Here is a 54,251-nt window from a genome sequence, read left to right as displayed (position 1 = left end):
GATTCTGCGCGAACGCCGCAACCCGCGGGGCAGCGTCCATCGAGCCGTCTCCATCGTGGTGATCGGTGCGGTCGCGATCGGTCTTGCGGTGTGGGCTATGGCATCTGGCCTGGCGGGGCAGCAGGTCCAAGCGCGCACGCTCGACCAGCTCGAGAAGTCGAACCCCCTGTTCGGCGTTCGCGCAGAGTGGGCAGCCACCACCGCGCTGGCCGAGAACCACCCGTTCGGATTTGGTGTTGGCGTAGCCCCGTCAAACTCGGCGATCGGTGAAGGCATCCTCGCGGTGCGCGCGGCGGGCGGCGACTGGACATCGCACTACTTCAGCAACGTCGTCTTCGGTGAGCGCGTCGACCTGCACTCGACCCTCGCAAACCTCTGGTTCCACTTCGGCATCGGCGGTATCGCCGTCGCCGTCGTCATTGGGGTCATTCTGTTCCGTGGCGTGCGTGACGCCGCCGACAGCGCACGGGTCTTCGGCATGGGAGGCATCTTCCTGATGCTTATGGGCATCTGGGATCTGCTCTTCTCGCCCATGGCCGACGTGGGACGCATCATCGCGGCCCTTGCCGTGGCGATCGCGGTCGCGGACCTTCGCCGGAAGGCGCGGCTGGCGGCTCAGCTAGGCAGCGAAGAGAAGAAGAGCAGTCCGAGGGTCACGACGCCCAAGAGCGAGACGGCCACGGCCGCAAATCGCGTGGTGGGTCGGGTCGCTTTCCACTCGCGACCGATGTGACGCGCTTCGGATCGCGCGAGTAGGAACGGTCGGGCTGCGGCGCGAGGCGGGTTGGCCGCATAGCGATGTGCGCGTACCTTCCCGGACGTGCGGCCCAAGCGCTCGGAGCGCGCCCCCGCGAGAGCGAACAGGAGAGCAACCGCGCCGATGGCTGCCATGAGAAGAACTGTCATGGCGATCTGCTCGAAGCTGTAGTTGTACCCCACGGCCGAATCGTACCTGGTCAGTCGAGAAGACCGGTGACGCGATCTCGGGCATCATTAGCGCCGTCCGCAAGGAAGACGCCCGGGATGGTGCCGAGGTAGTCCCGGTAGATTGCCGAGACCTTCCCGTTTGCGTTGTCCATTGCGACTACCGGGTGCCCCATCAGCATGCCGAGCACGGTCGCGTGCAGGCGGTCGGTCAGGAGGATGCGGCCCTGCCCGATGATCTTCTGCGCGGACCGCACATTGAGCTCGGCCATCGGCATATAGAGCTTGTGCTGCAGCGGATAGAGGGGACGGCGCAGCAAGGGAACTCGACGCATGACTGCGCCGGGCAGGTGGTACGCCCACCACTTCAGCTTGTCTAGCGCAGCGAGGCCCCAGTCAGATGCGATGTGCGTGACGTTGCCGGGGAGGGCGACCCCGCGCCCGGTTGACTCCGAATCTCCGCGTCGCAGGTACATGACCTCGACGGAGGGGTCGTCGTACTTGCTGGGGTACAGGAGGCCGACCCCCAGCGCGCAGTCGGGGCAGAAACGAACCGAGGCGGTCGGGAACTGCTGCCGAGTCAGTTCGACGCCGACATGGTCACGCACAAGGATCGTCATATCCGGGTGAGCCGCGACCACGTCCTGCGCCTGTGCAAGGCCATTCGCAGTGCCAAACTCCACCGTCTGCGGAAGCTGGATGATTCGCCGGTCATGGTTCTCGGCAATCACCCGTTCGCGGAACGCCTCGATCTCGGTCCAGCGGTCGCCGAAGTTCCCTCCACCCTGGATAAGGATCGGGCCCTCCGGGACGAAATGATCGAGGTCGCTTTTGTCGTAGCGGGTGATGTCTCCGAAGTAGTCCACCGTCACTCCGAGCTCGCGCAGGTACTTCATCTGCCCGAGCAGGATGAGATGATCGCCAGCGTTCTCGTGGTTGGGATAGTCGACCAAAGCAACGCGAGTACCCGGCTCGAGCAGTTCCGCGAGGACGCTCAAAGTCTGTGCCTGGATCGCGGCGAGGGCAGTGTGCTTGGCAAGGTCTGCGGCCATGTCGCTGAGCCTAGGGCACTCGTGTGTCGAACTCGGACCGGCATCTTTCGGGCGCAGATTGCGCCTATGCAAAAGTCCCGCCCCCTGCCAGGGTCGGGACATGGCGAGAGCGATCATCCGGGCCTCCATCAATGGCCCCACCCCGAATCGGAAACAGCAGGATCTACGCAAAGTCCTAGTGGCTGCAGGCTTCCGAAAAATCGGTACGGCAGCGTACGAAGGAACCTTCCCCACCCCCGCGGATGCTTTCGCCGCGGTGGAGGATGGGATGGCCTTCCTCGGCGCGCTTCCACCCGGTTACGAGATAGACCACCTGTGGGTATACCTCGATCGCACGTGAGACAGACGACGCCCCCGGTGTCCCTCTTCGGAGGTGACACCGGGGGCGTTTCGTCGTTATGGGGTGGTCGTGGCGGCCAGGTCAGATGTGCGGGTGGGAGTACTTGAGGATTGGGACGACGAAAGCGCCGCCCTCGGCGCGCCACCGTCCCATAGCGGGGGTGTATCCCTCAGCCCGGAGGATGATCTCGATTCTCATCGCGTCGTCGCCGTCAGCGAGTGATCCCGAGAAGCCGGGAAGGTCGAGCGACCCTCCTTCTGGACGCTCGGGGGTGGCGGGGAGTCGTAGGCGCCAGATGTGTGCGTCCTGGCTGTGGTGGATGTGGGCGATGAGAACGTCGTCGGTCATGGCCGAAGCCTAGACGTGGCGGACGTGCAGCAGGATCCACCCGTCGGGCACCTGCGCCCGCAACCCGGCCATGTCGGCCGCTTCGATGTCCCGGGCGCCGTCCCGTCGTGAGTACGTCCCGGACGCGGTGAGCGTGTCCGTGCCCTTACCCATCCGCACGGGCGCGTCGGTGAGGGCGAACCCGGCCGGCGCTTGCTGCTCAAGCATGGCGTGCGCTTCTCCAAGGGAGCGCGCTTCCACCTCGGCGGTCGTGGTTTCGCGGGGGCGGATGGTTCCGATCAGCACGTCAGCCATCGTACGAGTCCGGAGATGCCTTTCGCCGCGCCGTCTCGCTACGGTGGCCTGGTGAAGCCCATCGACTTCGACGCCCTGGAAGACATCGCCGCCGAGCTCCGTGATGCGTCCGCGAGCCTGGAAGCCGTCTTCGCGGCTCGAGGTGTGCCGGCGGGCGCGATGATTGCCAGCGACGATGAGGAAGCGATGGCAGCCGTCGACCGGATGCGCCGCGCCCTCGCCCGCCAGGCTGCCTGGCTCGACGCGACTATCTGACCGGCCCGAATCCGGTCGTCCCGTGCGCGGGCGCTGAACGCCGCTCCCTGCCCACAGGCGCCCACTCGGCAGCCCCGGGGATCTCCGCCACGATCGCGGCGACCAGCGCGGCGGTGTGCTCGTCGTCGTAGTACCCCGCCCACTTCCCAGCCTCCATCGCCAGGACATCGCCCCGGTCGCCGGCCGCCTCGAGCAGCTCCGCAATCACCGGGGCCGTGTCGATCTCGTACCGGTTACGGGAGCAGATCGTCGACAGGCGGATGCCGAGGAGCGTGTCGGGGTGCAGGGGGCGGGACATGCCGGTGACGCTACGCCCGACCACCGACACCCCGGTCAGGTGGACAGGATGAGGACGAACACGATCATCGCGACCAGGGCGACGGCACCGAGCGCAGCGCCGACCGCAGGCGCAATCCACTGACCACCCGTGCGGCGCGCGTTCATCGCCGCCAGGACGCCGACGATCACCGCGGCCACCCCGACCAGCGAGAAGATGATCTTCAGCCCGGGGAACAGGATCAGCACCCCGAGCAGGCTGACCGCGCCGAGGGCGATCGCGGTGATGCCGATGCCGCTGACAGGTGCGGGGCGAGGGGTGCTCATCCGCCCAGGGTAGCGATGTCGGAACCCCCGAGCATCATGGGGACCATGACGAGCACCGACATCACCGTGCTGCTCGACTTCGAAGAGCAGTGGCCGAGATGGTCCGGACGGAAGGACGAGGCGATCCGCGCCCGCTTCGGCATCACGCCGGCTCGGTACTTCCAGATCGTCCTCCGCGCCATCGACACGGCCGAGGCGCTGCAGGCGAGGCCCATGCTGGTGCGTCGCCTCCGCCGCCGGCGGGATGCCGGGGCCGCGGTGCAGCGGCGTCGACGCGCGGTCTGACAGACACGATCCAGACACGATGTCGGAGTACGTCGGCGTCCGCCGGTGTCGTCCAATGTCGCCCTGGCTTGCTGGTTTACCCCAGGTCAAGCCGGGGAAGTGTGCGTTTATGTGCGCGAGTGTCGTTCGGTGTCGAAGACGGTGAGGTCGTCAAGGGGTCGCAGGTTCAAATCCTGTCATCCCGACGGAATGGGTCGGAACTCGGAAGAGTTTCCGGCCCTTCGTCGTTTCTCGGGGTGTCCGAGAAGTCGTCACTATGTCGCCCATAGGGTGAGCCCCATGTTCGATTTCGACGAATTCATGATCGCCCTCCCGTCCACCGTGATCATCGGGGGGATCTCGGCCCTGGTGTCGTGGCTCGTCATTCGCGGAGCGGTTCTCTCCGCGCTGCGCAAGTACCGCCGGGAACAGATCGAGGGGCACTCGGACCAGCTTTAAGGCGCGGCTGGTCTGGCCGCCCCGCCCGCCCGGTCATGAGAAGTCGAACGTCAACACCGCCGTGCGCGTCTCGGGTTCGAAGAACAGCAGGATCGCGTCGGCGCCGTGCCACCGCCAGGGGTACCCCGACGTCGCCGCGATGAAGTGGAACGGGCGGCCGTCGAACAGGCGCAGGACGGGTACGTCGGCGTCGCTCTCGTCGAGCTCGATACCCGCCGGGAGTGTGCCCACCACCCAGTTGCCGTCGGGGGGAGTCCCGCCGAACTGGTCGATCAGCGGGCTGGATGCGGCTCCGGCGCGAGGCCGCATCGGGTCGTCAGGATCCCCCCACGAGAGAATCCCGTACTGCTGCCAGCGCCCTCGGCACGCGGCGAAGTCCGCGTTCACTTCCGCGATACGTGCCACCGCCTCGTCATCGCCGCGCGCCGCGTCGGCGGCCACCGCGAGGACGCGTACGTCACCGACGAAACGCCAGCGCCCGTCCTCCTGCATGCGAAACGTCAGCCAGGCGCCGTTGCTTTCGGCGCCGGCATAGGCGCCCGACTCTTCTTCCACGGCGCCGTACTCGGGGTCAACGGGACTGATGAGGTGAACGTGCCCCGTCCAGGTCGGATCCACCGCTGCGAGGTCTATCGAGACGAGGGGGTGAAACAGCCGGGCGAGGTCCTGCTGGTCGGCGACGAACACCGCGGCGGGGTCCGGGAACACCACGAACCGGCCGTCGACCTCGGTGATCGAGATGCCGCCGTACTCGTCTGCTTCTTCACCCATGGCTCGCAGTTTAGGGACCCCTGTCCCTCAGGCCCTCCGCTTCATCCCCCATGTTGTCCCGCCCCACCTGCTCGCCGAGGGCACGGCAGCCGTGAAACCGGCCCGAGACTGGCAATCGCCTGGGCAACGCGTTCGCGACGCTTGCCACACCTGCGTGATTCCGGGGATCTCGGCGACTACGTATACGCCTTCGCGCATACGGCCCCCGTAGCGTGGCCACCAAGCCATCGGCACCTGCCCCCGGCTTCGAGACTTCGGTCACCCCCCCACCGAGGAGCACGCATTGGCTGCACCCGTCGTCGAGTCCCGGATGGGACCGATCCGTCAGACCTACAAGGGGACGACGGAGTTCCCGCCCATGGCCAAGGCCTACACAGAGTTGTCGCAGGTCGTCCGTGAAACGGGCCTGCTCGTTCGCGCCCGCCGGTTCTACGCGATGGTCGGTGTCGTCCTCGCGCTCGGTTTCGCCGGCGCGATCACCGGGTTCGTCCTGCTCGGCGACAGCTGGTTCCAGTTGCTGATCGCCGCAGCCCTCGGCATCCTGTTCACCCAGGTGGCGTTCCTCGCCCACGAGGCCGCGCACAAGCAGATCTTCGCCTCGGGCAAGGCCAACGATCGCCTCGCCCTGTGGCTCGCGGCCGGCGTGGTCGGTATGAGCCTGTCGTGGTGGACCTCCAAGCACACGCGCCACCACGCCAACCCGAACCGCGTCGGCAAGGACCCCGACATCGAGATCGACACGATCTCGTTCCTCGACGTCGATGCGGCCAAGGCTCGCGGCATCCAGCGCTGGATCACCCAGCGCCAGGGTTGGGCGTTCTTCCCCCTGCTGACCCTCGAGGGTGCGAACCTGCACGTCATCGGTCTGCGCCACCTGCTCTCGCGGGAGCCCGTCAAGGGCCGCTGGACGGAACTCGGCATCATCGCCCTGCGCTTCGCGGTCTTCGTCGCTCCGGTGTTCGTCTTCCTGCCGCTCGGCATGGCCTTCGCCTTCCTCGGCGTGCAGCTCGCCGTGTTCGGTGTCTACATGGGCGCCTCGTTCGCCCCGAACCACAAGGGCATGGCCGTCATCGCCCCCGACGCGAAGCTCGACTTCTTCAGCAAGCAGGTGCGCACCTCGCGCAACATCACGGGTGGCTGGTGGGCCACCTGGCTCATGGGCGGCCTGAACTACCAGATCGAGCACCACCTCTTCCCGAACATGCCGCGCCCGCACCTCAGCAAGGCCCGCGCGATCGTCAAAGAGCGCAGCCAGACGCTCAACGTCCCCTACGTCGAGACCACGTTGTTCGAGTCGTACGGAATCGTGATCCGCTACCTGAACCGGGTGGGGCTCGCCGCCCGCGACCCGTTCGAGTGCCCGATGACCTCGGCGGCCGCGCGGGCCTGACACCCGCACGACCACCCACCCCAGAGGGCTCCGCATCGCGCGGGGCCCTCTGTCGTGGTTTCGGTGACACATGTCACCGCGAGCGATGACGCCCGCCCTCACACCGCCCGCGCCAGCGCCCTCCCCACCGTCCGCCCGGTGAACAGGCACCCGCCGAGGAAGGTTCCCTCGAGGGCGTTGTACCCGTGGGCCCCGCCGCCGCCGAAGCCCGCGGCCTCGCCCGCCGCGTAGAGGCCGGGGATCGGCATCCCGGATTCATCCAGGGCGCGACCGTCGAGGTCGGTCTGGATTCCGCCGAGGGTTTTCCGCGTGACGATCCAGAGCCGGACGGCGATGAGCGGTCCGTGGCGGGGATCGAGGATCGCGTGGGCGGGAACCGTGCGGAACAGGCGGTCTCCGCGGAAGCGACGGCTGTTCTGGATGCCGATGGTCTGCGCGTCTTTCGAGTACGGGTTCACGACCTCGCGGTCACGGGCCTCGAGCTGCCGACGGATCGCGTCCTCGTCGAGCAGGTCGTCTTCGGTGAGGGCGTTCATCCCGCGGACGAGCTCGGTGAGGGTGTCGGCCACGACGAAGTCGGCTCCCTCGCGTTTGAAGTCCTCGACCGGGCCGGGAGCGGCGCGTCCGAGTCGCGTGCGCAGCAGGAGGGCCAGGTCGCGGTTGGTGATGTCGGGGTTCTGCTCCGAGCCCGAGAGCGCGAACTCCTTCTTGATGATCGTCTGGTCGAGCACGAACCACGAGTAGTCGTGATCGACGAGATCGGGGGTCGTGCGCAGCAGCTTCAGGGTGCCGAGGGTGTCGTATCCGGGCAGCCCGGGCGCGGGCAATCGACGGCCGCGGGCATCGAGCCACATCGAGGAAGGACCGGGGAGGATCCGGATGCCGTGACCCGGCCACACGGGGTTCCAGTTCTGCAGCCCCTCGGTGTAGTGCCACATGCGATCGCGGTTCACCAGGCGCACGCCCTGATCCGCGGCGATGTCGAGCATGCGTCCGTCGACGTGGGCGGGAACGCCGGTCACCATGGTGCGCGGGGGAGTGCCGAGCCGCTCGGGCCACCACCGGCGCACGCGCTCGTGGTCGCCGCCGATCCCGCCCGAGGCGATGACGACGGCCTGCGCCGACAGTTCGAACTCCCCGACCACCTCGCGTGACGACGACACCCCGCGGGGGGCGTCGTCGGGGGCGAGGATCGCGCCGCGCACCCCGGTGACGGCGCCGTCGCTGACGAGCAGTCCGTCGACGCGATGGCGGAAGCGGAGGTCCACGGCATCCGCTGCTCTCGCCCTGTCGGCGAACGGCTCCGAGATACCCGTGCCCGTTCCCCACGGCACGTGGAAGCGGGGGACGGAGTTGCCGTGGCCGCCGGCGGTGAGCGACCCGCGCTCCGCCCACCCGACCACGGGGGTGAATTTCACGCCCTGCTGCTGCAGCCACGAGCGCTTTTCGCCGGCGGCGAACTCGACGTACGCGCGGCCCCACTTCTGCGCCCACTCGTCCTCGGGGTGCGGGCCGTCGAGACGGTCCCACCCGGCGGAGCCCTGCCAGTCCTGCCAGGCGAGGTCGAGGGAGTCCTTCACCCCGAGGCGCCGCTGCATGGGGGAGTCGACGAGGAAGATCCCCCCGAACGACCAGAACGCCTGCCCACCGAGGTTGGCGGCGTTCTCCTGCTCGACGATGATCACGCTCTTGCCCGCGCGGGCGAGTTCGGCGCTCGCGACGAGACCCGCGAGTCCCGCTCCGATGATGATGACGTCGGCGTCCATGTTCTCCCTCGGCGTCGAGTGGCGGAACCCACGCTACGCCGGTCGACGCGTCGAAGGCCGATGCACCGGGGTGTCCCCGCGCACCGGCCCTCGTCTCACTCGTACCGCAGCGACTCGACCGGATCGGCGCGGGCGGCGCGGGCCGCCGGCAGGGTTCCGGCGAGGAACGCGATGCCCATCACCGCGAGCGTCGTCACGACGATCGACACCGGATCGAAGGCGATGAGCTGCAGCCCCGGCAGCTCGCTGAACAGGCTCTTCGCGAGTTGGGCGCTGACCGCCGTCCCCACCCCGATCGCCACGACCGCGCCGAGCGCGCTGCCCAGCAGGCCGATGAAGATCGCCTCGAGGCTGAACAGCGAGAACACGCGCCCGCTCCCCATGCCCATCGCCTTCATCAGGCCGATCTCGCGCGTGCGTTCCTGCACCGACATCAGCAGGGTGTTGACGATGCCGAAGCTCGCCGCCAGCAGGGCGATGATCGCGAAGGCGTTCAAGACCAGCACGATCCCGTTGATCACCGCTTCGAACGTGCCCAGCTGATCGGCGACCGTCGTCCCCGTGTAGCCGGCGTCGGTGAGCGCGGCCTTCACATCGGTCACGTTCGCGCCCGCTGCCATCGTCGCGCTCGCCGAGGCGTACCGGTCGAGTTGGTCGGCGGGGACGCCGGTGTTCTGCGCGGCCGACAGGGCGTCCTCAAGGGCTGCGTTCGTCGTCAGCGTCGTGGTGCTGCCGAAGGCCTCCTCGGTCACCCCGGTCACGGTCGCTTCGACCGTGTGCTGTGTGCGGACCGGATCGGTGACCGCGATGGTCACGGTGGCGCCCACGGCGGCGTCGGCGTCGGCGAAGCCCATCGGCTCGACCAGCGCGTCGGGGAGGGCGACCTGCAGCGCCGGCGAACCGTCGTCGGGGGCCACCCCCGCGCCCATCTGGGGTGTCTGCCCCGCCACGAGACTGCCGGCCCGGGCGACGTACGGGTCGCCGCCCGGCGCCTGCACGTAGTCGATCGTCACGGACTTCACCGGCACGACCTTCGCGATGCCCGGCACCGCCGCGAGCGCGGTGATGTCCGGGTCGGTCAGCGCGGTCACCTCGCTCGTCGTTCCAGGAGGGCCCGCCTGACGCCCCGACGAGATGGCATCCGGATCGTATTTCTGAGGAGCGGTGGATGCCGTGGCATCGGTGCTCGTCTTGGTCACGGTCAGCGCGTCCGAGGCGCCCATTGCGCTGACGGTGCTGTCGATGAACGCGTTGATGCCGGTGCCGAGCCCGTTGGTGATGGTCAGGGTGAAGGCGCCGACGAAGATCGCCAGCACCGTGAGGATCGTGCGCGTCTTCGAGCGGAACGTGTTGGCGACGGCGGTACTCACCAGATCGAGGGTCTTCATGCCGCGCTCCGTTCCTCGGCGACGATGAGTCCGTCGCGGATCTGCACGCGCCGGTCGCACCGGGCCGCGAGGTCTTCGTCGTGCGTGACGATGATGAGGGTGATGCCGTGCTCGCGGTTGAGGCGGAAGAGGATGTCCTCGACCACCGCCCCGGTCGCCGAATCCAGGTTCCCGGTCGGCTCGTCGGCGAAGATCACCTGCGGGTCGTTCACGAGGGCGCGGGCGATGACGGCGCGCTGCTTCTGCCCGCCCGAGAGGGCCGTGGCCTTGTTGCGGGCCTTGTCGCCCATGTCGAGCTCGGCCAGGGCCGCGAGTCCCCGGCGCTTGCGCTCGCCGCGCCCCACGCCCGCGATCTTCAGCGGCAGCACGACGTTGTCGAACACCGACGCGGTCGGCGTCAGGAAGAACTGCTGGAACACGAAGCCGAACGTCTTGTTGCGCGTGCGGTTGAGCCGGCGTCCGCGCCGGGTCGTGGCATCCACTCCGTCGAGGAGCACGGCGCCGCGCGTGGGCGCGTCCATCAGAGCCAGCAGGTGCATGAGCGTCGACTTGCCCGAGCCGCTCTTGCCGAGGATGGCGATGCTCTCGCCGCGGTGGATGTCGAGGGTCACCCCGCGCAAGGCGTCGAAGCGGGCGGAGCCGCGACCATACGACTTGTGCAGGTCGGTGACCGAGAGGAGTGGGGGAGCGGGATCGGATGCCATGACCCCACCCTCGCGCTCGGACCCCGGATGCCGCGTCCCACCGCCGGGGAGGACGACTCCCCCCACGGGGGTATTCGCGAATGACCCGCCGGGGCGATCGCCCGGGCCCGCGCGAGACGACAGACTGGACCGGTGAGCGCTCCCGAGACTCCGACGTCCGCGCCGCGGTCGTTCTGGGCCGCGCGCCCGTGGCTGACCGACCTCGGCCTGGCCGTCCTCGTGGTCGGCCCCGCTTTCGCCCCTCTCCCGCTCGCGGAGCTGCGCCCTTCTCAGCCGTTCGCCCTCGTGCTGGTTCTGCTGCCGGCCCTCGTCCTGCCGATGCGTCGCGCGAGACCGCGGCTCGCGCTCGCCGCGTGCGTCGCGCTGTACCTGGGGGCGCTGGTGCTGGGTACGCAGTCGCCGGGAGCGACCCTCGCGATGATCGTCGCGGCGTACACCGTCGCGCAGCGCACCGCACGCCGACGGTCGGTGCCCGCGATCCTCGCGGCGGTCGTCGCCACGACGGGAGGGAGCATCGTCGTCTCGCTCGTCAGCGGCGTCGACACGCGCTTTCTGCAGGTCGGGCTGGCCCTGGCCCTCGCCGGGGCGATCGGTGACGCCGCCCGATCGCGGCGCGCCTACGTCGAGGCGGTGGAGGAGCGCGCGCGACGAGCCGAAGAGACCCGCGAGGCCGAGGCCCGGCGGCGCGTCACCGAGGAGCGCCTGCGCATCGCGCGCGATCTGCACGACGCGGTCGCCCACCGGATCTCGGTGATCAGCCTGAACGCGGGGGTGGCGTCCTCGGCACTCGAGACGCGGCCCGAGAAAGCACGGGATGCGCTCGCCACCATCCGCACCACCTCGCGCGACGTGCTGGGCGAGATCGGGGCGATGCTCAGCGTGCTCCGCGCTCCCGACGAGGCCGCGGCGCGCGAGCAGCCCGGGCTGGCACGTGTTCCCGAGGTGGTCGAGTCGGTGCGGGTGGCGGGATGGGACGTCGTGGTGCGCGACGAGATCGGGACGGATGCCGAGGGCAGCGGCATCCCGATCGGAATCGGCATCGTGGCCTACCGCGTTGTGCAGGAGGGACTCACGAACGCGGTGAAGCACGGCACCACCCGCCGCGCGCACGTGCTGATGCGTCGCGATGGAGACGTGCTCGAAGTCGTGGTGACGAACCCCCTGGATCGCGTGCCCGAGCCCGCCGAGGCGCCGCCGACGTCGGGATTCGGGCTCATCGGCCTGCGCGAGCGGGTCGACGCCGTGCGCGGCGAGCTCGACGCCGGCCTCGCCCCCGGCGGCTTCCGGTTGGCGGCGCGTCTTCCCCTCCCCGCCCCCGTTCGATCGGAGACAGCCCCGTGACCACCGTGATCGTCGTCGACGACCAGTCGCTCATCCGCTCCGCCGTCCGCGACCTGCTGGACGCGGCCGAGGGGACCACGGTCGTGGGCGAGGCCGCCGACGGCGAGGCCGCGGTCGAGCTCGCCCGGCGCCTCCGCCCCGATGTGGTGGTGTGCGACATCCGGATGCCGCGGATGGACGGCATCGACGCCACCGCGGTGATCTGCGCCGACCCCGCCCTCGCCGATACCAGAGTGCTCATTCTGAAGACCTTCGAGGAGGACGAGTACGTCGTCTCGGCGCTGCGCGCCGGAGCCAGCGGGTTCATCGGCAAGGGCGCCGAGCCCGACGACATCGTCCGCGCCGTGCGCGCGGTCCACGAGGGTGGGGCGCTTCTGTCACCGGCGGCGACGCGCGCGTTGATCGAGACCTGGGTGCGCGCGGCGCCGGCGCAGGGGAGCGCGCCCCCGTCGCTCGAGGCGTTGACCGATCGCGAGCGCGAGGTGCTGCTGCTCGTCGCCCGCGGACGCTCGAACGACGAGATCGCCGGCGGGCTGTTCATCTCACCGCACACGGCGAAATCGCACGTCAAGAACACGATGGTGAAGCTCGGCGCGCACGACCGTGCGCAACTCGTGATCGCCGCGTACGAGAGCGGTCTGCTCCGCCCCGGCCGCTGACGACCCTCAGCGCGGGCGGACCGGAGCCTCCGCCCGCCGCGGCGGGTAGTCGCGCAGTGAGATCTCGCGGCTGTCGAAGAGCCCTCGGCGCGCGCGAACCATGGTGACGCCGGAGCGGCGCAGGTTCTCGGCGACTTCCGCCGTCAGGGGTCCGTGGTGCGCCTTCTGCCAGCCGCCCGCCAGCGTGTAGGTGTGGGTCACCGTGCGGGGTCGAGTCATGGGTACCTCCTGAGGGAACCGTAGCGGCCGCACAGCGCACGCATCCCAAATGTTTCGCACCCGTCATCTACCGGTTTTCCGGCGTAACCCGATCGGCCACGGTGGCGGCCGCTCGCTCTCCGCGGTCGATAATGGCGGAATGACCACCGCGCGCATCGTGATCCTGTTCGCCGTGGCCGCGATCGCCGAGATCGGCGGGGCGTGGCTCGTGTGGCAGGCCGTCCGCGAGAACCGCGGATGGTGGCTCGCGTTGCTCGGCATCCTGGCCCTCGGTGCCTACGGGTTCGTCGCGGCGCTGCAGCCCGAGGCGAACTTCGGGCGCGTGCTCGCGGCCTACGGCGGAGTCTTCATCGCGGGTTCGTTGGCGTGGGGGATCGTCGTCGACGGTTTCCGGCCGACCGCGTGGGACTACGTCGGCTCCGCGGTGGCGCTCGTGGGCGCCGCGATCATCATGCTCGCACCGGTGCTGGCCGGGACGGATCAGGCGCCGAGCGCCTGAGCGCGCCTACGCTGGCGTCATGACGAATGCCGCCGATGGCTCGAACCCGCTGCGCACCGTGCTCGCGAAGATCGACGCGGACGTACCCCTCAACACCCCGTTGCACTACAACCAGGGCCACACCAGCCCGCGGCTCGACCGTCTCGAGGCGAAGCTCGCATACATGGCCGACTACATCGCCTTCCTCGAACAGCGCATCCAGTCTCTAGAGGGAAGAGTAGTTAGCTAGGCGAGATATTAGGCGGTTGTCAACCACCCTCCGCGACGACGGCCGCTCGCGGACACTTGGTTCATGCAGAACGAGAACACGCCTCACGAGGGCCTTGCCGACGACTTCGCCGATCTCGACACCGCGCGCCCCTTCGGGTCGTACCTGTCGGTGATCAACGGCGGCAACTAGTCGTCCGGAACCTCCGAGCGAGGTTCGCACGAGAGGGCCGGATGCCGACAGGCGTCCGGCCCTTCGTCGTTCACTTCCACCACCCAGAAGAACGGATGCCATGACCCCGCGCACCATCGAGATCGACGGGACGGCGATACATGGCATCCCGTCGCTCTACGCCGAACTGAACCGCGTGTTCATGCCCGACGAGGAGTGGACGCTGGGCGAGAGCCTCGACGCCCTCGACGACCTGCTGTACGGCGGGTTCGGGGTGCTCGACGGGGCGGAGCCGGTGCGAGTGGTGTGCAAACGGGCTGACATCGCGCGGGAAGCGCTGGGGATCGACGCGACGCGCGAGTACTACCGCGCGAAGCTCGCCCGGCCCGAGGTGTTCTCCGCGGCCACCGCCCAGCGCGCTCTGGACGCGCTCGAGTCGGGCGTGGGGGTGACGTACTTCGAGCTGGTGGTGAAGGTGTTCCGGGATCACCGGAACATCGAGCTGGTGCTCGACTGACGGGGGAGGGGTGATCCGGCTCCTGTTACCGCCCCGTCGTCCGGGTGACGACGGATCGGACCCACGGCGCCGCGGCCACGGGGTAGAGGGGCGCGGACTCTTTCCCAGCGTCGAGCGGTCGCCAGACGACGGGTACGACGGAACCGTCGGACTCGGTGAGGGTGCCGCCGTGCTCTGGGGGCAGGGGGTCGAGTCCGCCGGAGTAGAGCGCGATGATCTCATGACCCGCCTCGCCGTTGTAGCGGAAGAGGCTCTCGATCGTGTCGAGGTAGGTGAGGTCAGTGATGCGCGCGCCGAGTTCTTCCTCCACCTCACGGACGATCGCTTCGCGATGCGTTTCGCCGAACTCGACACTGCCGCCGATCAGGCGGTGAAAGCCCCGCGGGTTCTCATGCGTCGGTCCGTGGGCGCTCACGAGGTGAGCCGGTGAATCGGGGTGAGGGACGAGGAGCATGGCTTTCACGCGGATGAGTGACGCGTCCAGGGGCATGTCGTCATCCTCTCGCGCGCACCTGATCAGGCAGTCTTCGTGGCGGGTTCAGCCCGTGAAGGGGATCGGGCCGGCGAGCTGAGTCGTGAGCGCGATGTGCTCAAAGATCCGCGAGCGAGTGAGGAACTCGACGCTTTCGGAGCCGCCCGCGGGAAGGGGAAGAGTGCTCGCGTAGATGTCATCGAAGTCTGCGGGCGCCGTCAGCGGTCCGTACGCCGCAGCCGCCTCGTCGTAAGGAGCGGAGTCGTAGATCTTTTCGCGCCACTCGGCACTGGTGATCTTGAGTCCGAGATGACGGATGCTCGAGCTCATTCCCGAGATGCGGGAGTACCGGTACTGCAGCACCCGGTAACCGCCTCCCGAGGCGACCACGATGTCCCCGAGACCGGTTGCGAAGAGGGGAACCATATCCCGGTGAGGCAGATACTCTCCGATCATCTCCCCGTAGTAGTCGGGGTCGATGACCTTCAGGAATCCGTTGGCCGCTAATCCGAATCCGTGGATCTGCCACATTTCGAGCACGGCTTCTTCGAGGATTCCCGAGTATTTCTGCATCGTAGCGGCCGAGGTCGGGGCGATCGGTGTGAAATCTTCGAATGGCCGGAATGCCATGGTCATCCATCCCTGTGACTGTCTAGAAGGTCTCCGCGCACCGTTTCGGCGTCGGTGCCCGCCCCGGAAAGCTATCCCGCGAACGGAATCGGGCCGGCAAGGTGTGCGGTGAGCGCGATGTGCTCGAAGATGCGAACACGTGCCAGGTGCTCGACCCCCTCGGGGCCTCCCGCCGGGAGGGGCAGCGGTGGGGCGTAGATCTCGTCGAAATCGGCGGGGGAGTTCAGGGCGCCGTACCTCTCAACGGCTTCGGCGTAGGGGGCGTAGCCCATAAATCTGTTGAGCCAGCTTTCCTGAGCCGCGAACAGTCCGATCATGTCCAGGCTCGATCCGACGCCACCGGTCGCGCGGGCGTATCTGAACTGCAGCACGCGGTACCTGTCGTCGAAGAAGACGACGACGTCGCCTAGCGCCGTCGCGAGGACAGGGACCATGTCCGGGCGGGGGAGGAACTCGCCGATCAGAGAGGAGTATCGCTCGGGGTCTATCGCCCGCAGGAAGCCGTTGGCCGCGAGTCCGAATCCGTGAGCCTCCCAGAGCTCGACGAGCGCAGGCTCAACCAGGTTGCGGTATCGAGCGACGGTGGCGGATGGAACGGCGGCGACGCGGACGAAATCGCGGAAGAGCTCGACGGGCACGTCAGATGTCGTCCTCGGCTCGTTCGTGCGCGCGCATGATGCTCTCGCTCTCAGCCGAGGTCGGACGCAGATACTTCGCGTCCCGTCTCGTTGTCGAAGAAGCGGATCGCCCCTTGGTCTCGGGTAATGGCCAGGTCTGTGCCCACCGGCATGTTGAGCAGTGGGATCACGGCCGGCTCGATAGCCGCGATCGTGTTGAAGGACGCCACCTCGAGGTTCGACGGGTCATCGAGATATGACTCGTCGTCCATCTCGGAGAAGAACCGCCACCCGTTGTCGGACGGGTTCGACGGAGCCTCGCGAACGGCCCACTTGAGGGGCGCGCTGCCGTCGAGGACGCGCCGGGACGCTATGGATGCTCCAGAGTCGCGGACGAACTCAGTAACGTTCGCTGACATATTTCTCCATTCGTGGGACAACGGCACCGCGGAAAGAATTGTCTCGGTAAGGCGGTGGGGACACTTGGTGTGTCATGTTGAGAACTCGCAATAGGCGGCGCTAGCTTCCGTCAGCCTGCAAAAGGAATCGGGCCCGACAGCTGAACTGTCAGTGCGATGTGTTCGAAGATTCGAGAGCGAGTGAGGTTCTCGACGCCCTCCGGTCCGCCGGCGGGGAGGGGGAGTTCGTACCCAAAGATGTAGTCGATGTCATCGGGGGAGTCGAGCGGGCCGTAAGTGTTCATCGCTTCGAAGTAGGGCTTCGCGTCGAGGAACTCTTCGAGGTATTCGCGATCCGCTGCTCGACGTCCGATACGAGCGAGACTCGATCCGACTCCGCCGGTTGCTCTGGCGTACCGAAATTCAAGGACGCGGTATTTTCCTGAGTAGGCGACGACTATGTCCCCCATCCCCGTTGCGAGAACAGGGATCATGTCGGGCCGCGGGAGGTATTCTCCGATCATGGTCAGGTAATAGGCGGGGTCGATCAATTTCAGGAAGCCATCGGCCGTGCAGCCGATGCCGTGCGCATGCCACAGTTCTACGACCGCGGGCTCGACGAGCGGTGAGAACTTCTCCAGAGAACTAGCGGGCATTGCGGAGAAATGCTTGAATCCTTCAAATGGGGATACAGTCATATCTTTTTATCCTCTGATTCTCACGTTGAGTAGCGTGTTGCGCAGTTGTTCGGGGGACATCCCGTTCGCCAGTTCACGGATCTCCGATTCTAGGACGGGCACACGCGTTCGCCACTGCGACCCCACGGAGGAGTTGACTGCGGCGTCCCCCACCCCGTCGAAATCGAGGGGGTCCCCTCCGGCGACCGAGTCGAGGCGGTGGATTGCGTGCTGCGTTTCCAGCCATTCGGCCGCTTCTTGCCTCGCCTGAGCGGCTGTTCGACCTTGGTCCTGAAGCTCGTCGATTTTGTCGATCAGCGCGGCTTGTCGAACCGCGGCCTGTTCGGCCTTCACCGCGCTCGAACGATCCCCCGTGAACTCATCCCTGCGCTGCAGCCACGTCTCGAACGTCGTGTTGTCCAAGACGTCCTGCGCGTTGGTGATCTGCCGATCCCATTCCGGGCGACTGTGCTTCGGGTTGTACGTGAAGTCGACGCCCAACTGAGTCGGATGGCGCACCAGGCTCTCGGCTGCGGTCTCCGTAGCATGCACAGCGCTGGAGCCTTTGCCGCCCCCGACCCACTTCGTCAACAACTGCAGCGCCTTGCCCGCCATGCTGCTGAGCTCTTCGACGAGTCCGCGCAGCTTGGTGAAGGCGTTCACGACGGTGGTGATGGTCTTGCTGATGCGCGGCACGAGCGCAGAGACCCGCGAACCGACCTGCGCGGCGATGACCGGCGTCGCGAGGCCGACCGTCGCGACCGCGGTGATAGCGGCTGAGATCGCCATGCCGACGATCTGACTGATCGCGTCTCGGACCAGGTCGTGGGTCATCTGCACGAGCGACGACGCCATCGACAACCCCGTCGAGATCGCCCCCGCCCACTGGCCCGACGTCGTCAGGTGTTGCGACAGCCCCTGCACGTGCGCGGTGTACGCGGTGATGGTCTCTCCCGACAGTCCGTCGAGGTCGGCGAGGCGGTTCTGGGCGGTGACGCCCAGTTCGTTCATGCGTGCGCCGACGTTGTTCCACGTGGCGGCGAAGGCCTGCACTTCAGCCGCGTTGCCGGTGAGGTCGTTCAGCCAGCCCTTGAGCGGTTCGATGTGGTCGAGCAGCCAGCCGAGACCGTTGGCGATCAGCGTGCCGATGGGGTCCATCACGGCGGCGACGGTGTCCATCGCGGCCGAGAAACCGGCGATCCCGCCTTCGACCCAGTTTCCGCTCCGGATGGCGTCTGCCAGGGCCTGTCCATCGGTGACGATGAAGGCGCCCGAGAACGCCGAGGTCGTGTCGACGGGCGCCGCGACGAGAGAGGTGCTCATCCGAGACCTCCCTCGAGACTCTTCGTCGCCTGGACCACGGCCTCTTCGTAGGCGTCGAAGTCGGCGACGACGCCCCGCAACTCCTGCCCGGTGCGCTCGAGGACGCCCTCGGCGCCGTTGATGTGTTGCGAGACCGCGCTCGAGACGAGACCGACGGGTGGGACGATCCAGGCGCACATCACACCGAACGCCCCGCCGCCCAGATTCACGCTCTTCAGGGCGGCTGCCGCTTCGGCGGCGTCCGAAGCGAGCTGCTGCACGCGCGACGCGTGCTGCAGCATGACGTCGGCATCCATCCGGATCTGCGGGGTCATCGCAGGCCTCCTCGGCGCGTCACTCCGTCGTCTTCCTGTTCGGGAATGAGCTCCGCGGCCACGACGCCGACGATGGGGTCCGATTCGCCCATGATCTGGGTGGTCACTTCGAGGGTGCGGATGCGGGCGTCCTTCGTTGCCTTAGCGATCAGGTCCATCACCTCGGCGCTGACGCGGCGGCCTCCGCGCTCGAGCGCGGCGTCGGCGATGTCGAGGTCGCGGATGACCCCCGCCGCGTCCACCTCGACGGAGATGTCGCGGGTACGCGCCACCGCCTTCGCTCGGACCTCTCCGATCGCGGCTTGCAGGACCGGCAGCTTCTCGCCGCGTTCCTGCGCGCGACGCGTGTCTTCTTCGATCCGCGCGAGCGTTTCTTCCGGTGATCCGTACACGCTGTGCCCCCACCCGGGCCTCGCGCAGTAGACGTTCCTCCACAGCGCGCGGCAATCGTCACTTATCCACAGACGAGGGTAGGTCGGAATACGGCTGAACAGGATGAGAATCGTCTCATCTCCGTTCCGGGGCCGGCTCAGTCGACGAGCGCCCCTCCCGCGCGCCAGTACCCCAGGAACGACACGCGCTCGCGTGGCATTCCGAGCTCTCGAACGAGCACGCGGCGCGACGCGGCCACGACGCCGGACTCCCCGGCGAGCCAGGCGTAATCGGCTTCGGCGGAACCCCAGGCGCGGACGGCCGCTTCCGTCTCGCCACGCGCGACCACGCGCACGTCGACGGCATCGCCGAGTCGGGCGACGGTGACGTCGTCTGCGGCGTCGCCGATCTCGACGATCGCAATGCCACGGGCCTGGGGCGGGAGGGCGGCCGCGATGTTGCGGACCGCGGGGATCGCGGTCTCGTCGGCGACGAGCAGGAACCTGCCGAGGGCGGGCGGTTGCCAGTGGATGCCGTATCCCGTCCACCCGTTCCGCGCGTCGGGCCCGGTGATCACGACCGATTCGCCGACGCGCGCGGCGCGCGCCCACCGCGAGGCAGGTCCTTCGGGGGAGTGCAGGTAGAAGTCCACGTCGATCTCACCGGCGTCCGGACGGATCGCCGCGGGGGTGTAGGTGCGCAGGACGTTGCGCTCCGCGACCGGCAGCGCCTTCCAGCGCGTGTACCACTCGGACGGGTGCGGCGTCGGCTCGTCCAGCAGGCCGATGTCCGCGAGGCCTCCGCCCGGCAGGGGCAGCACGAGCTTGATGCGCTGATCCACGCCCCACGGGGCGAAGTGATGCAGCGCGTCGCCCGCGAACGTGAGGCGCAGGAAGTTCGGCGACAGCATCTCGCGCGCGCTGACCTCGACGGCGAAGGCGCTGTACTCCCACGGGCGAGTCAGGGGGGCGGTGATGTCAGGCACGGCGGCGGATCTCCGAGACGATCATGACGATGAGGTACGCGCCGCCCACCGAGACGGTGACGACGCCCACGGGAAGGGCGACCGGCAGGACGTGCTGGGCGATGGCATCGGATACCAGCAGCACCAGCGCCCCGACCAGCCCCGAGAGGGTGAGCGACAACGATGGCGAACGTGCGAGGCGCCGCGCGATCTGCGGAGCCGCGAGCGCCACGAAGGCGATGGGCCCGGCGATCGCGGTGGCCGCGGCGACGAGCACCACCCCGATCAGCAGGGCGACGCTGCGCACGAGGTGCGGGCGCACACCGGTGGCGGTCGCGAGGTCGTCGCCGAGTTCGAGCTGACGCAGCGACGGACCGAGGGCGAAAGCCGCGAGGGCGACGGGCAGCGCGCACAGCAGCACCCCGCCGAGCGCGTCGCCGGTCACGCCGTTGAGTGAACCGTGCCCCCACGCCGAGGCGAACATCGCGGTCTCGAGCTCGACCTGCAGCAGCATCCACGTGTTGAGTGAGGCGAGCATGGCCGAGACGCCGATGCCGACCACGATGAGCCGGAAGCCCTGGATGCCCCCGCGATACGCGAGCAGCCAGATGAGGAGGGATGCCGCGAGGCACCCGACCAACGCCCCCGCCGCCCGCGCGGGCCACGACGACGAGACGAGCACCAGCGTGATCAGCATGCCCGTGAAGGCGCCGTTCGACAGCCCCAGGATGTCGGGGCTCGCGAGCGGATTGCGGGTGACCGTCTGGAACAGTGCCCCCGCGATCGCGAGGAGCGCCCCGAGGGCTACGGCGGCGAGCACGCGGGGCAGCCGCCACCCGACGACGACGGTGGTGTCGAGGGCCGTGCCGCTTCCGAGGAGCGCGCGGATCACGGCATCCGGGGCCACCGGGTAGGTGCCCCACCCGAGCGCGAGCACCGCGAGGGTCAGGATGGCGGCGACGGTGGCGGCTCCCACGACGACGCTTCGGCGACGCAGACGGACACTTGCGAGACGCGGCGGGCTCAGGACGGCGGTCACAGTGCGCGGGCCCTTCGTCGGCGCGCGAGCGCGATGAGGACGGGAGCGCCGACGAACGCGGTCACGATCCCGGCCGGCACCTCGGCCGGTGCGATGATCACGCGGCCGAGCACGTCGGCCAGCAGGACGACGATCGGTGCGGCGAGGGCGCTGAGCGGCAGGATGAGGCGCTGATCGGGCCCGACGATCCATCGCACGACGTGCGGCACCATCAGCCCGACGAACGAGAGGGGACCGACGAGGGCGGTGGCCGCCCCCGCGAGCACGGTCACCGAGGCGATGGATGCCACCCGCACGGCCCCGACGCGCGTGCCCTGTGCCTGGGCGAGATCATCGCCCAGCGCCAGCGCGTTGAGGGGACGGCCGAGGGCGCACGCCACGAGGAGTCCGACCACGACGAACGGCACCACCGGCACGATGACCTCGAGCCCGCGGCCGAGCAGCGACCCGGCGTTCCACCCGCGCATGGTGTCGAACGCGTCGGGATCGCTGAGCACCATGCCCGAGGTGACACCCGAGAGCACGGCTCCCACGGCGACTCCCGCGAGCACGAGGCGGATGGGGTCGGCGCGTCCCCGCCCCGCCGAGCCGACGGCCGCCACCGCGACGGTCACGACGAGCGCTCCCAGGAACGCGGGCCACACCAGAAGGAAAGAGTTCTGGATGCCGAAGACCCCGACCGTGAGAGCGACGGCGAACGCGGCCCCCGCGTTGACGCCCAGGATGCCCGGGTCGGCGAGCGGATTGCGCGAGAACGACTGCATGAGCGCGCCCGCCACCCCGAGCGCGGCGCCGGCGACGAGCCCGGCGATCGTGCGGGGGACGCGGAGTCCCTGCACGACGAAGTCGGTGTCGGGGGTGCCGGCTCCCGTGAGCGAGGCCCAGACCGCCGACCAGGGGAGGGGGTTCGCGCCCATCATGAGCGACAGCGCGATCGCGAGGGCGAGGACCGCCGCCAGGACGAGGCTTCCGGCGGCGGTCCTGCCGATGCGCGCGGGCCGGGCGGCGGGCGTCGCCTGCACGTGCGCGGCCGTCATCTCGCGGAGGCGAGGAAGGTCTCGATGTCGTCGAGCACCGACTGCGCGCCCTTGGGGCCGACTCCCGCGACCCACGTGCTCGTGTTGACGAGCGTCACGACGGGGAACGCCGCGGTGTTCTGCGCGATCGCGGCCGGGATCGTCGAGCGGTCGGCCACGTCGGCGGTGGTGACGAAGACGGCGTCGGCAGTGGCGCTGGAGATGTTCTCGGGCGAGATGTCGGCCTGCAGTCCGTCCTCCCACGCGTGGTCGGGGATCGTGTAGCCGACGCACTCGAGCAGGCTCCCGGCGAACGAGACCGGGCCGTAGAGGCTCAGCGTCGTCTCATCGCGCGGGCGGATCATCTCGGCGGTCTTGCCTGCGAGTTGATGCGCGGCCTTGATCTCACCGCAGCGGGTGTCGACGGCATCCACCGCCTTCTTCACCTCGTCCTCGCGGCCGAGAGCCTCACCGATGAGAGCCGCGTTGTCGCGCCAGGGGTCGGCCTGCGTGGCGATGAACACGGTCGGGGCGATCGCGCTGAGCTGGTCGTAGAGGGCCGAGTGGCGGGATTCGGTTCCGAGGATCAGGTCGGGCTTGAGCGATGCGATCGCCTCGAGGTCGGGCTCGCTGACGGTGCCGACCGGCGTGACACCCTCGACGCCGAGGTAGCTCGGCATGCCCTTGACCATGTTGGCGACGGCGGCGCCGACCGGGGTGATGCCGACCGCGACCGCGGTGTCGAGCTCGAGCGGCTCGAGCGTGACCACGCGCTGGGGAGCATCGGTCACCGCGGTGGTGCCGCGGGCGTGCGTGACCTCGTGCGTCGCGGTGTCGGGGGAATCGGAGGTGGATGCCGCGCCACTGGCGCACCCGGAGAGCACGAGGGCGAGTCCGGCGAAGGCGGCGAGGGCGAGGCGGGAGGAGGGGCGCGAGGGCATGGCGAGATGTCCTTTCGAAAGGGGATGCCGTGGCTCTGGGTTAGGCAAGGGTTACCTTACTAGATGCCTCTGGCTCGCACTGTCGGGCGGGTTCTGCACACGGGCCCGCGCACCGATCGCGAGCGTTTGACAGGATCGACCCGTGGCCCTGCGGAAGATCCTCGTCCGACGTCTCTCCGGCGACACGCCCCACGTCTCGACGACGGCGGACATGCGCCGCGCGAACGCGATTCTGACCCTCGTCGCGTTGGCGACCCTCGTGCCGATCTTCATCGTCGTCGTCGCCGACGAGCTCGGTATCCGGCTGGTGATGGGCGCGTTCGCCATCCTGCTCGTCGCGGTGCTCGGGTACGTCACCCTCGTGAAACGTCTGCCGCGCGACGGCGTCGTCTACATCGCCTCCCGTGGACCGGGCCTGCACTTCCGCCCGCCCGTCTGGCCCACCGCGTTGACCGTGGTGCTCATCGTGCTCTGCGGGCTGATGGGGATCGGGGCGGCCATCGCTGCGGGAGTCGACGGCGACGGCTTCGCCTCTCCCCGCCGTTCCCCGCTGCTGCTGACGGTCCTGTCGGTGGTGAGCCTCGGGGTGATCCTCTGGCGGCTGCGGGTGACTCCCGGGCTCCGCCTGACCGTCGACGGTATCCATGGCATCCGCGCGCGCGGCGAAGTCGATTGGCCGTGGGATCTGGTCGGCGAGGTCACCGTCACCGGGCCGCCCGCCACGCTGTCGCTGACGATGGTCGACGGATACGTTCCGGTCACCTCCACGATGAGGTACCTCGGTGGCGACCCCAACCAGGTCGCCGCGATCGTTCGATTCTTCCGCGATCACCCCGAGGAGCGCGGCGTGCTCGAGACAGGGGGAGAGGCGGCGCTCACCCACGCGGCAGACCTCCTCCGCCCCGTCGCGAGTTGAGTGGCCCGCAGGGCGCGGAGACCGGTCTTCCGTGTCCGTGGGTCCTGATACGGTGATCGCCACACACGAATGGGGGCGTTCGGATGGTTCAGTTCGAAGATGGCGTGAAGCGGATCGGGCGGCGCGGCCTGCCGGCGTACGCGGCTTAGGGGAACCCCAGAATGGTCCTCGTCACAACGCACCCACGTCTTGAAGATCCGGGAGTTGAGCCCGTTTCGCTCTTACGAGACGGTCGTCCTCCTGGGCGGTTCGCGCCGTTCATACTCCTGTTCGCGGTCCCTCCGGCGGTGATCGCCGCTGCCGACGCCCGGCTCGGACTGCGCCTCGTGATGGCGTCGCTCGTGATCGCGGTCTGCGCAGCTGCGGTCGTCGCTATCGTGCGTTCCCGAACGATGACGACGGGCGTGGTGCGGTTTCACGACTCATCTCACTCGTTGTGGCTGCGGCCGCCTGCATCGCCTTCCGTCGCGGTCGTGGTTCTTCTTCTCATCCTCTTTCTTCCCGCTGTGGCCCAGGGCGCCACCGACATCCTGGGGCTCGAGACAATGCCGTCCGTCTTGGTGCGGCGTGGCCCTTACCTCCTCGCCGCGCTGGCCGCAGGCGGTCTCGTCGTGATGCTGTGGCGCCTGCGGCGTGCACCGGGGATCGAGATGACCCCGTCTGGTATCCACGGCATCCGTGGCGTGGGTCGCGTGCACTGGCGATGGGACGAGGTCGGCGAGATCACCGTCGAAGCGGGGCGCGTCGCCCGCCTGGGTCTGGCGCACGCCGAGGGATCTCCCGTTTTCGCCGTACCTTTTCTCATGCTCGGGTCGGACCCACAGCGCGCGGCCGCCCTCCTGCGGTTCTACAAGGACAATCCGACCGAACGACCTCTTCTCGCCGAGGGCGGCGCGGAGGCCGTCCGCCGCGCCAACGATGTCCTGCGCGCGCGGCAGGACGCGAAAGGGTGAGCCCGACGTGGGCTCTTCATATCCAGACGAGGATTGCCACACCCATGCCGCTCACTGCCACCACGTTGAAACTTCCTGCCGACGTGCGAACGCGCGTATCTCTGAACGTGCGACAGGAAAAGGCGGGTTCTGCATTCTCGGGCGGCTACATCGCCGCCGCCGTCTGCGCTTTCTTCGCGGTCGTGTTAGGGGTACCCGGTGTGCAGCTCGTCATAGCCGCGATCAGCCTGATGTTCGTCGTTGCCGTGACCGGGGCCGCCATGCAGCTGCGATACGTCAAGGAACGTCGTCTCCTGATCGACACCTCCTCGCCGTCGCTCTGGTTCAAACCGCGCGCTTCGCGCGACGGCTGGATGGTGGCGGTTGCCGCGTCCACCCTCGCTCCGGCCGCGGCGATGGTCTACGGGCTCATCAACGGTCTGGCTGGAAGCGCGTCACGGTCGATCGTCGTCGGTACGAGCGTCATCGCGGTGATCGGCCTGATGACGCTCGGACGCATGCTCTGGTCGGCTCGGCTGCCCGCGGGGCTCGAACTGACGGAATTAGGCACTCACGGCATCCGCGGTGCGGGAGACGCCCACCTGATGTGGGAGGACATCGCAGACATCGCTGTCGTCGCCGCGCCTTCCGCGAAGCTGTCGACCACGGACGCGAACGGCTCGGCTCCAATCCTAGCCTCGATTCTGTACCTCGGAGCGGACCCCAACGACGTCGCCGTGGTGCTGCGCTTCTTCCGAGACCACCCCGAAGAGCGGAACGTCCTGACGCAGGGAGGCAAGGCGGCGCTTCGACGCGTGGAAGAAGCGCTGAACGAGCCTGTCGCCTGACCGACCCCGGGGAATTCTCACGTCGTCGCGCGGGTCGGCCTCGCCGATCGCCTCACCGCGCACCGTGACGCGGCATCCCGCGGGGTGGGTCTCTCGGCGCGAGTGGGGCCTCGAACCAGCCCCGTCCGCGGCTAGTCGCTCGCCCTTTCAAGCCCTCGCGTGCGGATCTCCTCGAGGTCGAGGCCGGCGAGGATTTTGCGGGCGACGAGGTCGTCGATGGTTCCCTCGCGGCGCAGGCGCAGCAAAACCTCGCGCTTTCGGTCGAGCACGGCCAGCCGCAGCCGCTGAGCTTCCTTGTGTCGCAGCAGGGGAGAGCGCTGGGTGACGTCGATGTCGTCGCTGACGGCGATCATCTGCAGGGGGCCGGTGAAGGCGGCTCCCTCGTCGGTATTCTCCGACGTGTCGTCCGCGCCCGCGCGGCGCCGCTCGTCCGAGCCATCGGGCGGCACCGGCCCCGTCGATGACGGGTCCTCGTCGAGCGAGGCGTCGAGTTCGGCCAGATCGCGTTCCTCGATCGCGCGCTGTCGTGCGACGGCGCGGGCGTTGGCGAGCTCGAGCCGCTCGTAGCCCTCGCGACGGGCGCGATCGCGCACGCGGTCACTGATGCCGTGTTCGCTTGCCAGGTCGTCGAGGGCGGCGAGGGCGGCACCCGAGATCGCGCGCTCGGCCAACTCGTACTCTTCGATCGCGGCGTCGTCGGTGGGGAGCTTCGCCCAGGTGATGACCGCCGGCAGCAGCGGCCCCTGCACGAGTAGCGTCAGGACGATGACACCCGCCGTGACGAAGACGATGGCGTCGCGTCCGGCTACCGGGTCGCCGGCGGCCGTGGTGACCGGCACCGACAGGGCGATGGCGAGCGACACGGCTCCGCGGAACCCGGCGACGGTGCTGACGATGCGCGATCGATGCCGCAGCGACCGCGACGATCCGGCGGCGGGCCGCGAGAACGGCGAGAACATCCACTGGAACAGGTACCGCACGACGAAAAGGGCGATCCACGCGGCCACGGTGACGAGCAGCAGGATGCCGATCTCCGACCCGGAGATCTCGTGCAGTACGAGCTGCACCTCGAGCCCGATCAGTACGAAGAGGGCGCCGTTGAGGAGATAGACGCCGAAGGGCCACGTGGCATCCGCCGCCCTTCTCGACATCGCCGTCGTGATGCGCGGCGACACCCACGCCATGATGAGGCCCGCGAAGACGACGGCGAGCACGCCCGAGGCGTCGATGAGCTCGGCGATCAGGAACGACACGAACGGCACCAGCACCATCGTGAGGTTGATCGTCAGGGTCGACTGCATGCGCCGCAGGGCGAAGAACGCGGCGGCCGCCACGGCGATGCCCGCGGCGGCTCCACCGAGGTACGACAGCAGCACCATGCCGGTGATCTGCAGCGGCGTGATCTGGTCGCCGAGCAGCAGAGCCACGGCGATCGCGTAGAGGACGAGAGCGGTGCCGTCGTTCGTCAGGCTCTCGGCCTTCAGCTTCATGAAGGTCTTGGCGGGCAGCAGGCGGCCGAGCGCGGCGACCGCGGTGGCATCGGGCGGGGCGACCGCGGCGCCGAGCACGAGGGCGGCCTCCCACGGCACGCCCATCAACGTCGCGACCCCGGCGACGGCGAAGGCGGATGCCACGACGAGTAGCGTGCTCATCGGGATGATGTAGCGCAGCGAGCGCCGCACCGACCGCAGCGACGTGGTCCACGCCTCGCGGAAAAGCATGACGGGGAGGAACAGCAGAAGCACCGTCTCGGGCGGCAGCTCGATCTGACGCAGCTCGGGGATGAAGCCCAGCGCGAGGCCGATGACGAGAAGTACGAGCGGCGTCGCGACGCGCAGTCGGGGAGCCAGGACGGTGCCCACGAGCATCGCCAATCCGAGCAGAACCGTGATTTCGAGTCCTTGCATGCCTGCCGCCCTTCGCCGTGCCCCTCGACACAGCGTAGAGACAGGCTCGGACATTCCCGAGGGCGGCATTTCCGCCGCGGCGATTCGCGCGCTCCGCGATCCGCGCACCCTCAGCCGCGAAACCGTGATCTCGACCGAGGTTGTGCGATCCGCTGAGCTTGCGCCACGGGTCAGCCCGCGCTCACGCCGGCAGCGCCACCTTCGCCTTCGCCCACGAGCGCCCGCGGGTGTCCTTCAGGATGTCGTACTCGACGTCGACGTGCGGCTCGATCGCGCTGTACTTGTCGTTCGGTGCACCGATGACGAGCTGGAAGCCGAGGCCGCGCCAGGCGCCGATCGCGCGCTTGGTGAAGTGCGCGTCGGCCTTGATGAGCGCCTCGTCGAGGAAGACGGGGGCGTAGCGCGGGCGCTCCGAGCCGGCGTCCCCGAGCTGGTAGCGCAGGGCCGCACCCACGATGAAGGCGATGAGCTCCTGCGATTCGCCGCCCGACTTCTCGCCGATGTGGTCGTAGAGCGCCACGTGCTCGCCCGTGTCGGCGCGGAAGCGCTCGGCGCTGACCCGCACGTGGTTGCGCACGTCGACGAGGTCGGCGAAGTCGGGGGCGGTGGGGCGGATGCGGTTGATCAACCGCGCCATGCGCCCGTACACGCCCTGGCGCTCCTCGTCTGTCGAGGCCGCGTCGATCGCCGCGCGAACGTCGCGCAGCTCGCGGCGGAAGCGCTTGCGCACCTCCGACTGGCTCTCGCGCGGAACGATCTGCAGGCGGTGGTCGTCGTCGTAGAACGGCAGGTCCTGCATGATGTCGTTGATCGGGGCGATGCGCTCGCGGATCTCGCGCAGGGCGCGCGTGAGCGCGGAGTCGAGGCTCGTGAGGTCGTTGCCCGACAGACGCAGCAGCGAATCGCGCCATTCCGCTTCGAGTTCGTGCAGGCCGCTGGCCTCGAGCTCGCTGAGGATCCGCTCGAAGTCGCCGAGCGCCTCATCGGGGTCGGCGAGCAGGTTGGGGCTCGGCCACCGGTCGGTGAACGCGGTCATCGTGCGGCGGAGGCTCTCGCGCTGGTCGCTCCACGTCTCCTGGGCCGCGCGCTGTTCCTCGAGCAGACGCTTCGACGCCGACTCGAGGGCGGTGTCGAACCGCGCGAGCCGCTGCGAGGACGAGACGTCATCACCGGAGGGCGCCACGAACAGCCCGTCGAGGTACGCGACCTCGTCGGGGGTGAGCGTCATCTCGCGGTCCTCGGCCCGTTCGAGCAGGATCTGCGCGGCATCCACGTCGTCGGTGATCTCGGCCCAGCGCGCGGCGAGGGTCTGCTGCTCGGTCTTGGCTCCGCCGATCTCCTCGCGCAGGCGCGCGACGCGGGCCTTCGCGCCCGAGATCTGCTCCTGCAGCTCGGCGATACGGGGGTTTCCCGCGGTGACCTCGACGACGGTTTCGTTCCAGCGGTCGAGGTCGCGTTCGACGGATGCCACGTCGACCTGGTCCCAGGACAGGTCCGCGATCTTCTCGAGGGCGCCGCGCCGGTCGTCGAAGGCGTCGAGGGCGGCGGCGGCCTCGTCGACCGCGGCCTTGGCGGCGGTGAGGTCGCGCCGGACGGTGACGATCTGCTCGCCGAGCTCGGTGAGGCGCACGCGAGACGAGAAACCGAGGATGCTCTGCCGCGCCGAGCCGCCGTGGGCGCCGCGGGCGCCCTGGCTCGTCTGGCCCGAGATCGTGAGCGCCATGCGGTGCTGTGAGAGCTCCGACGCGGCATCCACGCAGACGAAGGCGAACTGCTGCTCGAGGCGGTCCTGCAGCCAGCCGGTGAAGGGCGAGGAGCGGAACTCCAGGCGTCCGGGCAGGGTCGCCGGGTCCAGCGCCCCGCGCTCGGGGAGGTCGGTAGGAACACCCTCGAACCGGAGGCGCTCCGAGAGTCGCACGCTGTCGATCGCGGCGCGGAACGCAGAGAGGTGCGCGGCATCGACGAGCAGCGTCGTCGCGAATCCGCCCAGGGCGAGGGTGAACGCCCCGCGCCACGGCTCGAACTCGGTGCGCACGTCGACGAGCTCGGCCACGAAGGGCAGCTCGGCGGCGGTGAGCCCCGCGGCCTCGGCCAGCGCCTCGCGCGCCTCGTGCAGACGCGGGGGAATGTTGTCGTCGCGGGTCTGCGTCCGCCGGTGCTCGGCCTCGAGGGCGGCGAGCTGCTGGCGCAGATCAGTGTGCCGGCTGCTGGCAGCGACGAAGGCGTCGCGCACCGCGCTCTTGGCATCCGTGTCGGCGAGGGTGCGCCGCGCTTCGGTGACGAGGGCTGCGAACTGCTTCTCGGTGGCGACCTCGACCGAGAGCACGGCGAGGGCCGCCTCGAACCGTTCGCGGTCGCGCTGCATGCCCGCGAGGCGCCGCTCGAGGGTCCGCAGCTCGCGCTGCGCCGCGTCGAGCCGGTCGCCGCCCGCCGCGCGCAGCACGTCGCCCAGTGCCTCGCGTTCGGCCTCTGCCGCGTCGGCGAGGGCCTGGCGTTCGCGCACGAGCGCGTCGGTGGCGTGCGTGCGATCGCGCAGCTCGGCCTCGACCGCTTCGAGCAGGTCGACCCGTCGCTGCGCGCGCCAGAGCGAGGCGCGCGACTCGGGGTCGCCGAAGCGCCCCAGCTCGTCGAGCAGCCGCAGCCGCTCCGACGCCTCGTCGATGCGCGCCTTCATCGTGCGGATCGGCTGCAGCGCCCGCACCTGCTGGCGCGCCTCGAGCATGCGCGTGCGCGTGGACTCGAGCCCGTCGAAGTGCGTGACGACCGCGTCGGCCACCGCGAGCGTTTCGGGCTCTTCGAGCACCATGCGCTTGTAGAGGTCGTCGACGGTGGTGATCTGCTGACCTGCCTGGATGCGCGCGAGCAGGCTCATCGCCTTCGAGCCCGCTCCCGCCGCGCCGATGCCGAGCACGGCATGCAGCCGCGCTGAGAACTCGCGGTCGGTCGCGAGGGTGTCGAGGCCCGCCGCCCGCACGGCCGAGTCGGAGAGGTGGCTCTGCGCCGCGCGCTCGAGCTGGCGCAGGTCGAACGCCCCGTGCACGGTCGCGCGCACCTTGACGGCGTCGTCGAGCGTGCGGGCGGCGGCGGGGAAGTACCAGGCCCGCACCGCCGTGAAGCGCGCGCCGTCGTGGTCGGCCCAGGTCATGCCGATCGCGGTCCACGTGTCGACCCCGTCGCCGCGCAGCACCCGCACTTTGGTGCCCTCGTCGGTGCGCGACTCGTCGAGCTTGCCGCGGCCGTACGAGAGGATGTTGCGCTGCTCCTGGCCGCGCGGGCGACCCACGACCGCGCCGTTCGAGGCGCCGTTGAAGGGGGTCGTGTGCGGCATCATCAGCGCGACGTACGCGTCCATGAGCGTGGACTTACCCGATCCCGATCCGCCGCACAGCAGCGTCGCGGTCGGCGCGAAGCGCACGCGGTGCGTGCCGTCGTATCCGCCCCAGTTGATCAGCTGCAGGTCTTCGGCGACCCACTGCTGCCCGCGGGAGGCCGCCGGGATCAGCCCGAACAGCGTCTCGAGCATGGTCATGCGCGCTCCTCCTCGAGGATTCCGGATGCCACGGTCTCGGCGTCATCGATCAGGGACGCCGGGGTGTCGGCATCCCGTGTCTGCTCCTCCAACCACCGCTGCAGATCGCGGAGCACCTCGGCGCTCAGCACGATCTCGATGAGCGGCCCGATGCGGTAGCGCCCCTCGGACTCCTCTTCGATGATGCCCTCGCGGTCGAGGCGCGCGATCGCGGTGCGGACGGCCCGCTGCTGGCTCGCGCGGGTGCCGTCGGTCTCGCTGAAGTAGGTGAGCACGGTCTGCTCGACCTCTTCGACATCGACGCGGGCGGATGCCGTACCCGCGGTCGTCTCGCGCTGGAAGACCGTGCGCAGGTAGACGAGCACCAGCGTCTCGGCGCGCGAGTACGCCTCGTCCTTCAGCAGGATCGGCACGTCGACGTCGTCGCTGCGCACCTGCTCCTTGTAGGCGACGCCGCGGGCGTGGTCGACGACGAGGCGCACGAACAGGTCGTTCAGGCGCGATTCGATCATCTGCTGGTGCTCGAGCAGCAGCTTCCACTCGGCGGGCGAGTTGTCGGCCACGAGGAAGCGCCGCTGCAGGATCCGCACCAGCACGCGCCGCACGTCGGCGTCGAGCGTGCCGCGGTCGCCCGCGAACAGCGCGTCGGGGTCGTTCTCCATCGCCACCGGGGCGATGAAGGCGGGGGTGTCCGTGTCAGGGGCGGACGGGTCGATGTCCGTCATCGGCATCCGTTTCTGTGGCAGTCGAGGGTTCTGCGTCCGAGACGCGGGAGGGCGCGGCGGAGACCCCGCCGAAGGCGAAGCGCCGGGTGGTGCCGTCGGGGCGGACGGCCTCGACGATCGAGACGTCGTCGGTCTCGACCAGGCCCTCGCGGTGGACGATCTCGAGCAGGCCGACGAGGTCGACCGGGCGCCGGGTCTCGGCATCCGCTCCGGCGAAGGCCGTCGCGAGGTCGAAGCCACCGGGAAGCGTGGCCACGTACGCCTCGAGCTCGGCGTAGTGCGGGCCGCCCCACGCGCGCGTGTCGGCGTCGACGAATTCGACGTCGGAGTCTTCGGATGCCAACGGCTCCGGCGCCCCGGGAGGACGCACGTCGCCGAGCGAGCGGCGCAGGTGCCCGATGTCGGCGAGGGGCAGGGTGCGCGTCGGTTCCACGCGACCGGGGGAGCGGGTCTGGCTCCAGCGGTGCAGACCCGCCATGACCGAGCGCAGCAGATCGTCGACCTGCCGGTCGCGGATCGGGTCGTGCGTGCGCACCTGCGCGGTGATGACGTGCGAGGCGCGTCGCTGGGCGGTGAGCACCTCCTGCACGCCGGCCTCGACGCGCCTGGCGATCGCGTCGAGCTCTCCACGCTGCTCGGGGGTCATCAGGCGCGAGAACGGCTGGGTGAGCACGGCGTGCAGCTGGTCGGTGAGGTCGTCGATGTTCTCGGGGTCGCCGATCAGGCGCAGCGCTCCCTGGAACGCCCGGCCCTCGGGGGTCGCCTGCATCACCTGGCGACCGCGCTCGAGGTACTCGCGCAGCACATCGCCGGTGGGGCGCACATCACGACGGAGTTCGGCCACGACGTCGCGCTGCATCGCGGCGATGGATTCGGCCACGCGCGAGAAATCGGCCGGCAGTTCGCGCGCGAGGTGGATGACGTTCTCGGCCTCTTCGAGCAGGTGGTCGTCGTCGAGCGGTTCGACGACGCCCCCGTCGAGCGCCGCGATCTCGGCATCCAGAGCCGCCCGTTCCTCGAGCAGGGCCTCTCGGCGCCGCGCGGGATCGCTCTCGGCGTCGCGTGCGAGGCGGTCGACGGCGTCGAGCAGCGTCCGCACGCGCGAGCGCGAGACCCGGGCCCGGCCGCCGCCCGCACGACCGGCGATCTCGAGGGCGCCGACGGCGTGCGCCGACAGGCGGTAGACCTCGACGTCGTCTTCGATCTGCAGGCCGAGCCAGCCCACGCGCACCCACCCGCGGCAGATCTCGCGCGCGGTACCGGCGGGGATGCGGCGGTCGTCGTCGGTGTCGATGCCGGCGGCGCGCAGGTCGTCGATCGCCTCGGCGACCTCGACGTGCGCGTCGGCGACGGCGACGGCGGGGCGGTCGGGGGTGAACACGACCGACAGCACCGCGACGACGAACGGGGCGAAGCGCCCGTGCAGCAGATCGAGCGTCGGGTTCTTGAACGCCGTCACCGAGCGCAGGTACGCGGCTTCGGTTCGGGTGCTGCTCACTGGCTGAAGTCTACCGGCGGCGCGGCGCGCGCCGTGGCGGTCGTCACCGGGACGTGCACTCGTAGAGGGTCGCTCCGGTCACCTTGTTGACCTCGCCGCCCTCCTTCGCCTGGCTGAAGTCCCAGTCATCGACCTCGTGGCATCCGGGCCCTGTCGCCACCCGTCGCACCGGATCGCCCTCGGGAGCCCCGGATGCCACGACGAAGAGCCGCGCGCGGCCGCTGCGGACCATCTGGTCGAGCTCCTCGGTGGTGAAGACCGGGACGTGCCCGCTGTAGCCGCCGTCGGTGAGGACGCTCGCCCCGGTGGCGTCGATCACCTGGGACGACAGCGCCCAGGAGTCGGTCACGAAGAGGGGCAGGCCGTTCGCGCCGCCGCCGTGCTCGCGGGCCGCCTGCACGATCTGCGCGACGGCGGGACTCATCTGCGGACTGCCGCCCCAGGGCGCCGGCGCCGACACCGTGAAGGTCTCGTCGGGGTGGCCGCCGCGGGCGGTGACGCCGACGTAAGCATCGCCCCCGCTGCCGTCACGGGCGTCGTCGATGACCTGCAGACTCGTCGCGATGGGGAGGCACAGCAGAGCGACGGCGAGAGCGGCGGGGGCGACGCGGCGGACACGGGGGAGCGCGGGCGGGGACGACAGGGCGGCGACAGCGCCGATCCCGAGTCCGACCGCCCCCACCGCCACGGCGGGGATGAGCAACACCTCGGGGAGACGGGCCTCGGCGATGAGGACGGCCCACCAGATCGACTGGACGACGACGACCGCCGGAAGCACGAGCCGCACGCTCGTTCGCGCGGAACGGAGCAGCCGCACCCCCTCGACCCACGCGACGACGCCGAGCAGCACCATCGGAACGCCGAGAGCCGCCACGTACGCGGTGTGCGGAACGTGGGCGAGAGTGAGCACGGCCGCGGCCGTCGCGAACCACACCGCGGCGACCACCACGAGGGGGAAGCGCATCGCGGAGGCCCGCGCGCGAGGACGCCCCCGCCGGGGCCGGTGACGCCAGACGCCGAGGGCGATCCCCGCGAGCGCCGCGGGGTACAGCCACCCGATCTGCGTGACCAAAGGCAACTCGAGCAGCTTCGTGAGCGTCGGCGAACCCCCCGAGCTCGCGGGGGCGTGTGTGGTCAGGGCGTGTCCGATCGCGGCGAGGGTCGCGCCGAGCCCGCCCGCCGACGCCGGGGCGCCGACCGAGCCGGGGACGGCCCCCGGGACGAAGCGATCCAGGCCGTTGTACCCGAACACCATCGCGAAGACGTCGTCGTTCGTCGAACCGTCCACGTAGGGACGGGCGCCCGCGGGAACCAGCGCGACGATCGTGATCCACGCGACGGATGCCACGACGGCGGCGCCCGTGAGGGCCCCGGCGCGCACCAGGCCACGACGCCATCCCTCGGTCGCCGCCAGCGTGCCGGCGATGAGGGCGGGCAGCAAGAACCACGCGGCCATCATCTTGGCCTGGAACCCCACACCGATGAAGAGCGCGCACAGGACCAGCGGCCACCAGGTCGAGGTGAGGATCGCGCGCTGCCACCACACCAGGGCGACCGCGAGGGCCATCGTGAGCAGTCCGTCCTCCATCGGATGGGCGAACATCGACACGAAGATGGGGGTCGATGCGGCGGCGGCCGCCGCGACGAGGCCCGCGCCCCGGCCGCCCCACCGCAGCGCCAGCACGGCGCACGCCACGACGGTCACCGCGCCCTCGACGACCTGCGGCAGGGCGATCGCCGAGATCGACATGCCGAACAGGCGGATGCTCAGCGCCTGGGGCACGGCGAAGCCGCTGAGCTTGTCGAGGGTGACGGTGGCATCCGGATCGAAGGCGCCGAAGAACAGGGCGTGCCACGACTGCGACATCGACCGCGCGGACGCCTCGTAGAACGAGAAGTCCCCGCCGCGCGCGAGATTCCAGCAGGTGAGCACGACGAATCCCGCGACGGTCAGCGTCAGCGAGATCCGGGCCCACCAGGGTTCGCGCCACCAGCGCGCGAGAGGGACGGGAGAGGTCACGACGCACAGAATCCCCCCGCGATAACGGGAGCGGGTATCAATCGCCTATGTCGCCGCTGTGGGTGGATGACGCACCCACAGCGGCGACCGGTCAGACCTCGGAACGAGGGCCGGCGACGGTCTTCGAGACGCCCGTGACCGGTTGGTTCTCGTCGAACGAGGCGATGGGTCGGCGGAACCCGCGCGTCAGGACGACGAGGTACACCACCCCGATGCCCGTCCAGATCAGACCGCCCACGAGGGCGTGCATGTCGAGGTTGACCCACAGCAGACCGGTGAGCAGCATGCCGATCGCGGGCATGACGATGTAGCGCGCGATGTCGGCCGGGGTCTTTCGGAGCCCCTTGCGGACGGCGAACCAGGCGATCACCGAGATGTTGACGAAGGTGAACGCCACCAGGGCGCCGTAGTTGATGTACGCCGCGATCTGCTCGAGGGTGAACGAGATCGCGAAGAGACTCACGAGGCCGACGATGACGATCGACAGCGTCGGGGTGTGGGTGCGGGGGTTGATGTAGCCGAAGACTTTGCGCGGGAGCACGTTGTTGCGTCCCATCACCATGAGCATGCGCGACACCGAGGCGTGCGACGCCAACCACGACGCGAGGGTCGCGGCGAACCCGGCGGCGGTCAGCACCGCCTGCAGGACCGGTCCGCCGACCTGCACGCCGATCTCGGGCAGGGTGCTGTCCTCGATCGCCTCCTGCGGGAAGGCCGTCGCGTCGGGGAAGCGCAGCTGCGTCACGTACGAGGCGATCAGGAAGATCAGGCCGCCGACCACCAGCGTGAGGAGGATCGCGCGCGGCATGATCTTGGGCGTCTTCGCCTCTTCGGAGTACATCGACACCGCATCGAACCCGATGAACGAGAAGCACACGACCGTGGCTCCGGCCAGAACCGCGCCGAACTGCACGTCGCTGTGGGCGAAGGGGGCTATCGACACCGGAGTCCCGGCCCCCGCCCCGCCGACCAGCTGCACCACGACCATGACGACGAACACGGTCATCACGAGGATCGAGAACACGAGGAGGATCATGTTCACGTTCGAGGTGCCGCGCATGGTCAGGTAGATGACCCCGGTCACACCCGCGGTGAAGACGACGACCCAGATCCAGCCCGGGACGTCGGGGAACAATGCCTCCATGTAGCTGCGGAGGATGAGCGCGTTCACCATCGGCAGCAGCATGTAGTCGATGAGGGCCGTCCAGCCCACCACGAAGCCGACACCGGGGTGGATGGACTCGCGCGCGTAGGTGTACGCGGAGCCGGCGCTCGGGATGACGCGGACCATCTTGCCGTAGCTGACGGCGGTGAAGACGAGGACGACGAGGGCCACGGCGTACGCGGCCGGGACGACGTTGTTCGTCTTGTCGGCGACGAGACCGAACGTGTCGAAGACGACGGTCGGGGTCATGTACCCCAGACCCAGACCGACGATCGACCAGAGGCCGAGGGTGCGGGCGAGCGTGGCGCCGGAGTTCGCCATGGGGGCGGCGGCGCGGGTGTTCTCGTTCGTGGCTCCTCCTGGAGGGTGCGGATCGCGCTCGGGTGCGCGATCGGGATGGTGTCGGGTACAGCATCGTGAGCACCGCTCAGGGGTGGGAGCGGGATGGAGACCGCCCGGCGAGTGCGGCTCGCGGGCGGGGGAGGGATGCCGGCATCGGTCGCGCCGGCATCCCGTGAGGTCAGAGTCGGGTCCAGGCCTCCTGCAGCACCGAGCGCAGGATCTTCTCGATCTCGTCGAACTCGGTCGGTCCGAGGGTGAGGGGAGGGGCGAGCTGGATGACCGGGTCGCCGCGGTCGTCCGCTCGGCAATACAGGCCGGCGTCGAAGAGGGCCTTGGACAAGAAGCCCCGCAGCAGCCGCTCGGACTCGTCGTCGTCGAAGGTCTCTTTCGTGGTCTTGTCCTTCACCAGCTCGATGCCGAAGAAGTAGCCGTCGCCGCGGACGTCACCGACGATCGGCAGGTCGAGGAGGCGCTCGAGGGTCGAGCGGAAGAGCGGGGAGTTGCGGCGGACGTTCTCGAGCAGGCCCTCTTCTTCGAAGACGTCGAGGTTCTCCAGCGCCACCGCCGCCGAGACGGGGTGACCGCCGAAGGTGTAGCCGTGGGGGAACGACGCGTCGCCGTGGGCGAAGGGTTCGTAGAGGCGGTCGCTCACGATGGTGCCGCCGAGGGGGGAGTATCCGCTCGTCACCGCCTTGGCGAACGTGATCATGTCGGGCTGGTAGTCGTAGGCCGAGGCGCCGAAGTAGTGGCCGAGCCGGCCGAACGCGCAGATGACCTCGTCGGAGACGAGCAGCACGTCGTAAGTGTCGCAGATCTCGCGGACTCGCTGGAAGTAGCCGGCCGGGGCGGGGAAGCACCCACCGGCGTTCTGCACGGGCTCGAGGAAGACCGCGGCGACGGTCTCGGGTCCCTCGAACTGGATCATCTGCTCGATGCGGTCGGCGGCCCACACGCCGAACTCCTCGGGGGTGCCCCCGCCGAAGCCGGACTCGGCGGCCCGGTAGTAGTTGGTGTTGGGAACGCGGAAGCCGCCCGGGGTGACCGGCTCGAACATGTGCTTCATGACCGGTAGGCCCGTGATCGCCAGGGCCCCCTGCGTGGTGCCGTGGTAGGCGATCGCCCGCGAGATGACCTTGTGCTTCGAGGGCTTGCCCTGGATCTTCCAGAACTGCTTCGCGAGCTTGAACGCCGTCTCGACCGCCTCTCCGCCGCCGGTGGAGAAGAAGACGTGGTTCAGGTCGCCCGGGGCGAGGTCGGCCAGGCGCTCGGCCAGTTCGATCGCGGCCGGGTGCGCGTAGGACCACAGCGGGAAGAACGCCAGCTGCTCGGCCTGCTTCGCGGCTGCCTGGGCGATGCGGCGACGTCCGTGACCCGCGTTGACCACGAACAGGCCCGCGAGTCCGTCGATGTACTTCTTACCCGCGGCATCCCAGATGTGATGGCCCTCGCCCTTGACGATGATCGGGACGCCGGGTCCCTCGGTCATCGTGGACTGGCGCGAGAAGTGCATCCAGAGGTGATCGCGGGCCTTCGCCTGGAGGTCGGTGTTGAGGTCGGTTTCGAAAAGCGTCATCGCGTTCCCCAGTTGTAGAGCTGACGGTGGAGCTTGAGATAAACGAAGGTCTCGGTCGAGACGACGTCGGGTAGCGACCGGATGCGGTCGTTCAGCAGGTCGATGAGGTCGTCGTCGCTCTCGCAGACGACCTCGACGAGCAGGTCGAAGGAGCCGGCGGTCGACACCACGTAGGTGACCCCGGGCAGCGTCGTCATCTGCCCCGCCACGACGCGGGTGTCGCCCGAGACCCGCACGCCGATCATGGCCTGGCGAGCGAAGCCGAGCTGGAGGGGGTCGGTGACGGCGACGATCTGCAGGATGCCGGCGTCTTGCAGTTTCTGCACCCGCTGGCGCGTGGCGGTCTCGCTCAGGCCGACGGCCTTGCCGATCTCGGCGTAGGGGCGGCGTCCGTCTTCCTGCAGCTGCTCGACGATGGCCTTCGAGACGGCGTCGAGAGCGGGGCTGCGTTCGGTCGCGAGAGTCATGATGGGCGACGGTATCAGCGCGATATCGCCCAGATCAATGATGATCTCGACATTTACGACGCCGTAACGAAGCGGAAACCGTTGTCCTTGCGCCGGTGTCGCGGGAGGGGCGTCTGCCCCCAGTACGATGACCGCGGGGGTGCCGATGTCCGCGAAACGCACGAACTGGTCGTCCACGCGTCGCGTGCTGCACCGCGCGGCGGCGCTCGTCGCGGGCGCGACCCTGGCCGCCGCGGGCGCGATCGCCGCTCCGGCCGCCTCGGCTGCGACCTCGCTGCCCGGGTGGCTGTCGACCCAGGGGTCGACGATCGTGACGGCATCCGGGGCCCCCTTCACCATCAAGGCCACGGCCTGGTTCGGGATGGAGACCTCGAACTGCGCCCCGCACGGCCTGTGGTCGATCGCGCTCGACGACGGCCTCTCCGCGATCGCGGGCATGGGGTTCAACACCATCCGGTTGCCCTTCTCGAACGAGTGCCTCGCAGCGAAGGCCTCGAACTCGATCAACGGCGCGGTCAACCCCGGACTGGTGTCGCTCACACCGCTGCAGCTGATGGACACGGTCATCGCCCGCGCGAAGGCGCACGGGTTGTCGGTCATCCTCGATCGCCACCGCCCGGACTCGGCGGCGCAGAGCGAGCTCTGGTACACGGGTCAGTACAGCGAACAACGCTGGATCGACGACTGGAAGATGCTCGCCGCCCGTTACAAGAACGAGTCCGCGGTGATCGGCGTCGACCTGCACAACGAGCCCCACGGCGGCGCGTGCTGGAACTGCGGCGACCCCGCCCGCGATTGGCGCGCGGCGGCAACGCGCGCCGGCGATGCCGTGCTCGGGGTCAACCCCCGCCTGCTGATCATCGTCGAGGGCGTGGAGCGACAGAACGACGGCTCGAACACCTGGTGGGGCGGCGGTCTGAAAGACGCCGGGGCCGCGCCCGTGACCCTCGCCGTGAAGAACCGCGTGGTCTACTCGCCGCACGACTACCCCGCCAGCGTCTACGCGCAGCCCTGGTTCTCGGCATCCGGGTATCCCGCCAATCTCGAGGCGGTGTGGGATGCCAACTGGGGTTACCTCGTGCGCAAGAACATCGCGCCCGTGCTGCTCGGCGAGTTCGGCACGAAGCTCGAGACAGCGAGCGATCGGGCCTGGCTCGACGCGCTCGTGGCGTACCTGGCCAGGACGAAGATCAGCTACGCGTACTGGTCGTTCAACCCGAACAGCGGCGACACCGGCGGGCTGGTCGCCGACGACTGGCGCACTCCGCAGAAGGCCAAGCTGGCCGCGCTCGCACCGATCCTGACCCCGGTCGCGGCGCCCGCTCCGCAGCCGGGTCCGATTCCCACGACCCCGGCCCCGACGCCCACGCCCCGGCCGAGCGTCACGCCGACACCGACACCGAAACCGACACCGAAACCGACACCGACACCGACACCCACACCGACGACGACGCCCAAGCCGCCCACCCCGTCCTCGAAGCCCTCGGTATCGGTGCCGTCGAGCCCCGCACCCACCCCGAAGCCGGGCGCCGGGACGGCCCCGGGAGCTTCGGCCGGCATCACCGCGACCTGGGTCCCGCAGAGCACCTGGGGCGAGGGGTACGTCGCCGAGCTCACCGTCACGGCGACGGGTCCCGTCACGAAGTGGTCGGTCTCGTTCGACGCCGCCGGCACCACCGCGGTGTCGAACGCGTGGGGCATGAAATGCTCGGTCGCGGCCGGGCGCGTGACGTGCACGGGAGCCGACTGGGCGGCGACCCTCGCTCCCGGGCAGACGGTGAGGGTCGGGCTGCAGGCCGCCGCCACGCGGGCACCGTCGCCTGCGAAGCTCACCCTGTCGGCATCCTGATCCACGCCCGGCGAGAGCATCCATCGCTGGCGCATAGGTTCCGTAAGGCTGCGGTGAGGGAAGCGCTGCCTACGATTCGGCGGTGACCGCTGCCTCTCCTCCCGTCCCCACGCCGACCCTTCCGCTGACCGCGGGCCTGCGACGACCCCGCGGATGGACCGTCGGTCTCGTCGTCATCGGGCTCGGCGCGCTGGTCCTCACCGGCTGGCAGGTGTGGGCGGGGGCGCCGAGCGAGTACTACGCCTCGATTGCGCTGTCGATGAGCCGCTCGTGGTCGAACTTCTTCTTCGGCGCCGTGGACCCTGCGGGCACCGTCACCCTCGACAAGATCCCGGGCTCGTTCTGGATCCCGGCCCTCTTCGTCCGGGCCTTCGGGTACTCCGCCTGGGCGGTGATCCTGCCCAACTCCCTCGCCGCCGTCGCCGCCGCCCTCGTCACCGCCGTCACCGCCCGGCGCCTGGCGGGGGAGCGTGCCGGACTCATCGCCGGGGGCGTCGCGGCCGTCACGCCGATCCTCGTCGCGGTGGCCCGCTCGAACCAGCCCGAGACCTTCTTCGTCCTCGGCCTCTCCCTCACCGCGTGGGCGGCGGTGCGCGCCGTGCAGACGCGGAGCCTGGGGTGGCTGATCGCTGCGGGAGCGCTGATCGGCCTGTCATTCCAGTTCTATGAGCTCGAGGCGTGGGCGGTGTGGCCGGCCCTGGCGCTGGCGTACCTTTTCACCCGGCAGTCGTGGGCCCGACGACTCGGTCACCTCGCCCTGGCCGGAGCGGTGAGCCTCGTGGCATCCCTGTGGTGGGTGGCGATCGTCTCGATGATCCCCGCCGGGAGTCGGCCCTACATCGGCAGCACCCTGTCGAATAACCCGTGGGAGATGGTGTTCGGGTACAACGGGCTCGGTCGCTTCTCGGCCACGGCCGACAGTGCGGCCTACGAGTCGTTCACCCCTCCCTTCTCGGGCGAGCCCGGCGTGCTGCGCCTGTTCAACGCCCAGCTCGCGGGCCAGGTGGCGTGGCTCATCCCCGCGGCGATCGTCGGGATCATCGTCCTGTGGGTGCTGCGGTTCTCGCGCCCGCTCACGGTGCTGCTGACCGTGTGGCTCGCGACCTTCGCCGCGATGTTCTCGACCGTCGCCGGAATGCACCAGTTCTACACCGCGGCCCTCGCGGTCCCGCTGGCACTCGTCGTGGGGACGGCGCTCGCCGCGGCGCATCGGGCGGGCAGGGTCTGGCCGCAGATCGCGACCGTTGCTGTCGCCGGGTCGACGGCCCTGGGGATCGGCCTGGCGACGGGCGGGTACAGCGCGCCGGTCTCGATCGCGCAGGGGGCGGCGGCGGTCGTCGCGATCGTCCTGCTCTCGACGCGGCACCACGGGCGCGTGGTCACGACCGTCGCACTGATGATCGGGTTACTCCTCACCCCGGCCGTGTGGTCGGCCGTGACCATCGCCCACCCCAGTTCGATCAACCCGGTCGCGGGCGGGGCCGCCGAGTCCGCGGGCTTCGGCGGTCGCGGTTTCGGGGGAGCGGATTTCGCGGGCGGGATGCCGACCGGGGGCCGCGGCAGCCAGGGATTCGGCGCGGCGCCCGGCGGGGGAGCGGCGCCCGGATCGGGGCAGAGCGCCGGGCAGGGCGCGGGTCGCGGTACCGGTGGCGCGCCGGGCGGGTCGTCGTCGGGACGCACGCGCGGGGCAGCGGGCGGGGCGCCCACCGGCTTCGGCGGCGGCGGCTTCGGCGCGGGCGGGGCGGACGACGGTGCTCTCGTCTCGTGGCTGCAGGCCCGCAGCACGGGGTCGACCTACCTGGCGGCGACCTTCGGGGCGCAGTCGGCGGCGCAGCTGATCCTCGCCTCGGACGGAGGCTCGTTCCTGCCCATCGGCGGATTCAACGGCACCGACGACGTGCCGACGCTCGACGCCTTCACCGCGCTGGTCGACTCGGGCCAGGTGCGCTACGTCATCGGCGGGGACCAACGGGGAGGGGGCACGTCCCTGGGGGCCGCGTCGACGACCACCGCCTCGTCGCAGATCCGCACCTGGGTCACCCAGCACTGCGCGACCGACAGCTCGGCCCCCACGACCGTCTACGACTGCGGCTGACCGGTTCGCTCGGGCGGAGCATCCGGCGCGCGTGACTCAGCGGCCGAGGAACTCCATGCCCGCCTCGCGGAACGCCCGTGCACCGGGGGCGTTGACGTGGTGCCGCCCCGGGATGTCGGCGAACTCGCCGCGGGGGAGGAGCCCTGCCAGGTGCTGCGACTGGTCGTGGATCGGGTCGTCCGTGCCCGTCGCGATCAGCACGGGCTGTTGCGGCGGCGTCGAGGGGTCGGGGTCGGTCTCGCCGAGGCGCATGCCCTCGGCGATCGCGACGAGGGCGCGCAGGTCGTTGCCGGGCACGCGTTCGGCGAGCGAGACGTAGCGCTGGGTCGTGGCATCCTGAACGGGCTCACCGTGGTCCAGGAAGGCGCGGGCCTGTTCGACCTGCAACCGGGCGAGCGGGCGTCCATCCGGGATGCCGCCGAGCACGGCTCGCTCGACGTGTTCGGGGGCGTCGACGGCGAGCTGCCAGCCGACCCGCCCGCCGAGCGAGTAGCCGAGATAACGGACCTGATCGAGCAGGTACGTGTCGAGCACGGCGACGAGGTCGGACACGAGGGTGGGCATCGTGTAGGACGCGGCGTCGTGCGGCTTATCGCTCGCTCCGTGACCGCGCTGGTCGACGGCGATCACGCGGTAGCCGGCGCGCAGCAGGTCGCGCACCCAGCCGGTGTTGACCCAGTTGTCGCGCGTGCTCGAACCGAAGCCGTGCACGCACAGCACGGGGTCGGCCTCGACGTCGCCCCACGAGTAGGTGGCCAGGCGCACGTTGTCGCCGACGATGACGAATTGCGCGGGGGGAACCTCGGTCAGAGCGGGAACGGCATCCATTCCTCCGATCCTGGCAGAGCGGGCCCGCTCGCCGGGGGTAGTGGTCATAGTGGTCTCATGGGATACACGCGCGCCGAACTCGAGTCGTTCCGGGACGCCACGCGGCCCGACCTCGTCGAGCCGGGCGTGCGTCTGCTCTTCGTCGGCATCAACCCGGGACTGTGGACCGCCGCGACCGGAACGCCGTTCGCTCGACCGGGAAACCGGTTCTGGCCCGCGTTGGTGAAGGCGGGGATCCTCCCGCGACTGCCCGCGTACTCCGAGCCCCTCGGCGACGAGGACCGCCGGATGATCTTCGACGCCGGGGTGGGGGTGTCGAACCTCGTCGCCCGGGCGACGGCGCGCGCCGACGAGCTCTCGCGTGACGAGCTGCGCTCGGGAGCCGCGGCTCTGGTCGAGCGAGTCGCCGCGTGGCGGCCCCGGGCCGTCGCAGTTGTCGGCCTGACAGCGTACCGCCAGGGGTTCCAGCGGCCCCGCGCGACCGCGGGACGGCAGGAGGAGGCGATCGCCGACGTGCCCACCTGGGTGCTGCCCAACCCCAGCGGCCTCAACGCGCACGACACCGTGGATTCGCTCGCTCGGGCCTACGCGGACCCGGCGCGCGCGGCGGGAGTGATCCGCTGAGGGCGGTCGGCCGCGGCGCGCAGGCATGCCACGATGACAAGATGCCGCCCACCCGCCGTCGCCTGATCGCCCTCCTCGCTCTGGCGGTGGTCGTGGCGGCGGGGCTCGTCGTGCATCTCGTGCTCCCGTCCAGCGACGCGGCGGACATCGCGGGCGATGCGCTGTACTCGGTCGCGGTCTACGCCGGGCTCGTGGTCGTGTTCCCCCGCCTGCGGCCGTTGGTCGTCGCCCTCGTCGCCGGGGGATGGAGCGTGGCCGTCGAGCTCTTCCAGGCGACCGGGGTCCCCGCCGACCTCGCGGAGCGGTTCCGGCCCGTCGCGCTCGTGCTCGGCACGGGGTTCGACGCGCGCGACCTCGTCGTCTACGCGTGCGCGGCCGTCGTCGCCGGCCTGACGGATGCCGTGACGGGGCGCGCCCTCCGTCGCGAGACGCGACGCCCCGGGGCTCCTCCCCAGGGGAGAAGCGCCTGAGCCGGTGGCCGACCGGCGGTATCGTGACCTGCTCGGGCGAGGGAGGGCAGGGGCGATGAGAGCGCGGTTTGAGGGCGACGTCTACCGGTGGGAGGCACGCAGCGACAGCGACTGGTATTTCGTCGCCCTGCCGCCCGATCTCAGCGCCGAGATCCGCGAGACGCAGACTTTTCGCCGCGGATTCGGCGGCGTACGCGTCGACGCCACGATCGGCGGCTCCACCTTCCGCACCTCGATCTTCCCGCAGACGGGAGGCGTCTACGTCCTGCCTCTCAAACGCGCGGTGCGCGACGCCGAGGGGATCGATCCCGGGGCGATCGTGCGCGTCGACCTCTTCGTGCTCGACGCCTGAGCACGTGCCGGTGCTGCTCGGTCTCGCCGCCGGAGTGTTCGCCGGCGCGAGCCTCACCCTCGTCGTGACAGACCTGCGCTCCCACCGTCTTCCCGATGCCGTCGTCCTCCCGGCCGCGGTGCTGGTGGGAGCGCTGCTGACGGCCGAGGCGGCGCGGATCGGCGACCCGGGGCGTGCGCTCGGCGTGATCGGGGGCGCCGCGGCGGCCTTCGCCGTCGCCCTGACCCTGCATCTCGCCCGCCCCGCGGCGTTCGGCGGGGGAGACGTCAAGGTCGCCGCCCTCGTCGGGGCGCCGCTCGGATGGTGCGGGCCCGAGGCCGTGGCATCCGGTCTTCTTCTCGCTCTTCTGCTCGGCGGGGTCGCAGCGGCCGGAGTCCTGCTCGCGGGGGAACGGCGCGCCGAGATCGCGTACGGGCCGTGGCTGCTGTCGGGCGCGTGGCTGCGCCTGCTCGTCGGACCGGGAGAAGGGATGCCGTCGGGCTGACCTGTCTCTCCGAGGCCCGGTGGTCAAGCCCGCACGACACCCGGCGGTGCGCCGATAGCCTGGCGCCATGGCTGACCTCATCCGTCGTGTCACGGCGTGGGCGCTGCGGCTCCGCCTCGTGCGCTCTTTCCTCGTCTACTCGGGGGCGCGCGGCCCCATGCTGGCCGATAGCGTCACGTACCGCACCCTGTTCAGCCTGTTCGCCGCGGTGCTCATCGGGTTCTCGGCAGCCGCGATCTGGTTGTCGGGAAATCCCGAGGCCCTCGCCGCTCTCGAGCGCTCGGTCAACAACGTCGTACCCGGCCTGGTGGGACCGGACAAGTTGCTCGATGTCAGTCAGATCAAGGCTCCGACAGAGTTCACCGTCGCGGGCGTCATCGGAACCCTGGGTCTGCTCGGCGCGGCCATCGGCGCAATCGGGTCGCTGCGCTCCGCTCTGCGACAGATCGCCGGCGTCGCCACCGACGACACGCTTCCGATCCTGGTGATCCTGCGCAATCTCGCCGTCGCCGTCGGCATCGGCGTCGCCCTCGTCGGCGGGGCGATCGTGACCTTCCTGGCCACGGCGGGCCTGACGATCGTGCGCGAACTGCTCGGAATCTCCGCCGACTCCTGGATCACCGCGGTGCTGACCTGGCTGCTCTCGACCGTCGTCGTCCTCGTGCTCGATACCGCGGCCGTCGCCGTGGCGTTCGCGGCACTGTCGGGCGTCAAGACACGTCGCCGCACCCTGGTGCGCGGTGCCCTGCTCGGCGGTGTCGGGCTGGTCGTCCTGCAGCAGCTGTCGGGGCTGTTCGTCGGCGGAGCGGGCAACAACCCCCTGCTGGCGACGTTCGCCTCGCTCATCGCCCTGCTGCTGTGGCTGAACCTCTCGAGCCAGGTGATCCTCATCGCGGGGGCGTACATCACCGTCGCGACCGAGGAGGACCACGACCGCGTGCGTGCGAAGTACGGCGCGTCGACGATGATCCAGTTCCGCGTCCGTCGCGCCGAGAAGGCCTTGCGTGCCGCCACCGGCGAGCTCGAGGCAGCCCGGGCCGCCGAGGCCAAGGAACGCGAGACGCTCGCGAAGAACGACCCCGCCGCCGCCGACCGCGAGGACCGCGCCGAGGTGCGCGCGGGCTCCCGCGATGAGTGAGAGCGCGGGCGGAGTGCTGGCTGCGGGCGAGCGCATCTCGGCGTACAGCGCCGACGCGGTCCGCGCGGCCGAGAAGCCGCTCCTCGCCGAGGGGCGACCGCTCATGCGGCGGGCCGCCGCGGCCCTGGCCGAGATCGTCGCGCTCCGTCTCGCCGATCGGCCGGGGGCGGTCCTGGTCCTCGCCGGGGCGGGCGACAACGGGGGAGACGCCCTCTACGCCGCGGCCGACCTGTGCGCCGTCGTCGATCGCGTCGACATCGTGCTCGTGCGCGACCGCGTCCACCGGGCCGCCCTCGACACGGCCGTGGCCGCGGGCGCGCGCGTGCGATCCGCCTCGGACGTCTGCGAGGCGATGGGTGGATACGTGCTCGTGCTCGACGGCATCCTGGGCATCGGACGTCTGGCGGACCGCCGCCTGCGCGGGGGAGCGCGCGCCCTCGTCGAGTGCGTGCGGGCCCAGGAGCAGCGACCGCTGGTGGTCGCGGTCGATCTGCCGAGCGGTCTGGACCCCGACGACGGCACGGCGGATGCCGCGGTGCTCGCCGCCGATCTGACGGTGACGTTCGGAGCGCTCAAGGCGGGCCTCGTGCGGGGTCGCGGTCCCGAGCTCGCCGGGCGCGTGCACCTGGTCGATCTCGGGCTGGAGCCCTACCTGAAGCTCGCGCATCCCGCGGTCACCGCTCCGGTCGACGTCGTGCGGGTCACCCCGCGCGATAGCGGGTGAACGGACGGCTCAGCGCGCGTAGCGTTCGACGAAGGTGCGCAGCAGGCGCGACGGGGCGGTCACGGGCGCGCGGCGCACGGCCTCCAGGGTGAGGTCGAGCTCGTCGGCGGCGAAGTACCCGTACGACGCGTAGGCGTGGATGCGGGTGACGATGCCGTCCAGATCGAGCTCGGGGTGGAACTGCGTCGCGTAGACGTTCTGCTTCAGCCGGAACATCTGCACCGGGCAGGTGGGTGACGACGCGAGCAGGGTCGCGGTGGGCGGCAGCGCGCTGATCGCTTCTTTGTGTCCCACGAACGCGGTGAAGGTCGCGGGCAGCGCCTCGGCGAGGGGGTCGTCGCGTCCGGCGGCGGTGAGAGACACGTCGACCACGCTGATGGGCTCGGCGAAGGTGCCGTCGATGGGCGCACCGAGGTGCGTGCCCAGGGTTCCGACGCCGTAACAGGCTCCGAGGAACGGATGATCGCGTGCCACGACCTCGTCGACGAGCGCCGCCATCTCGTCCTCGACGCGTCGTTGCACGGGCGACTTGCGCTCGACCGGGTCGGAGGCGTTGAAGGGGCTCCCGCCCACCAGGATGCCCGAGACCTCGTCGAGGTCGATCTCGGGCATCGGCTCGCGCTCGAGTCGGACGCGGCGCAGTCGCTCGGGGGGCAGCCCCGTGAATCGCAGGAAGAGCGCGTATTCCTCGTCGGCCGGGAGGTCTTCGGCGCGCGTAGCCAGCAGCACGAAGGGGCGGTCACCGGGGAGGTCGGTCGAGGTCACTCCAGCGATTGTAGGTGAGCCGTGTCAAGGCACCGGGCGGTGCCGGCGCCGCGGTCTACGCTGACGTCATGGCTATTGCACGACTGACCGGAGGCCCGCTCGACGGGCAGGTTCTCCCCCTCGAGAACGAGTCCGACGACACGCTGATCATGCCCTACAGCGAGGGCCAGCTCGTCTACCGCCGTGACGGCGGCCTCGAGAACACGGGCGATTCCGACGGCCCCACCCAGGCCGTCTTCGTCTTCTCCGAAGAGACCGAAGACATCAACCCCGACGCCGACGGACGCGACGATTGAGCGGAGACCCGAAGGGGTCGTCGAACGTCGAGGTCGAGTCGAAGTACGACGTCGGCGATGAGACGCCTCTGCCCGACTGGTCGGCCCTGCCCGGCGTGACCCGGGTCGGAGACCCCGAACCCCGCGACCTCGACGCGCGCTACCTCGACACCGCTGCGGCCGACCTGGCTCGGGCGGGTGTCGCGGTGCGCCGCCGCACGGGCGGCCCCGACGAGGGGTGGCACGTGAAGGGGCCCCTCGAGGCCGGAGGCCGACGCGAGACGCAGTGGCCGCTCGAGGCCGACGGCGATTCCGACGCCGACCCGGTGGTCCCTCCGGCGGTTCAGGATGCCGTCGCCTCGATCGCCGAGCCCCCGTTCACTCCTCTCGCGCGGCTGCGCAACCACCGCACGGCCTACGCGCTGCTCGATGCCGACGGGAACGAGGTCGCCGAGTTCGTCGACGACCGCGTCCGGGCGCACGACGAGCGACGCGGCGTCGAGTCGGCGTGGCGGGAGTGGGAGGTCGAGCTCGGCCCCGCCGGTCCGTCCGACGACGCCGGGCGCGCGGAGTTCTTCGCCGCGGTCGATGCGGCCGTGTTCGCCGCGGGAGGCCGCCGCGCGGCATCCGGTTCCAAGCTCGCTCGCGCTCTGGGGCACTGAGTTCCCAAGAACGAGAAGGCCCGCCCGGTGAACCGGGCGGGCCTTCGTCGATCAGTCGATCAGAGGTTGATCATGTGCCCCGTGAGGCCGTGGAAGGCCTCCTGCAGGCCCTCCGACAGCGTCGGGTGGGTGTGCACGTTGCGCGCGGCCTCGAGGGCGGTGAGGTCCCACTTCTGCGCGAGGGTCAGCTCGGGCAGAAGCTCCGACACGTCGGGGCCGATGAGGTGGCCGCCGATGAGCTCGAGCGTCTCGGCGTCGGCGACGAGCTTGACGAAGCCGACGGGCTCGCCGAGGCCGTTCGCCTTGCCGTTGGCCGAGAAGGGGAACTTCGCGACCTTGATGTCGTGACCGGCGTCGCGCGCCTGCTGCTCGGTGAGGCCGAACGAGGCGACCTGCGGGTTGCAGAAGGTGGCGCGGGGCATGTTGCGGTAGTCGCCGAGGGTCTGCGTCTCGGCTCCGGCGATGGTCTCGGCGGCCACGACGCCCTGCGCCTCGGCCACGTGGGCCAGCTGCAGCTTCGCGGTGACGTCGCCGATCGAGTAGATGTGCGGCACGTTGGTGCGCATGTGGTCGTCGATCTCGATGGCGCCGCGCTCGGTGAGCTTCACGCCGGTGTTCTCGAGACCGAAGCCGTCGACCTTGGGGGCGAAGCCGATCGACATGAGCACGCGGTCGGCGTCGATCGAGCTCTGCGAGCCGTCCTTCGCCGTGTACGCGACGGTGACCTTGTCGCCATGGTCGGTGACCGACTCGACCTTGGTCGAGGTGAGGATGTCGACGCCGTACCCCTTGTACTGCTTCTGGATCTCTTTCGAGACCTCCGCGTCTTCGTTGGGCAGCGCACGGTCGAGGAACTCGATGATCGTGACCTTCACGCCGTAGTTCGTCATGACGTAGGCGAACTCCATGCCGATGGCGCCGGCGCCGACGATGACGATCGACTCGGGGAGCTCGCGGGTGAGGATCTGCTCCTCATAGGTGACGACGTTCTCGGACAGGGTGACGCCGGGGAGCAAGCGCACGGTCGAGCCCGTGGCGATGATGACGTTGTCGAAGGTGACCTGCTCCTTGGAGCCGTCGGTCAGCGTCACGTTCAGCGTGTGGTCGTCGGCGAAGGAGCCGCGGCCCTCGTACTCGGTGACCTTGTTCTTCTTCATCAGGTAGTGGATGCCCTTGACGTGGCCGGCGGCGACGCTGCGCGAGCGGTCGAACGCCTTGCCGAAGTCGAAGGTGACGTCCCCCGAGATGCCGAACAGGTCGGCCTTCGCGTGGAACGTGTGCGCGAGGTCGGCGTTGCGCAGGAGGGCCTTGGAGGGGATGCAGCCCACGTTGAGGCACACACCGCCCCAGTACTTCTCTTCGACGATCGCGACCGACAGTCCGAGCTGTGCGCCGCGGACGGCGGCGACGTACCCGCCGGGACCCGCACCAAGAATGACCAGATCGTAATGAGGCATGGTTCCAGCCTATCGCCCGGCGGTGCCGCCACCGGCGGTCTTGCGACCGCTGCGCGAGGCGAAAACGTAGACCAGGACCCCGGCCACGATCACGAGGATGACGGCGAGCAGGATCCAGGGCAGGGGAGAGGGCGCCGAGGTGTTATCGGTCGGCAGGGGAGTGGCGTTCGGGGTCTGCGCCGGGGTCGCGCTCTCGGCGGGCGCGGGACCGGCCGACGCCGTGGGGGTCGCGGTCGCGGAGGGGGTGTCGGCTGCGGCGGGCACCGAGAAGGCGAAGTCGCCGTCGATGGGGTGGCCGTCGCTCGACACGACGCGCCACTTCACGGTGACGGTCCCGGATGCCGATCCCTGCAACGCCTGCGTCACCTCAGCGCCCGAGACGGTCGGGGCGCCCTCCGCCAGTGAGGCGCCCGACGAATCGGTGACTTCGATCACGGTCGCGCCGGCGTCGGTGAGGATGTCGGCGCTGTACGAGAACGTGATCTGCGCCGGGAGAGCCTCGAGCGTCGCCCCGGCCGCGGGATCGGTCGAGACGAGCTCGTCGTGGGCGGCGGCGGGGGAGGCCGGCACGAACAGCGCGGCGGCGGCCAGCAGGCCGGCGGCGAGGACGGCGGGGAGAAGGCGTCGGCGGGGCGTCACGGAGGAAGTCACCCTTCGACCCTAGCGACGGCTCGAGCGGTCGGACTGGGAGCGTGCACAGGGGTCGAGCGGGCCTCGACGAGGGTGACGAACGCGACGGCGCGCCGACAGAGGGTGAAGCGGACTCGACAGGGCCCCGTTCGGGTCGATAGGTTCGAGTGTCTCGTCGGCCGCCTCCGCATCCCCCAAGCCGCGGCGTCCCGGTTTCGGCGAATACAGACACATCACGCATCACCGTGACCTGCTCGAAGTCGGTCGACCCCGCCGTTGGCGACCGATCGGTTATGGTGAATATGAAGGAGAAGCCGTGGACGAGACCAGCCGATTCGAGCGAGACGAGATCCGGCGCGCGGCCGACGCCGCCGCAGCCGGGGCGTCGCACGACACGACCCAGACCCACGACGCCGACCTGTCGTTCGTCCCCTTCGGAGCCGACCTCAACGAGGCGGAGCTCGAGGCGATCGACGCCCTCCCCTCGGGAGCGGCTCTGCTGATCGTCCGCTCGGGACCGACGACCGGGGCCCGCTACCTCCTCGACACCGACGTGACCACCGTCGGCCGTCACCCCGAGGCCGACCTCTTCTTCGACGACGTCACCGTCTCGCGTCGTCACGCCGAGATCCTCCGCTCGGGCAGCTCGTTCGAGATCGTCGACCAGCGCTCGCTCAACGGCAGCTACGTCAACGGCGAGCGGGTCGACCGCTCGGCCCTCGTCAACGGCTCCGAGGTGCGCATCGGCAAGTTCCGTCTCAACTTCTTCGGTTCGCCGGCCGACCTGCCCGCGGCTGAGCACTGATGGCGGCAGCCCCCTCCCGTAGTCGACAGACGGCTGCGGGGCTGCTCAGCATCGGGCAGGTGCTCGCGCGCCTGACCCCCGATTTCCCGGCACTCACCTCGAGCAAGCTGCGCTTCCTCGAGGTGCAGGGGATCGTCTCGCCGACGCGCACCGATTCCGGGTACCGCAAGTTCTCGCCGGCCGACCTCGAGCGGCTGCGTCTCGCGCTCACGCTGCAGCGCGACCACTACCTTCCGCTCGTCGTCATCCGCGACTACCTCGCCGACCTCGACGCGGGCCGCAACCCGGCCCCGCCGACCGCGATCCCGTCGATGACGAGCGCGCCGCGCCGCTACCGACGCGAAGAGCTCTTGACCGCCGCGGGCGCGCGCCCCCAGTTGTTGAACGACGCGGTCAGCACCGGGGTGATCGGCGCCGCCGACAGTTACTCCGAGCAGACGGTCACTCTGCTCCGCGCCCTCGTCGCGCTGGACCGGCACGGCATCGAGCCGCGCCACATCCGCTCGTTGCGGCAGAGCGCCGAGCGCGAGGTCTCGCTCGTGGAGTCGGCGCTGTCGGCCCTGCTGCGGCGCCCCGATGCGCCCTCGCGGGCCCGTGCGAGCGAGCTCGCTCCCGAGCTCGCGGCCCGCCTCGACGAGGTGCGGGCGATGTTCGTGCGCGATGCGCTCGAGCGAATCCTGTCCTGATCGCGACACGCCGCGACCCTCGGAGCGGATGTCATTGCCGGGGGACCTCCGCTCATCTAGCGTGGAGGAAACGAACCGATGAGGAGGACGCGAGCATGAACGCTGGCGACGCGCTCGGTGAACCTCGGTTCGCCGCTGATCTCCTCTTCACCGACGGTCTGCCCGAGATGGACGACGACACCGGTTATCGCGGGGCCGTCGCGGCACGCGCTGCCGGCATCACATACCGCCAGCTCGACTACTGGGCTCGTACCGAGCTCGTCGTCCCGACGGTCCGCGGGGCGAGCGGGTCGGGATCGCAGCGTCTCTACGGCTTCCGCGACATCCTCGTCCTCAAGCTCGTGAAGCGTCTTCTCGACACCGGTATCTCGCTGCAGCAGATCCGCACAGCCGTCGATCAGCTCCGCGCCGCGGGCATCCGCGACCTCGCGGGCACCACCCTCATGAGCGACGGGGCCTCCGTGTACCTGTGCACCTCGAACGACGAGGTCATCGACCTCGTCAGCCGTGGCCAGGGCGTCTTCGGTATCGCGGTGGGCAAGGTCCTCCGCGAGGTCGAGTCCACGCTCGTCGACTTCGAGAAGGCCACCCCCGACGCCGTCGACGAGCTCGCCGCGCGCCGCGCCGCCCGCACCGCCTGAACGCGCCTCACTCTTTTCGGATCCCGGATGCCATGGCATCCGGGATTCTTCTGCTTTCGCGTGAGGGGTCGCCTACGGGCGTCCTCGGTGACAGAAAATGACCCCTCACGCGGGTGGGACGGGGAACGAAAGACGCCGCCCGGCTGCGGGGCAGCGGGACGGCGTCTGACAAGACCATGGGTCAGGCCTGCGGGGCCTCGGACTCGACGGGGATCCGGCCGGTGCGCACGATCCGGTCGAGCAGCGCGTCGAAGTCGGCCGCGAGCTCCTGAGCGGAGTCGCCGGGCCACACGTGCAGCGGCTTGGCGGCACCCTGCGCCTGCTGGAGCGAGGTGCGCTCGGGCAGCTGCGGGTTGAGCACGAGCGGACCGAACATGTCGCGCAGCTCTTTGATGCGGAACTGGTGCTCGATCGACTGCGGGCGCACGCGGTTGACCACGACGCCGAGGGGCTGCAGTCGCGGCGAGAGACCGCGGCGGATCTCTTCGATCGCGCGCAGGGCTCGGTCGGCCGCGGCGACCGAGAACAGGCCGGGCTCGGTGACGACCACGACGCGGTCGCTCGCGGCCCACGCGGTGCGAGTGAGGGCGTTGAGCGAGGGGGCGCAGTCGATGAGCACGAGGTCGTAGTCGGCCTCGATCGTCGCCAGCGCCTCTTCGAGCTTCCAGACGTCGCGGACGCTCGGGTGCGGTCCGTCGAAGTTGATGGCCGACGGGCTGCCGATGAGCACGTCGATGGTGCCGGGGTGAACCTTGGCCCACCCGCTTGAGGTGATCGCCTGTCGGACGACCTTCTCTTTGGGGTTGGCCAGGACATCGGCGATGTTGAGCCGACCGGCGACCTGGATGTCCATCCCGGTCGACACGTCGGACTGAGGGTCGAGGTCGACGACGAGAGTGCGAACGCCAC

The 54,251-nt window shown here is 69.9% G+C and carries 61 protein-coding genes (2 of these 61 only partly in view); 26 read left to right on the top strand and 35 right to left on the bottom strand.

Features of this window, described 5'->3' with window-relative positions; translation table 11 throughout:
- A protein-coding gene (locus tag QBE02_RS04680) for a hypothetical protein (protein WP_279367319.1) crosses the window boundary here: on the top strand, positions 1-733 show its 3' portion. The gene continues 584 nt to the left of window position 1, outside the view; 733 of the gene's 1,317 nt are visible here — the last part of the coding sequence; its start codon lies off the left edge, out of view; the stop codon is at positions 731-733.
- 223 nt (positions 734-956) lie between these two features.
- Here the strand turns inward: QBE02_RS04680 and QBE02_RS04675 are convergent, their stop codons facing one another.
- The 3 genes from QBE02_RS04675 to QBE02_RS04665 form a co-directional block, all read right to left on the bottom strand.
- A complete protein-coding gene (locus tag QBE02_RS04675; RefSeq protein ID WP_279367318.1) occupies positions 957-1,976 on the bottom strand; it encodes a polysaccharide pyruvyl transferase family protein in 1,020 nt (339 codons plus the stop codon).
- A 421-nt stretch (positions 1,977-2,397) separates the two neighbouring features.
- Entirely contained in the window at positions 2,398-2,664 is a 267-nt protein-coding gene (locus QBE02_RS04670) for a hypothetical protein (protein ID WP_279367317.1), read from the bottom strand.
- A 9-nt stretch (positions 2,665-2,673) separates the two neighbouring features.
- Entirely contained in the window at positions 2,674-2,949 is a 276-nt protein-coding gene (locus QBE02_RS04665; protein WP_431844583.1) for a hypothetical protein, read from the bottom strand.
- A gap of 60 nt (positions 2,950-3,009) precedes the next feature.
- Here QBE02_RS04665 and QBE02_RS04660 point away from each other — a divergent pair, with 60 nt between their 5' ends.
- Positions 3,010-3,213 carry a hypothetical protein gene (locus tag QBE02_RS04660; RefSeq protein ID WP_279367315.1) on the top strand — a complete coding sequence of 68 codons (204 nt, stop codon included), beginning with the start codon at positions 3,010-3,012 and terminating at the stop codon, positions 3,211-3,213.
- Here QBE02_RS04660 and QBE02_RS04655 read toward each other — a convergent pair.
- Both QBE02_RS04655 and QBE02_RS04650 read right to left on the bottom strand, forming a co-directional pair.
- The gene (locus QBE02_RS04655) at positions 3,206-3,511 is read right to left on the bottom strand and encodes a hypothetical protein (protein WP_279367314.1); all 306 of its coding nucleotides are present in this window, start codon (positions 3,509-3,511) and stop codon (positions 3,206-3,208) included. The two genes, QBE02_RS04660 and QBE02_RS04655, sit on opposite strands and share 8 nt — an antisense overlap.
- A 35-nt stretch (positions 3,512-3,546) precedes the next feature.
- Entirely contained in the window at positions 3,547-3,816 is a 270-nt protein-coding gene (locus tag QBE02_RS04650) for a hypothetical protein (RefSeq protein WP_279367313.1), read from the bottom strand.
- Between the two features lie 45 nt (positions 3,817-3,861).
- On the opposite strand from QBE02_RS04650, the gene QBE02_RS04645 reads away from it, so the two are divergent.
- Both QBE02_RS04645 and QBE02_RS04640 read left to right on the top strand, forming a co-directional pair.
- Positions 3,862-4,101 (top strand): DUF3263 domain-containing protein, encoded by a 240-nt coding sequence (locus QBE02_RS04645; protein WP_279367312.1) that lies wholly within the window; start codon positions 3,862-3,864, stop codon positions 4,099-4,101.
- A 279-nt stretch (positions 4,102-4,380) separates the two neighbouring features.
- Positions 4,381-4,539, top strand: coding sequence for a hypothetical protein (locus QBE02_RS04640; RefSeq protein WP_191966607.1), 159 nt, complete (start codon positions 4,381-4,383; stop codon positions 4,537-4,539).
- Between the two features lie 33 nt (positions 4,540-4,572).
- Here the strand turns inward: QBE02_RS04640 and QBE02_RS04635 are convergent, their stop codons facing one another.
- A complete protein-coding gene (locus QBE02_RS04635) occupies positions 4,573-5,310 on the bottom strand; it encodes a hypothetical protein (RefSeq protein WP_279367311.1) in 738 nt (245 codons plus the stop codon).
- A gap of 310 nt (positions 5,311-5,620) precedes the next feature.
- Between QBE02_RS04635 and QBE02_RS04630 the strand changes: the two genes are divergently transcribed.
- Positions 5,621-6,700 carry a fatty acid desaturase family protein gene (locus tag QBE02_RS04630; RefSeq protein WP_279367855.1) on the top strand — a complete coding sequence of 360 codons (1,080 nt, stop codon included), beginning with the start codon at positions 5,621-5,623 and terminating at the stop codon, positions 6,698-6,700.
- Positions 6,701-6,798: 98 nt separating this feature from the next.
- Here the strand turns inward: QBE02_RS04630 and QBE02_RS04625 are convergent, their stop codons facing one another.
- The 3 genes from QBE02_RS04625 to QBE02_RS04615 all read right to left on the bottom strand — a co-directional run bounded on the left by QBE02_RS04625 (position 6,799) and on the right by QBE02_RS04615 (position 10,558).
- Positions 6,799-8,466: an FAD-binding dehydrogenase gene (locus QBE02_RS04625; protein WP_279367310.1), complete on the bottom strand. Its 1,668-nt coding sequence runs from the start codon at positions 8,464-8,466 to the stop codon at positions 6,799-6,801.
- A gap of 95 nt (positions 8,467-8,561) precedes the next feature.
- Complete coding sequence (locus QBE02_RS04620) at positions 8,562-9,854, bottom strand: ABC transporter permease (RefSeq protein WP_279367309.1); 1,293 nt, start codon at positions 9,852-9,854, stop codon at positions 8,562-8,564.
- On the bottom strand, positions 9,851-10,558 hold the full coding sequence (locus QBE02_RS04615) for an ABC transporter ATP-binding protein (protein ID WP_279367308.1): 708 nt from the start codon (positions 10,556-10,558) through the stop codon (positions 9,851-9,853). The genes QBE02_RS04620 and QBE02_RS04615 overlap by 4 nt, the downstream gene beginning before the upstream one ends.
- 132 nt (positions 10,559-10,690) lie before the next feature.
- Between QBE02_RS04615 and QBE02_RS04610 the strand changes: the two genes are divergently transcribed.
- Together QBE02_RS04610 and QBE02_RS04605 are read left to right on the top strand one after the other, a co-directional pair.
- Positions 10,691-11,899, top strand: a complete 1,209-nt coding sequence (locus QBE02_RS04610; RefSeq protein WP_279367307.1) for a sensor histidine kinase — start codon at positions 10,691-10,693, stop codon at positions 11,897-11,899.
- On the top strand, positions 11,896-12,558 hold the full coding sequence (locus QBE02_RS04605) for a response regulator transcription factor (protein ID WP_279367306.1): 663 nt from the start codon (positions 11,896-11,898) through the stop codon (positions 12,556-12,558). Before QBE02_RS04610 ends, QBE02_RS04605 begins: the two co-directional genes overlap by 4 nt.
- Positions 12,559-12,564: 6 nt before the next feature.
- Here the strand turns inward: QBE02_RS04605 and QBE02_RS04600 are convergent, their stop codons facing one another.
- Positions 12,565-12,777, bottom strand: a complete 213-nt coding sequence (locus QBE02_RS04600) for an alternative tryptophan synthase beta-subunit (RefSeq protein ID WP_268103718.1) — start codon at positions 12,775-12,777, stop codon at positions 12,565-12,567.
- 139 nt (positions 12,778-12,916) lie between these two features.
- Here QBE02_RS04600 and QBE02_RS04595 point away from each other — a divergent pair, with 139 nt between their 5' ends.
- From QBE02_RS04595 to QBE02_RS04585, 3 genes are all read left to right on the top strand, one after another.
- A complete protein-coding gene (locus QBE02_RS04595; protein ID WP_268103719.1) occupies positions 12,917-13,276 on the top strand; it encodes a YnfA family protein in 360 nt (119 codons plus the stop codon).
- Between the two features lie 19 nt (positions 13,277-13,295).
- On the top strand, positions 13,296-13,505 hold the full coding sequence (locus QBE02_RS04590; protein WP_279367305.1) for a hypothetical protein: 210 nt from the start codon (positions 13,296-13,298) through the stop codon (positions 13,503-13,505).
- 271 nt (positions 13,506-13,776) lie between these two features.
- Positions 13,777-14,172, top strand: a complete 396-nt coding sequence (locus QBE02_RS04585; protein WP_279367304.1) for a ribonuclease inhibitor — start codon at positions 13,777-13,779, stop codon at positions 14,170-14,172.
- Between the two features lie 25 nt (positions 14,173-14,197).
- On the opposite strand, the gene QBE02_RS04580 is transcribed toward QBE02_RS04585, so the two are convergent.
- The 12 genes from QBE02_RS04580 to QBE02_RS04525 all read right to left on the bottom strand — a co-directional run bounded on the left by QBE02_RS04580 (position 14,198) and on the right by QBE02_RS04525 (position 22,935).
- Positions 14,198-14,662 (bottom strand): NUDIX domain-containing protein, encoded by a 465-nt coding sequence (locus tag QBE02_RS04580; RefSeq protein WP_279367303.1) that lies wholly within the window; start codon positions 14,660-14,662, stop codon positions 14,198-14,200.
- 48 nt (positions 14,663-14,710) lie between these two features.
- Positions 14,711-15,217 carry a hypothetical protein gene (locus QBE02_RS04575; protein ID WP_431844582.1) on the bottom strand — a complete coding sequence of 169 codons (507 nt, stop codon included), beginning with the start codon at positions 15,215-15,217 and terminating at the stop codon, positions 14,711-14,713.
- A 128-nt stretch (positions 15,218-15,345) separates the two neighbouring features.
- Positions 15,346-15,912 carry a GAD-like domain-containing protein gene (locus QBE02_RS04570; RefSeq protein ID WP_279367301.1) on the bottom strand — a complete coding sequence of 189 codons (567 nt, stop codon included), beginning with the start codon at positions 15,910-15,912 and terminating at the stop codon, positions 15,346-15,348.
- Positions 15,913-15,962: 50 nt separating this feature from the next.
- On the bottom strand, positions 15,963-16,310 hold the full coding sequence (locus tag QBE02_RS04565; protein WP_268103723.1) for a DUF2185 domain-containing protein: 348 nt from the start codon (positions 16,308-16,310) through the stop codon (positions 15,963-15,965).
- Positions 16,311-16,420: 110 nt separating this feature from the next.
- Positions 16,421-16,987 carry a hypothetical protein gene (locus QBE02_RS04560; protein WP_268103724.1) on the bottom strand — a complete coding sequence of 189 codons (567 nt, stop codon included), beginning with the start codon at positions 16,985-16,987 and terminating at the stop codon, positions 16,421-16,423.
- A gap of 6 nt (positions 16,988-16,993) precedes the next feature.
- Positions 16,994-18,145, bottom strand: a complete 1,152-nt coding sequence (locus QBE02_RS04555) for a polymorphic toxin type 15 domain-containing protein (RefSeq protein WP_279367300.1) — start codon at positions 18,143-18,145, stop codon at positions 16,994-16,996.
- Between the two features lie 140 nt (positions 18,146-18,285).
- Complete coding sequence (locus QBE02_RS04550) at positions 18,286-18,603, bottom strand: hypothetical protein (protein WP_268103726.1); 318 nt, start codon at positions 18,601-18,603, stop codon at positions 18,286-18,288.
- Positions 18,600-18,995: a YbaB/EbfC family nucleoid-associated protein gene (locus tag QBE02_RS04545; protein ID WP_279367299.1), complete on the bottom strand. Its 396-nt coding sequence runs from the start codon at positions 18,993-18,995 to the stop codon at positions 18,600-18,602. The genes QBE02_RS04550 and QBE02_RS04545 overlap by 4 nt, the downstream gene beginning before the upstream one ends.
- A 137-nt stretch (positions 18,996-19,132) precedes the next feature.
- A complete protein-coding gene (locus tag QBE02_RS04540) occupies positions 19,133-19,960 on the bottom strand; it encodes a siderophore-interacting protein (RefSeq protein ID WP_279367298.1) in 828 nt (275 codons plus the stop codon).
- Positions 19,953-20,915, bottom strand: coding sequence for a FecCD family ABC transporter permease (locus tag QBE02_RS04535; RefSeq protein ID WP_279367297.1), 963 nt, complete (start codon positions 20,913-20,915; stop codon positions 19,953-19,955). Before QBE02_RS04535 ends, QBE02_RS04540 begins: the two co-directional genes overlap by 8 nt.
- A gap of 59 nt (positions 20,916-20,974) precedes the next feature.
- Positions 20,975-22,015 (bottom strand): FecCD family ABC transporter permease, encoded by a 1,041-nt coding sequence (locus QBE02_RS04530; protein WP_279367296.1) that lies wholly within the window; start codon positions 22,013-22,015, stop codon positions 20,975-20,977.
- Positions 22,012-22,935, bottom strand: coding sequence for an ABC transporter substrate-binding protein (locus tag QBE02_RS04525; RefSeq protein ID WP_279367295.1), 924 nt, complete (start codon positions 22,933-22,935; stop codon positions 22,012-22,014). Before QBE02_RS04525 ends, QBE02_RS04530 begins: the two co-directional genes overlap by 4 nt.
- Positions 22,936-23,077: 142 nt before the next feature.
- Here QBE02_RS04525 and QBE02_RS04520 point away from each other — a divergent pair, with 142 nt between their 5' ends.
- The 3 genes from QBE02_RS04520 (at position 23,078) to QBE02_RS04510 (ending at position 25,631) form a co-directional block, all read left to right on the top strand.
- Positions 23,078-23,851: a hypothetical protein gene (locus tag QBE02_RS04520; RefSeq protein WP_279367294.1), complete on the top strand. Its 774-nt coding sequence runs from the start codon at positions 23,078-23,080 to the stop codon at positions 23,849-23,851.
- A gap of 287 nt (positions 23,852-24,138) precedes the next feature.
- Complete coding sequence (locus tag QBE02_RS04515; protein ID WP_279367293.1) at positions 24,139-24,804, top strand: hypothetical protein; 666 nt, start codon at positions 24,139-24,141, stop codon at positions 24,802-24,804.
- 44 nt (positions 24,805-24,848) lie between these two features.
- Positions 24,849-25,631, top strand: coding sequence for a hypothetical protein (locus tag QBE02_RS04510; RefSeq protein ID WP_279367292.1), 783 nt, complete (start codon positions 24,849-24,851; stop codon positions 25,629-25,631).
- 131 nt (positions 25,632-25,762) lie between these two features.
- On the opposite strand, the gene QBE02_RS04505 is transcribed toward QBE02_RS04510, so the two are convergent.
- From QBE02_RS04505 to QBE02_RS04470, 8 genes are all read right to left on the bottom strand, one after another.
- The gene (locus QBE02_RS04505) at positions 25,763-27,538 is read right to left on the bottom strand and encodes a Na+/H+ antiporter (protein WP_279367291.1); all 1,776 of its coding nucleotides are present in this window, start codon (positions 27,536-27,538) and stop codon (positions 25,763-25,765) included.
- A gap of 181 nt (positions 27,539-27,719) precedes the next feature.
- Entirely contained in the window at positions 27,720-31,067 is a 3,348-nt protein-coding gene (locus QBE02_RS04500) for an ATP-binding protein (RefSeq protein ID WP_279367290.1), read from the bottom strand.
- Positions 31,064-31,792: a DUF4194 domain-containing protein gene (locus tag QBE02_RS04495; RefSeq protein WP_268103744.1), complete on the bottom strand. Its 729-nt coding sequence runs from the start codon at positions 31,790-31,792 to the stop codon at positions 31,064-31,066. Before QBE02_RS04495 ends, QBE02_RS04500 begins: the two co-directional genes overlap by 4 nt.
- The gene (locus QBE02_RS04490) at positions 31,764-33,290 is read right to left on the bottom strand and encodes a DUF3375 domain-containing protein (protein ID WP_279367289.1); all 1,527 of its coding nucleotides are present in this window, start codon (positions 33,288-33,290) and stop codon (positions 31,764-31,766) included. Before QBE02_RS04490 ends, QBE02_RS04495 begins: the two co-directional genes overlap by 29 nt.
- A gap of 43 nt (positions 33,291-33,333) precedes the next feature.
- Positions 33,334-35,310 carry a glycosyltransferase family 39 protein gene (locus tag QBE02_RS04485; protein WP_279367288.1) on the bottom strand — a complete coding sequence of 659 codons (1,977 nt, stop codon included), beginning with the start codon at positions 35,308-35,310 and terminating at the stop codon, positions 33,334-33,336.
- A 91-nt stretch (positions 35,311-35,401) separates the two neighbouring features.
- Positions 35,402-36,796 carry an APC family permease gene (locus QBE02_RS04480; protein WP_279367287.1) on the bottom strand — a complete coding sequence of 465 codons (1,395 nt, stop codon included), beginning with the start codon at positions 36,794-36,796 and terminating at the stop codon, positions 35,402-35,404.
- A 199-nt stretch (positions 36,797-36,995) separates the two neighbouring features.
- The gene (locus tag QBE02_RS04475; protein WP_279367286.1) at positions 36,996-38,390 is read right to left on the bottom strand and encodes an aspartate aminotransferase family protein; all 1,395 of its coding nucleotides are present in this window, start codon (positions 38,388-38,390) and stop codon (positions 36,996-36,998) included.
- The gene (locus QBE02_RS04470; RefSeq protein ID WP_268103749.1) at positions 38,387-38,857 is read right to left on the bottom strand and encodes an Lrp/AsnC family transcriptional regulator; all 471 of its coding nucleotides are present in this window, start codon (positions 38,855-38,857) and stop codon (positions 38,387-38,389) included. The genes QBE02_RS04475 and QBE02_RS04470 overlap by 4 nt, the downstream gene beginning before the upstream one ends.
- Before the next feature lie 145 nt (positions 38,858-39,002).
- On the opposite strand from QBE02_RS04470, the gene QBE02_RS04465 reads away from it, so the two are divergent.
- Positions 39,003-40,706, top strand: coding sequence for a cellulase family glycosylhydrolase (locus tag QBE02_RS04465; protein WP_279367285.1), 1,704 nt, complete (start codon positions 39,003-39,005; stop codon positions 40,704-40,706).
- Positions 40,707-40,788: 82 nt separating this feature from the next.
- On the top strand, positions 40,789-42,801 hold the full coding sequence (locus QBE02_RS04460; RefSeq protein ID WP_279367284.1) for an ArnT family glycosyltransferase: 2,013 nt from the start codon (positions 40,789-40,791) through the stop codon (positions 42,799-42,801).
- A 36-nt stretch (positions 42,802-42,837) separates the two neighbouring features.
- On the opposite strand, the gene QBE02_RS04455 is transcribed toward QBE02_RS04460, so the two are convergent.
- Positions 42,838-43,629, bottom strand: a complete 792-nt coding sequence (locus tag QBE02_RS04455; RefSeq protein ID WP_279367283.1) for an alpha/beta fold hydrolase — start codon at positions 43,627-43,629, stop codon at positions 42,838-42,840.
- Between the two features lie 57 nt (positions 43,630-43,686).
- On the opposite strand from QBE02_RS04455, the gene QBE02_RS04450 reads away from it, so the two are divergent.
- The 6 genes from QBE02_RS04450 to QBE02_RS04425 all read left to right on the top strand — a co-directional run bounded on the left by QBE02_RS04450 (position 43,687) and on the right by QBE02_RS04425 (position 47,421).
- A complete protein-coding gene (locus QBE02_RS04450) occupies positions 43,687-44,253 on the top strand; it encodes a mismatch-specific DNA-glycosylase (protein ID WP_279367282.1) in 567 nt (188 codons plus the stop codon).
- A gap of 41 nt (positions 44,254-44,294) precedes the next feature.
- Positions 44,295-44,723 carry a DUF2809 domain-containing protein gene (locus QBE02_RS04445; RefSeq protein ID WP_279367281.1) on the top strand — a complete coding sequence of 143 codons (429 nt, stop codon included), beginning with the start codon at positions 44,295-44,297 and terminating at the stop codon, positions 44,721-44,723.
- A 55-nt stretch (positions 44,724-44,778) separates the two neighbouring features.
- Entirely contained in the window at positions 44,779-45,075 is a 297-nt protein-coding gene (locus tag QBE02_RS04440; protein WP_279367280.1) for a DUF1905 domain-containing protein, read from the top strand.
- A gap of 4 nt (positions 45,076-45,079) precedes the next feature.
- Positions 45,080-45,559, top strand: a complete 480-nt coding sequence (locus tag QBE02_RS04435) for a prepilin peptidase (protein WP_279367279.1) — start codon at positions 45,080-45,082, stop codon at positions 45,557-45,559.
- Between the two features lie 67 nt (positions 45,560-45,626).
- Positions 45,627-46,697 (top strand): YhjD/YihY/BrkB family envelope integrity protein, encoded by a 1,071-nt coding sequence (locus QBE02_RS04430; RefSeq protein ID WP_279367278.1) that lies wholly within the window; start codon positions 45,627-45,629, stop codon positions 46,695-46,697.
- Positions 46,690-47,421 carry an NAD(P)H-hydrate epimerase gene (locus tag QBE02_RS04425; protein WP_279367277.1) on the top strand — a complete coding sequence of 244 codons (732 nt, stop codon included), beginning with the start codon at positions 46,690-46,692 and terminating at the stop codon, positions 47,419-47,421. The genes QBE02_RS04430 and QBE02_RS04425 overlap by 8 nt, the downstream gene beginning before the upstream one ends.
- A 9-nt stretch (positions 47,422-47,430) precedes the next feature.
- Here the strand turns inward: QBE02_RS04425 and QBE02_RS04420 are convergent, their stop codons facing one another.
- On the bottom strand, positions 47,431-48,186 hold the full coding sequence (locus QBE02_RS04420) for a glutamine amidotransferase (RefSeq protein ID WP_279367276.1): 756 nt from the start codon (positions 48,184-48,186) through the stop codon (positions 47,431-47,433).
- A 68-nt stretch (positions 48,187-48,254) separates the two neighbouring features.
- Here QBE02_RS04420 and QBE02_RS04415 point away from each other — a divergent pair, with 68 nt between their 5' ends.
- A complete protein-coding gene (locus tag QBE02_RS04415; RefSeq protein ID WP_056228525.1) occupies positions 48,255-48,482 on the top strand; it encodes a hypothetical protein in 228 nt (75 codons plus the stop codon).
- The gene (locus QBE02_RS04410; protein WP_279367275.1) at positions 48,479-49,123 is read left to right on the top strand and encodes a CYTH domain-containing protein; all 645 of its coding nucleotides are present in this window, start codon (positions 48,479-48,481) and stop codon (positions 49,121-49,123) included. Before QBE02_RS04415 ends, QBE02_RS04410 begins: the two co-directional genes overlap by 4 nt.
- A 59-nt stretch (positions 49,124-49,182) precedes the next feature.
- On the opposite strand, the gene lpdA is transcribed toward QBE02_RS04410, so the two are convergent.
- Complete coding sequence (lpdA, locus tag QBE02_RS04405; protein ID WP_268103758.1) at positions 49,183-50,580, bottom strand: dihydrolipoyl dehydrogenase; 1,398 nt, start codon at positions 50,578-50,580, stop codon at positions 49,183-49,185.
- 9 nt (positions 50,581-50,589) lie between these two features.
- Positions 50,590-51,231 carry a copper resistance CopC family protein gene (locus QBE02_RS04400; protein WP_279367273.1) on the bottom strand — a complete coding sequence of 214 codons (642 nt, stop codon included), beginning with the start codon at positions 51,229-51,231 and terminating at the stop codon, positions 50,590-50,592.
- Positions 51,232-51,526: 295 nt separating this feature from the next.
- Between QBE02_RS04400 and QBE02_RS04395 the strand changes: the two genes are divergently transcribed.
- The 3 genes from QBE02_RS04395 to QBE02_RS04385 all read left to right on the top strand — a co-directional run bounded on the left by QBE02_RS04395 (position 51,527) and on the right by QBE02_RS04385 (position 53,342).
- Positions 51,527-52,015: an FHA domain-containing protein gene (locus QBE02_RS04395; protein WP_056227667.1), complete on the top strand. Its 489-nt coding sequence runs from the start codon at positions 51,527-51,529 to the stop codon at positions 52,013-52,015.
- The gene (ftsR, locus tag QBE02_RS04390) at positions 52,015-52,701 is read left to right on the top strand and encodes a transcriptional regulator FtsR (RefSeq protein WP_279367272.1); all 687 of its coding nucleotides are present in this window, start codon (positions 52,015-52,017) and stop codon (positions 52,699-52,701) included. Before QBE02_RS04395 ends, ftsR begins: the two co-directional genes overlap by 1 nt.
- A gap of 95 nt (positions 52,702-52,796) precedes the next feature.
- On the top strand, positions 52,797-53,342 hold the full coding sequence (locus QBE02_RS04385) for a MerR family transcriptional regulator (RefSeq protein WP_056227674.1): 546 nt from the start codon (positions 52,797-52,799) through the stop codon (positions 53,340-53,342).
- Between the two features lie 181 nt (positions 53,343-53,523).
- Here the strand turns inward: QBE02_RS04385 and QBE02_RS04380 are convergent, their stop codons facing one another.
- Positions 53,524-54,251: the 3' portion of a ParA family protein gene (locus QBE02_RS04380; protein WP_056227677.1), read on the bottom strand. 85 nt of this gene lie beyond the right edge of the window; the window shows 728 of its 813 coding nt (coding positions 86-813); its start codon lies beyond the right edge, outside the window; the stop codon is at positions 53,524-53,526.

Origin of the sequence: Microbacterium testaceum (genome assembly GCF_029761935.1) — a bacterium.
GTDB lineage: Bacteria > Actinomycetota > Actinomycetes > Actinomycetales > Microbacteriaceae > Microbacterium > Microbacterium testaceum_A.
The sequence above is the reverse complement of the archived record's forward strand: the minus strand, read 5'-3'. Positions and strand labels throughout refer to the sequence as shown.

What these genes read in the sequence shown, in the direction of transcription:
- QBE02_RS04675 (WP_279367318.1), bottom strand. Translation starts at nt 1,976, where the DNA reads ATGGCCGCAGACCTTGCCAAGCACACTGCCCTCGCCGCGATCCAGGCA.
- QBE02_RS04670 (WP_279367317.1), bottom strand. Translation starts at nt 2,664, where the DNA reads ATGACCGACGACGTTCTCATCGCCCACATCCACCACAGCCAGGACGCA.
- QBE02_RS04655 (WP_279367314.1), bottom strand. Translation starts at nt 3,511, where the DNA reads ATGTCCCGCCCCCTGCACCCCGACACGCTCCTCGGCATCCGCCTGTCG.
- QBE02_RS04650 (WP_279367313.1), bottom strand. Translation starts at nt 3,816, where the DNA reads ATGAGCACCCCTCGCCCCGCACCTGTCAGCGGCATCGGCATCACCGCG.
- QBE02_RS04645 (WP_279367312.1), top strand. Translation starts at nt 3,862, where the DNA reads ATGACGAGCACCGACATCACCGTGCTGCTCGACTTCGAAGAGCAGTGG.
- QBE02_RS04640 (WP_191966607.1), top strand. Translation starts at nt 4,381, where the DNA reads ATGTTCGATTTCGACGAATTCATGATCGCCCTCCCGTCCACCGTGATC.
- QBE02_RS04635 (WP_279367311.1), bottom strand. Translation starts at nt 5,310, where the DNA reads ATGGGTGAAGAAGCAGACGAGTACGGCGGCATCTCGATCACCGAGGTC.
- QBE02_RS04630 (WP_279367855.1), top strand. Translation starts at nt 5,621, where the DNA reads ATGGGACCGATCCGTCAGACCTACAAGGGGACGACGGAGTTCCCGCCC.
- QBE02_RS04625 (WP_279367310.1), bottom strand. Translation starts at nt 8,466, where the DNA reads ATGGACGCCGACGTCATCATCATCGGAGCGGGACTCGCGGGTCTCGTC.
- QBE02_RS04620 (WP_279367309.1), bottom strand. Translation starts at nt 9,854, where the DNA reads ATGAAGACCCTCGATCTGGTGAGTACCGCCGTCGCCAACACGTTCCGC.
- QBE02_RS04615 (WP_279367308.1), bottom strand. Translation starts at nt 10,558, where the DNA reads ATGGCATCCGATCCCGCTCCCCCACTCCTCTCGGTCACCGACCTGCAC.
- QBE02_RS04600 (WP_268103718.1), bottom strand. Translation starts at nt 12,777, where the DNA reads ATGACTCGACCCCGCACGGTGACCCACACCTACACGCTGGCGGGCGGC.
- QBE02_RS04595 (WP_268103719.1), top strand. Translation starts at nt 12,917, where the DNA reads ATGACCACCGCGCGCATCGTGATCCTGTTCGCCGTGGCCGCGATCGCC.
- QBE02_RS04590 (WP_279367305.1), top strand. Translation starts at nt 13,296, where the DNA reads ATGACGAATGCCGCCGATGGCTCGAACCCGCTGCGCACCGTGCTCGCG.
- QBE02_RS04585 (WP_279367304.1), top strand. Translation starts at nt 13,777, where the DNA reads ATGACCCCGCGCACCATCGAGATCGACGGGACGGCGATACATGGCATC.
- QBE02_RS04580 (WP_279367303.1), bottom strand. Translation starts at nt 14,662, where the DNA reads ATGCCCCTGGACGCGTCACTCATCCGCGTGAAAGCCATGCTCCTCGTC.
- QBE02_RS04575 (WP_431844582.1), bottom strand. Translation starts at nt 15,217, where the DNA reads ATGCAGAAATACTCGGGAATCCTCGAAGAAGCCGTGCTCGAAATGTGG.
- QBE02_RS04565 (WP_268103723.1), bottom strand. Translation starts at nt 16,310, where the DNA reads ATGTCAGCGAACGTTACTGAGTTCGTCCGCGACTCTGGAGCATCCATA.
- QBE02_RS04560 (WP_268103724.1), bottom strand. Translation starts at nt 16,987, where the DNA reads ATGACTGTATCCCCATTTGAAGGATTCAAGCATTTCTCCGCAATGCCC.
- QBE02_RS04555 (WP_279367300.1), bottom strand. Translation starts at nt 18,145, where the DNA reads ATGGACACCGTCGCCGCCGTGATGGACCCCATCGGCACGCTGATCGCC.
- QBE02_RS04550 (WP_268103726.1), bottom strand. Translation starts at nt 18,603, where the DNA reads ATGACCCCGCAGATCCGGATGGATGCCGACGTCATGCTGCAGCACGCG.
- QBE02_RS04530 (WP_279367296.1), bottom strand. Translation starts at nt 22,015, where the DNA reads ATGACGGCCGCGCACGTGCAGGCGACGCCCGCCGCCCGGCCCGCGCGC.
- QBE02_RS04525 (WP_279367295.1), bottom strand. Translation starts at nt 22,935, where the DNA reads ATGCCCTCGCGCCCCTCCTCCCGCCTCGCCCTCGCCGCCTTCGCCGGA.
- QBE02_RS04510 (WP_279367292.1), top strand. Translation starts at nt 24,849, where the DNA reads ATGCCGCTCACTGCCACCACGTTGAAACTTCCTGCCGACGTGCGAACG.
- QBE02_RS04505 (WP_279367291.1), bottom strand. Translation starts at nt 27,538, where the DNA reads ATGCAAGGACTCGAAATCACGGTTCTGCTCGGATTGGCGATGCTCGTG.
- QBE02_RS04500 (WP_279367290.1), bottom strand. Translation starts at nt 31,067, where the DNA reads ATGACCATGCTCGAGACGCTGTTCGGGCTGATCCCGGCGGCCTCCCGC.
- QBE02_RS04495 (WP_268103744.1), bottom strand. Translation starts at nt 31,792, where the DNA reads ATGACGGACATCGACCCGTCCGCCCCTGACACGGACACCCCCGCCTTC.
- QBE02_RS04480 (WP_279367287.1), bottom strand. Translation starts at nt 36,796, where the DNA reads ATGGCGAACTCCGGCGCCACGCTCGCCCGCACCCTCGGCCTCTGGTCG.
- QBE02_RS04475 (WP_279367286.1), bottom strand. Translation starts at nt 38,390, where the DNA reads ATGACGCTTTTCGAAACCGACCTCAACACCGACCTCCAGGCGAAGGCC.
- QBE02_RS04470 (WP_268103749.1), bottom strand. Translation starts at nt 38,857, where the DNA reads ATGACTCTCGCGACCGAACGCAGCCCCGCTCTCGACGCCGTCTCGAAG.
- QBE02_RS04465 (WP_279367285.1), top strand. Translation starts at nt 39,003, where the DNA reads ATGTCCGCGAAACGCACGAACTGGTCGTCCACGCGTCGCGTGCTGCAC.
- QBE02_RS04455 (WP_279367283.1), bottom strand. Translation starts at nt 43,629, where the DNA reads ATGGATGCCGTTCCCGCTCTGACCGAGGTTCCCCCCGCGCAATTCGTC.
- QBE02_RS04450 (WP_279367282.1), top strand. Translation starts at nt 43,687, where the DNA reads ATGGGATACACGCGCGCCGAACTCGAGTCGTTCCGGGACGCCACGCGG.
- QBE02_RS04445 (WP_279367281.1), top strand. Translation starts at nt 44,295, where the DNA reads ATGCCGCCCACCCGCCGTCGCCTGATCGCCCTCCTCGCTCTGGCGGTG.
- QBE02_RS04440 (WP_279367280.1), top strand. Translation starts at nt 44,779, where the DNA reads ATGAGAGCGCGGTTTGAGGGCGACGTCTACCGGTGGGAGGCACGCAGC.
- QBE02_RS04430 (WP_279367278.1), top strand. Translation starts at nt 45,627, where the DNA reads ATGGCTGACCTCATCCGTCGTGTCACGGCGTGGGCGCTGCGGCTCCGC.
- QBE02_RS04425 (WP_279367277.1), top strand. Translation starts at nt 46,690, where the DNA reads ATGAGTGAGAGCGCGGGCGGAGTGCTGGCTGCGGGCGAGCGCATCTCG.
- QBE02_RS04415 (WP_056228525.1), top strand. Translation starts at nt 48,255, where the DNA reads ATGGCTATTGCACGACTGACCGGAGGCCCGCTCGACGGGCAGGTTCTC.
- lpdA (WP_268103758.1), bottom strand. Translation starts at nt 50,580, where the DNA reads ATGCCTCATTACGATCTGGTCATTCTTGGTGCGGGTCCCGGCGGGTAC.
- ftsR (WP_279367272.1), top strand. Translation starts at nt 52,015, where the DNA reads ATGGCGGCAGCCCCCTCCCGTAGTCGACAGACGGCTGCGGGGCTGCTC.
- QBE02_RS04385 (WP_056227674.1), top strand. Translation starts at nt 52,797, where the DNA reads ATGAACGCTGGCGACGCGCTCGGTGAACCTCGGTTCGCCGCTGATCTC.